At 70.6% G+C, this 56105-nt stretch carries 57 protein-coding genes and 1 pseudogene (2 of these 58 only partly in view); 34 read left to right on the top strand and 24 right to left on the bottom strand.

Features of this window, described 5'->3' with window-relative positions:
• Positions 1-371 carry the beginning of an MFS transporter gene (locus tag ACFZB3_RS08915; protein WP_391371906.1) on the bottom strand. 883 nt of this gene lie to the left of the window's left edge, so only the first 371 of its 1254 coding nucleotides appear in the window; the start codon lies at positions 369-371; the stop codon falls past the left edge of the window.
• A gap of 93 nt (positions 372-464) precedes the next feature.
• On the opposite strand from ACFZB3_RS08915, the gene ACFZB3_RS08910 reads away from it, so the two are divergent.
• The 14 genes from ACFZB3_RS08910 to ACFZB3_RS08845 all read left to right on the top strand — a co-directional run bounded on the left by ACFZB3_RS08910 (position 465) and on the right by ACFZB3_RS08845 (position 16204).
• Positions 465-1001: a TetR family transcriptional regulator gene (locus tag ACFZB3_RS08910; protein ID WP_391371903.1), complete on the top strand. Its 537-nt coding sequence runs from the start codon at positions 465-467 to the stop codon at positions 999-1001.
• Positions 1002-1242: 241 nt separating this feature from the next.
• The gene (locus tag ACFZB3_RS08905) at positions 1243-2352 is read left to right on the top strand and encodes an alkene reductase (RefSeq protein WP_391371900.1); all 1110 of its coding nucleotides are present in this window, start codon (positions 1243-1245) and stop codon (positions 2350-2352) included.
• 537 nt (positions 2353-2889) lie between these two features.
• Positions 2890-3330, top strand: a complete 441-nt coding sequence (locus tag ACFZB3_RS08900; RefSeq protein ID WP_391371897.1) for an alpha/beta fold hydrolase — start codon at positions 2890-2892, stop codon at positions 3328-3330.
• Between the two features lie 136 nt (positions 3331-3466).
• Entirely contained in the window at positions 3467-4357 is an 891-nt protein-coding gene (locus ACFZB3_RS08895) for an MBL fold metallo-hydrolase (protein WP_391371894.1), read from the top strand.
• Positions 4358-4981: 624 nt separating this feature from the next.
• Complete coding sequence (locus tag ACFZB3_RS08890; RefSeq protein ID WP_391371891.1) at positions 4982-6280, top strand: extracellular solute-binding protein; 1299 nt, start codon at positions 4982-4984, stop codon at positions 6278-6280.
• Positions 6277-7170: an ABC transporter permease subunit gene (locus tag ACFZB3_RS08885; protein ID WP_391371888.1), complete on the top strand. Its 894-nt coding sequence runs from the start codon at positions 6277-6279 to the stop codon at positions 7168-7170. Before ACFZB3_RS08890 ends, ACFZB3_RS08885 begins: the two co-directional genes overlap by 4 nt.
• Positions 7167-8078, top strand: a complete 912-nt coding sequence (locus ACFZB3_RS08880; protein WP_391371885.1) for an ABC transporter permease subunit — start codon at positions 7167-7169, stop codon at positions 8076-8078. Before ACFZB3_RS08885 ends, ACFZB3_RS08880 begins: the two co-directional genes overlap by 4 nt.
• 2 nt (positions 8079-8080) lie before the next feature.
• Complete coding sequence (locus ACFZB3_RS08875) at positions 8081-9469, top strand: carboxylesterase family protein (protein ID WP_391371882.1); 1389 nt, start codon at positions 8081-8083, stop codon at positions 9467-9469.
• Positions 9470-9477: 8 nt separating this feature from the next.
• Positions 9478-10608, top strand: a complete 1131-nt coding sequence (locus ACFZB3_RS08870) for an ROK family protein (protein WP_391372089.1) — start codon at positions 9478-9480, stop codon at positions 10606-10608.
• A 32-nt stretch (positions 10609-10640) separates the two neighbouring features.
• The gene (locus ACFZB3_RS08865; RefSeq protein ID WP_391371879.1) at positions 10641-12197 is read left to right on the top strand and encodes a GMC oxidoreductase; all 1557 of its coding nucleotides are present in this window, start codon (positions 10641-10643) and stop codon (positions 12195-12197) included.
• A gap of 2 nt (positions 12198-12199) precedes the next feature.
• Complete coding sequence (locus tag ACFZB3_RS08860) at positions 12200-12808, top strand: nucleoside deaminase (RefSeq protein WP_391371876.1); 609 nt, start codon at positions 12200-12202, stop codon at positions 12806-12808.
• A complete protein-coding gene (locus ACFZB3_RS08855; protein ID WP_391371873.1) occupies positions 12805-13740 on the top strand; it encodes a TIM barrel protein in 936 nt (311 codons plus the stop codon). The genes ACFZB3_RS08860 and ACFZB3_RS08855 overlap by 4 nt, the downstream gene beginning before the upstream one ends.
• 332 nt (positions 13741-14072) lie before the next feature.
• The gene (locus ACFZB3_RS08850; protein WP_391371871.1) at positions 14073-15389 is read left to right on the top strand and encodes an aminotransferase class I/II-fold pyridoxal phosphate-dependent enzyme; all 1317 of its coding nucleotides are present in this window, start codon (positions 14073-14075) and stop codon (positions 15387-15389) included.
• A gap of 95 nt (positions 15390-15484) precedes the next feature.
• Entirely contained in the window at positions 15485-16204 is a 720-nt protein-coding gene (locus tag ACFZB3_RS08845; protein ID WP_391371868.1) for a hypothetical protein, read from the top strand.
• A 95-nt stretch (positions 16205-16299) separates the two neighbouring features.
• On the opposite strand, the gene ACFZB3_RS08840 is transcribed toward ACFZB3_RS08845, so the two are convergent.
• Entirely contained in the window at positions 16300-16509 is a 210-nt protein-coding gene (locus ACFZB3_RS08840) for a hypothetical protein (protein ID WP_391371866.1), read from the bottom strand.
• Between the two features lie 110 nt (positions 16510-16619).
• Here ACFZB3_RS08840 and ACFZB3_RS08835 point away from each other — a divergent pair, with 110 nt between their 5' ends.
• Positions 16620-17420: an IS5 family transposase gene (locus tag ACFZB3_RS08835; RefSeq protein WP_391372086.1), complete on the top strand. Its 801-nt coding sequence runs from the start codon at positions 16620-16622 to the stop codon at positions 17418-17420.
• A gap of 184 nt (positions 17421-17604) precedes the next feature.
• Here the strand turns inward: ACFZB3_RS08835 and ACFZB3_RS08830 are convergent, their stop codons facing one another.
• On the bottom strand, positions 17605-18246 hold the full coding sequence (locus tag ACFZB3_RS08830; protein ID WP_391371863.1) for a hypothetical protein: 642 nt from the start codon (positions 18244-18246) through the stop codon (positions 17605-17607).
• Positions 18247-18431: 185 nt separating this feature from the next.
• On the opposite strand from ACFZB3_RS08830, the gene ACFZB3_RS08825 reads away from it, so the two are divergent.
• Positions 18432-19034, top strand: coding sequence for a hypothetical protein (locus tag ACFZB3_RS08825; RefSeq protein ID WP_391371860.1), 603 nt, complete (start codon positions 18432-18434; stop codon positions 19032-19034).
• A 260-nt stretch (positions 19035-19294) separates the two neighbouring features.
• Here ACFZB3_RS08825 and ACFZB3_RS08820 read toward each other — a convergent pair.
• The 3 genes and pseudogenes from ACFZB3_RS08820 to ACFZB3_RS08810 form a co-directional block, all read right to left on the bottom strand.
• Positions 19295-19486, bottom strand: a pseudogene (locus ACFZB3_RS08820) (aminoglycoside phosphotransferase family protein); the annotation flags it as partial.
• 39 nt (positions 19487-19525) lie between these two features.
• Positions 19526-19993: a TetR family transcriptional regulator gene (locus ACFZB3_RS08815; protein ID WP_391371857.1), complete on the bottom strand. Its 468-nt coding sequence runs from the start codon at positions 19991-19993 to the stop codon at positions 19526-19528.
• 246 nt (positions 19994-20239) lie between these two features.
• Entirely contained in the window at positions 20240-21028 is a 789-nt protein-coding gene (locus ACFZB3_RS08810) for a maleylpyruvate isomerase N-terminal domain-containing protein (RefSeq protein ID WP_391371854.1), read from the bottom strand.
• 562 nt (positions 21029-21590) lie between these two features.
• Here ACFZB3_RS08810 and ACFZB3_RS08805 point away from each other — a divergent pair.
• The gene (locus ACFZB3_RS08805; protein WP_391371851.1) at positions 21591-21821 is read left to right on the top strand and encodes an e9imm peptide; all 231 of its coding nucleotides are present in this window, start codon (positions 21591-21593) and stop codon (positions 21819-21821) included.
• A 9-nt stretch (positions 21822-21830) separates the two neighbouring features.
• Here the strand turns inward: ACFZB3_RS08805 and ACFZB3_RS08800 are convergent.
• Positions 21831-22762, bottom strand: a protein-coding gene (locus ACFZB3_RS08800; protein WP_391371848.1) for an IS5 family transposase whose coding sequence is annotated in 2 segments (ribosomal slippage) — positions 21831-22400 and positions 22403-22762 — 930 coding nt in all. Because the reading frame shifts where the segments join, the coding sequence is not laid out codon by codon here.
• A gap of 156 nt (positions 22763-22918) precedes the next feature.
• The gene (locus ACFZB3_RS08795; protein WP_391371845.1) at positions 22919-23461 is read right to left on the bottom strand and encodes a winged helix-turn-helix transcriptional regulator; all 543 of its coding nucleotides are present in this window, start codon (positions 23459-23461) and stop codon (positions 22919-22921) included.
• 422 nt (positions 23462-23883) lie between these two features.
• Here ACFZB3_RS08795 and ACFZB3_RS08790 point away from each other — a divergent pair, with 422 nt between their 5' ends.
• The 5 genes from ACFZB3_RS08790 to ACFZB3_RS08770 all read left to right on the top strand — a co-directional run bounded on the left by ACFZB3_RS08790 (position 23884) and on the right by ACFZB3_RS08770 (position 28684).
• A complete protein-coding gene (locus ACFZB3_RS08790) occupies positions 23884-24612 on the top strand; it encodes an alpha/beta fold hydrolase (protein WP_391371842.1) in 729 nt (242 codons plus the stop codon).
• A gap of 83 nt (positions 24613-24695) precedes the next feature.
• The gene (locus ACFZB3_RS08785; protein ID WP_391371839.1) at positions 24696-25418 is read left to right on the top strand and encodes a hypothetical protein; all 723 of its coding nucleotides are present in this window, start codon (positions 24696-24698) and stop codon (positions 25416-25418) included.
• A 535-nt stretch (positions 25419-25953) separates the two neighbouring features.
• Positions 25954-26928: an alcohol dehydrogenase catalytic domain-containing protein gene (locus ACFZB3_RS08780; RefSeq protein WP_391371836.1), complete on the top strand. Its 975-nt coding sequence runs from the start codon at positions 25954-25956 to the stop codon at positions 26926-26928.
• 71 nt (positions 26929-26999) lie between these two features.
• The gene (locus ACFZB3_RS08775; protein ID WP_391371833.1) at positions 27000-27617 is read left to right on the top strand and encodes an NAD(P)-binding domain-containing protein; all 618 of its coding nucleotides are present in this window, start codon (positions 27000-27002) and stop codon (positions 27615-27617) included.
• Positions 27618-27673: 56 nt separating this feature from the next.
• Positions 27674-28684, top strand: a complete 1011-nt coding sequence (locus ACFZB3_RS08770) for a zinc-binding dehydrogenase (protein WP_391371830.1) — start codon at positions 27674-27676, stop codon at positions 28682-28684.
• Between the two features lie 57 nt (positions 28685-28741).
• On the opposite strand, the gene ACFZB3_RS08765 is transcribed toward ACFZB3_RS08770, so the two are convergent.
• The 8 genes from ACFZB3_RS08765 to ACFZB3_RS08730 all read right to left on the bottom strand — a co-directional run bounded on the left by ACFZB3_RS08765 (position 28742) and on the right by ACFZB3_RS08730 (position 35432).
• Positions 28742-29374 carry a TetR family transcriptional regulator C-terminal domain-containing protein gene (locus ACFZB3_RS08765; protein ID WP_391371827.1) on the bottom strand — a complete coding sequence of 211 codons (633 nt, stop codon included), beginning with the start codon at positions 29372-29374 and terminating at the stop codon, positions 28742-28744.
• Positions 29375-29626: 252 nt separating this feature from the next.
• Positions 29627-30376, bottom strand: coding sequence for an SDR family oxidoreductase (locus ACFZB3_RS08760; RefSeq protein WP_391371824.1), 750 nt, complete (start codon positions 30374-30376; stop codon positions 29627-29629).
• 223 nt (positions 30377-30599) lie between these two features.
• A complete protein-coding gene (locus ACFZB3_RS08755; RefSeq protein ID WP_391371821.1) occupies positions 30600-30926 on the bottom strand; it encodes an MmcQ/YjbR family DNA-binding protein in 327 nt (108 codons plus the stop codon).
• A 117-nt stretch (positions 30927-31043) separates the two neighbouring features.
• Entirely contained in the window at positions 31044-31412 is a 369-nt protein-coding gene (locus ACFZB3_RS08750; RefSeq protein WP_391371818.1) for a DNA-3-methyladenine glycosylase I, read from the bottom strand.
• A gap of 104 nt (positions 31413-31516) precedes the next feature.
• Positions 31517-32497: an aldo/keto reductase gene (locus ACFZB3_RS08745; protein ID WP_391371815.1), complete on the bottom strand. Its 981-nt coding sequence runs from the start codon at positions 32495-32497 to the stop codon at positions 31517-31519.
• Between the two features lie 185 nt (positions 32498-32682).
• Positions 32683-33564: a LysR substrate-binding domain-containing protein gene (locus tag ACFZB3_RS08740; RefSeq protein ID WP_391371812.1), complete on the bottom strand. Its 882-nt coding sequence runs from the start codon at positions 33562-33564 to the stop codon at positions 32683-32685.
• A gap of 42 nt (positions 33565-33606) precedes the next feature.
• Positions 33607-34758: a hypothetical protein gene (locus ACFZB3_RS08735; RefSeq protein ID WP_391371809.1), complete on the bottom strand. Its 1152-nt coding sequence runs from the start codon at positions 34756-34758 to the stop codon at positions 33607-33609.
• Complete coding sequence (locus ACFZB3_RS08730) at positions 34755-35432, bottom strand: DsbA family protein (protein ID WP_391371806.1); 678 nt, start codon at positions 35430-35432, stop codon at positions 34755-34757. The genes ACFZB3_RS08735 and ACFZB3_RS08730 overlap by 4 nt, the downstream gene beginning before the upstream one ends.
• 84 nt (positions 35433-35516) lie before the next feature.
• On the opposite strand from ACFZB3_RS08730, the gene ACFZB3_RS08725 reads away from it, so the two are divergent.
• The 3 genes from ACFZB3_RS08725 to ACFZB3_RS08715 all read left to right on the top strand — a co-directional run bounded on the left by ACFZB3_RS08725 (position 35517) and on the right by ACFZB3_RS08715 (position 38461).
• Positions 35517-36077: a TetR family transcriptional regulator gene (locus ACFZB3_RS08725; RefSeq protein ID WP_391371803.1), complete on the top strand. Its 561-nt coding sequence runs from the start codon at positions 35517-35519 to the stop codon at positions 36075-36077.
• Between the two features lie 333 nt (positions 36078-36410).
• Positions 36411-37112 (top strand): response regulator, encoded by a 702-nt coding sequence (locus ACFZB3_RS08720; RefSeq protein WP_391371800.1) that lies wholly within the window; start codon positions 36411-36413, stop codon positions 37110-37112.
• A complete protein-coding gene (locus ACFZB3_RS08715; protein WP_391371797.1) occupies positions 37109-38461 on the top strand; it encodes an ATP-binding protein in 1353 nt (450 codons plus the stop codon). The genes ACFZB3_RS08720 and ACFZB3_RS08715 overlap by 4 nt, the downstream gene beginning before the upstream one ends.
• Here the strand turns inward: ACFZB3_RS08715 and ACFZB3_RS08710 are convergent.
• Together ACFZB3_RS08710 and ACFZB3_RS08705 are read right to left on the bottom strand one after the other, a co-directional pair.
• Entirely contained in the window at positions 38427-38927 is a 501-nt protein-coding gene (locus tag ACFZB3_RS08710) for an SgcJ/EcaC family oxidoreductase (protein WP_391371794.1), read from the bottom strand. The two genes, ACFZB3_RS08715 and ACFZB3_RS08710, sit on opposite strands and share 35 nt — an antisense overlap.
• A 217-nt stretch (positions 38928-39144) precedes the next feature.
• Positions 39145-39603 (bottom strand): MarR family transcriptional regulator, encoded by a 459-nt coding sequence (locus tag ACFZB3_RS08705; RefSeq protein ID WP_391371792.1) that lies wholly within the window; start codon positions 39601-39603, stop codon positions 39145-39147.
• Positions 39604-39666: 63 nt separating this feature from the next.
• Between ACFZB3_RS08705 and ACFZB3_RS08700 the strand changes: the two genes are divergently transcribed.
• The gene (locus tag ACFZB3_RS08700; RefSeq protein ID WP_391371789.1) at positions 39667-40035 is read left to right on the top strand and encodes a VOC family protein; all 369 of its coding nucleotides are present in this window, start codon (positions 39667-39669) and stop codon (positions 40033-40035) included.
• A 96-nt stretch (positions 40036-40131) separates the two neighbouring features.
• Here the strand turns inward: ACFZB3_RS08700 and ACFZB3_RS08695 are convergent, their stop codons facing one another.
• From ACFZB3_RS08695 to ACFZB3_RS08685, 3 genes are read right to left on the bottom strand one after another with little or no spacing between them, the layout of a single operon-like run.
• A complete protein-coding gene (locus ACFZB3_RS08695; RefSeq protein WP_391371787.1) occupies positions 40132-41184 on the bottom strand; it encodes a beta-eliminating lyase-related protein in 1053 nt (350 codons plus the stop codon).
• Positions 41181-42593 (bottom strand): VTT domain-containing protein, encoded by a 1413-nt coding sequence (locus ACFZB3_RS08690; RefSeq protein ID WP_391371784.1) that lies wholly within the window; start codon positions 42591-42593, stop codon positions 41181-41183. The genes ACFZB3_RS08695 and ACFZB3_RS08690 overlap by 4 nt, the downstream gene beginning before the upstream one ends.
• Positions 42590-43321, bottom strand: a complete 732-nt coding sequence (locus ACFZB3_RS08685; protein ID WP_391371781.1) for a methyltransferase domain-containing protein — start codon at positions 43319-43321, stop codon at positions 42590-42592. The genes ACFZB3_RS08690 and ACFZB3_RS08685 overlap by 4 nt, the downstream gene beginning before the upstream one ends.
• Positions 43322-43454: 133 nt before the next feature.
• On the opposite strand from ACFZB3_RS08685, the gene ACFZB3_RS08680 reads away from it, so the two are divergent.
• The 8 genes from ACFZB3_RS08680 (at position 43455) to ACFZB3_RS08645 (ending at position 52695) form a co-directional block, all read left to right on the top strand.
• Complete coding sequence (locus ACFZB3_RS08680; RefSeq protein WP_391371778.1) at positions 43455-44600, top strand: histidine kinase; 1146 nt, start codon at positions 43455-43457, stop codon at positions 44598-44600.
• Entirely contained in the window at positions 44597-45247 is a 651-nt protein-coding gene (locus ACFZB3_RS08675) for a response regulator (protein ID WP_391371775.1), read from the top strand. Before ACFZB3_RS08680 ends, ACFZB3_RS08675 begins: the two co-directional genes overlap by 4 nt.
• A 168-nt stretch (positions 45248-45415) precedes the next feature.
• Positions 45416-47926: an MMPL family transporter gene (locus ACFZB3_RS08670; protein ID WP_391371772.1), complete on the top strand. Its 2511-nt coding sequence runs from the start codon at positions 45416-45418 to the stop codon at positions 47924-47926.
• Between the two features lie 194 nt (positions 47927-48120).
• Entirely contained in the window at positions 48121-49329 is a 1209-nt protein-coding gene (locus ACFZB3_RS08665) for a histidine kinase (protein ID WP_391371769.1), read from the top strand.
• Positions 49326-49982, top strand: coding sequence for a response regulator (locus tag ACFZB3_RS08660; RefSeq protein ID WP_391371766.1), 657 nt, complete (start codon positions 49326-49328; stop codon positions 49980-49982). Before ACFZB3_RS08665 ends, ACFZB3_RS08660 begins: the two co-directional genes overlap by 4 nt.
• A gap of 200 nt (positions 49983-50182) precedes the next feature.
• Positions 50183-51127 carry a GDSL-type esterase/lipase family protein gene (locus ACFZB3_RS08655; protein WP_391371763.1) on the top strand — a complete coding sequence of 315 codons (945 nt, stop codon included), beginning with the start codon at positions 50183-50185 and terminating at the stop codon, positions 51125-51127.
• A 127-nt stretch (positions 51128-51254) separates the two neighbouring features.
• Positions 51255-51953, top strand: coding sequence for a LuxR C-terminal-related transcriptional regulator (locus ACFZB3_RS08650; protein ID WP_391371760.1), 699 nt, complete (start codon positions 51255-51257; stop codon positions 51951-51953).
• A gap of 58 nt (positions 51954-52011) precedes the next feature.
• Positions 52012-52695: a response regulator gene (locus ACFZB3_RS08645; protein ID WP_391371757.1), complete on the top strand. Its 684-nt coding sequence runs from the start codon at positions 52012-52014 to the stop codon at positions 52693-52695.
• A gap of 60 nt (positions 52696-52755) precedes the next feature.
• Here the strand turns inward: ACFZB3_RS08645 and ACFZB3_RS08640 are convergent, their stop codons facing one another.
• The 3 genes from ACFZB3_RS08640 to ACFZB3_RS08630 all read right to left on the bottom strand — a co-directional run.
• Complete coding sequence (locus tag ACFZB3_RS08640; RefSeq protein ID WP_391371754.1) at positions 52756-53202, bottom strand: cupin domain-containing protein; 447 nt, start codon at positions 53200-53202, stop codon at positions 52756-52758.
• A 17-nt stretch (positions 53203-53219) separates the two neighbouring features.
• Positions 53220-54455 (bottom strand): hypothetical protein, encoded by a 1236-nt coding sequence (locus tag ACFZB3_RS08635; RefSeq protein ID WP_391371752.1) that lies wholly within the window; start codon positions 54453-54455, stop codon positions 53220-53222.
• Between the two features lie 109 nt (positions 54456-54564).
• Positions 54565-56105: the 3' portion of a GAF domain-containing protein gene (locus ACFZB3_RS08630; RefSeq protein ID WP_391371749.1), read on the bottom strand. 289 nt of this gene lie beyond the right edge of the window; only the last 1541 of its 1830 coding nucleotides appear in the window; the start codon falls outside the window, past its right edge — the gene reads right to left on this strand; it ends in the stop codon at positions 54565-54567.

Genomic DNA, 56105 nt, shown 5'->3' with positions numbered 1-56105 from the left:
GCGATCACCCAGCCGATGTCGGAGGCGAAGGCGAACATGAGCATCGCCCCGGCCTCCACCGCGAGGGACCCGATCAGGACGGGCCGGCGCCCGACATAGTCGGACAGGGAACCGGCGACCAGGAGGGCCGCCAGCAGGCCCAGCGCGTACGACGCGAAGGCGACCGTCAGCACCCAGGCCGGGAAGTGCCACTCCTGCTCGAAGACGACCAGCAGCGGTGTCGGCGCGCCCGCGGCCACGTAGAGCGCCGCGAACACGGCACCCGATCCGGCGAACGCGGTGGAAGGAGCGAGCGGATTCCGGGCCCGGACGGGCTCGGTGACCACTGGGACCGGGCTGCGGTCGCGGGTCGATTCGATGACGCGGAACACCTCGAAGCCCCCTAAGGCCAGGATCTGTGCGTTACGAGGAGCGTAGACCCGGAGGCGGGTTATTGCAAAGCCTTGTGCGTTACTGTGGGGTACATGACTGCAGAATCCGCCCCGCGGCGCCGTACCGGCGGCCGCAGCGCCGCCGTGCTCGCGTCCATCCGGAAGGCCGTCGAGGAACTGATCGCCGAACGGGGCAGCGACGCCATCACCATCCCGATGGTCGCGGAGCGCGCCGGGGTGAATCACTCCAGCATCTACCGGCGATGGGGAGACGCCCGGACCATGATCAACGACCTGGCGACCTACCGGCTGGACCCCGACCGGGACCTTCCCGACACCGGTGACGCGCGGTCCGATCTGGCCGCGTGGGCGCGGGAGTTGATCAGTCACTACAGCGTCCCGGTGAACGCCGCGATCCTCCGGGGCGGGGCCGCCGCGGCCGGCGAGAGCGAGTCGGACTGTCTGCGCGACAGGCGCGCGGAGGCCGCCGCCTTCGCCGCCCGGTCCGGCGGGGCGTTCAGCGGCGACGACGTCCTCGACCGGGTGGTGGCCCCGATCATCTACCGCGTGATCTTCCTGCCCTGGACCCTGTCCGAGATCGACACGAACGCCTACGTGGACGAACTCTGAGCCCCTCACGCCCCCACCCCCCTCCCCCTCCCCCACCTGCCGTCCTGATGACTCCCCCGCTCCGACCATCCCGCTTGATGCGCAGATTTTTGCATTAAGCGGGATCCTTGTTAGGCTCACACTAAGGCGCAGATCTGTGCATTAATTGGTCTGCGTGTGAGGGCGGCCGCTGCCGCCGTCGGAATGCGACCCGGCACCCTTCCCGGGCCTGCCGGGCTTCGCCCTTCATCAGGAGACTCACATGTCGAGTTCGACGCAGCCCCTGCTCCAGCCGTACCGGATGCGGGACCTCCCGCTGGCGAACCGCATGGTCATGGCCCCGTTGACGCGCTCCCGCGCACGCAGCCACGACCTGCTGCCCGGCGATCTTCACGCCCGGTACTACGCCCAGCGCGCATCGGCCGGCCTGATCATCTCCGAGGGCGTGTGGGTCAGCCGCGACGCGATCGGCTGGCACGACGTCCCGGGGCTGTTCACCGACGAGCAGGTCGCCCACTGGAAGCAGGTGACCGACGCGGTCCACCGTGCGGGAGGCGTCATCTTCGCCCAGCTCTGGCACACCGGTTCCGCCTCCCACCCCGACTTCTTCGGCGGCCGTCCCCCGCTGGCGCCCTCGGCCGTGAACCCCGGACTGCTGGCACCGACATCGACGGGCCGCAAGCCCACGGTGGAGCCCCTGGCGATGTCGGAGCACGACATCCGCCAGACGGTCGCCGACTTCGCGACGGCCGCCCGGAACGCCGTGCGCGCCGGCTTCGACGGTGTGCAGCTCCAGGCCGGCTTCAGCTATCTGATCAGCCAGTTCCTGAACCCCCGCACCAATGTGCGCACGGACCGGTACGGCGGATCGATCCAGAACCGCGCCCGCTTCCTCTTCGACGTCATCGAAGCCGTCGGCGACCACATCGACCTGCGTCGCGTCGGCGTGAAGGCCGGTCCGGCCTGGGCCGAGACAGGGGAGTTCGTTGCCGGAGGCGAGGCTCTGGCCGACAGCGAGTACGTCCTCGGACGCCTCAACGACTACGACCTCTCGCACCTGCTGCTCATGGGGATGATGAGCGACCCCGCCGGCGGACCGCTGGAGGATCTGGCGGGCGACGAGATGTTCCGGCACTTCCGCAAGGTCTACCAGGGCACCGTCATCGCGAACGTCGGATTCGACCAGCAACGGGGAAACGCGCTTCTCGCCGACGACCTGGCGGATCTCGTCGCCTACGGGCAGGCGTTCATCGCCAACCCGGACCTGCCCGCCCGGTTCGCCCGCCACGCGCCCCTCAACGAACCGAAGCCGGAACTCTTCTACGGCCCGGACGCCACCGGCTACACCGACTACCCGCACCTCGGGAGCTGAGGCCGGAGACGGCCGCGTCGGGGGTGGCAGCGCTCGACGACCGCCAGAACACCGCCCCGAGCTTGGCGGAGTGAGATTCCCAGCGCGCCCAAGTCGACGTCTACAGCGATCCGTTCGGCAACGTCGCGGAAGTCGTCTCGGCGCCGACCGACTACGACATCGCCGTGGCGATGCGCGAGCGGACAACGTTTCCGGATTCGGCACTGGCACGACCGCCCCAACTCGGCACGCTCGTCAGCACAGGCCCCGGCAACGCGGCGATCGTGATGCCCATGCCGCCCGCCCCGCACGCGCACACGCACGTCGCGTCAGCACGCTGCGGTGGCCGGCTCCCCTCACCTATATGGGTGAGGGACGAGTACCCGACCGCTGATCCATCCTGCTTCCGGACCGAACGAGGCGTGCTCCCGGCGCACTTCGGGTGACGGAGAAGGACACCTGCGCCGCAACGGGCAGCGCACGTAACCCGATTGACTGCCGCCACCGCCTCCCGTCCCGCCACCCATCGCGCAGATCGGACGGACACCGGAGGACGGCGTGAAGTATCCGGAGGCCCGGACCCCGACGGTCGAAGGACCGAACGGAATCAGCCACGCATTCCGGCGTCCGAGACCAGGGATCCGGCGGCCGTTAATTCCGCTGCAGCACTTCCGGGTCAACCCGGACAGCCGGGATCCCGATCTGATCATCGGCAGTTTCATCACCCAGGAGACCGCGCTCGTCCGGCCGCCGCCGGCGGGGAAGCGGGACCTCTTCGACGCGATCCGGCAGCCCGCCCTCATCCCGGACGGCGACGACGACCGGATGACCCTGCCCCGCCACTCGCACCTCGCGGCCAGTCCGATCCCCGACGCGTTCGTGGAGCGGTACCCGGACTCCGCTCATGGGCTCCTCTTCCAGCACGCAAAACAGTGCGGGGCGGACGTGCACGACTTCCTGGATGCGCCCGCCATCGGCGCGGCCACCACCAAGGTATAGCGATCGCTTTACATGCATCGCCGGGCGGCGTAACTTCCAAGCCAGGTAAAGCGATCGCTATACATGGATGGCTGAAGAGCAGCGAACGCGACGCACCCCGATCACGGGAGCGTCGAAAACCGAGGGGAACATGATCATGAGCTCGACCGAACTCGCCTACGACGTGTTCATCAACGACCCGCCGAAGCAGGACAACGGCGCACTTCCGAACGGAGAGGCGAGGCTGTTCCCGCCGCTGGCCAGCACCCTGATCTACGGCACCGAGGACGCCGTGCTCGTCGACCCCGGCCTCACGGCCGACCAGGCGCGTGCACTGGGCGACTGGGTAGCCGGCAAGAACCGGAACCTGACGGACATCTTCATCACCCACGGCCACGGCGACCACTGGTTCAACACCAACGTGCTGGCGGAGCGGTTCGGCGCACGTGTCGTGGCGACCGAGGGAACCATCGGCCAGATGCACGCCAACGTCGCCGCGCGGCCGTTCGTCTGGGACAAGGTCTACCCCGGCATACCGGAGTCCCCGGTGACCGCGGTGACGGTGCCGGACAACCGGTTCACCCTCGAAGGCAAGGACCTCGTCATCGTCGAGGCCGGCTACACCGACACCGACGCCTCCAGCGTCCTGCACGTCCCCGACCTCGGACTGGTCGTCGCCGGCGACGTCATCTACAACGGCGCCCACCTCTACCTCAGCGAGACCTCGCTCGCCGGCCTCGACGCCTGGCGCCAGGCGATCGACCGGGTCGCGGCACTGGACGCCCGCCACATCGTCGCCGGGCACCAGGACTCCGCCCTCGACGACGCGGCCGCACGCACCATCGCCGAGACCCGCGAGTACCTCGACGTCGCCGAAGAGCTGTTCGGCACCCAGAAGACCGCCGTCGACTACTTCAACGCGATGGTCGAGCGCTACCCCGACCGGCTGGGTCGCACGGTCCTGTGGGCGACGGCCCAGGCCGTGTACGGCATCCGCGAGAACCCCGGGGAGGACCCGGTCCAGTTCATCGCCGGCGGATGGCTCTGACAGGGCCCGTTGAGAAACAGGTTCTCGGAGTCATGGACGATCACGCTCTTCGCGGAGTCGTGATCTGACGAATAGCCAGTGAGCCCGGCTGGAGCCGCCGTTGTCCGGGGCTCCAGCCGGGCTGTCCCTTGTTGTGGAGGGGCGGCAGTCGGTGGCGGCCCGTCCGCCTCCGTCGACGTTGAGTTCGACGCGCAGCCGGACAGCGGCAGCAGGCGTACGACTGGCCACATCAGCAGACGCACTCTCCCGCCTCCCCCTTCGCAGACGACTCGGCGGTCCTCCACCAGGGTGTCCGGGTCACCTTCGATCGCGAACTGGCCGCCCGCCTCGGGAGCGCCCCAGGATCGGCGACTTGGGCCATGGTTGGCTTCGTCGGCGAGGTGGGGCCGAGCGGAAGGACCGGGAGTGGGTGGGGCGGGCCCCGGGCGCCGCCGTAGCCGCCTGCGTCCCGGCGCACAGGGGCGCCGTGATCCTCGGCAGAACGCTCCTGCTCAGCACCCGGCCGATTTCGCTACAAGTTCCGAAATTATTCGTGATGGCTCGGCCACGCCCGTGCAACACGGCGTTCGTAGCTTCGCAGTCAGCGATAACGCTGCTTTCCCGCGAAATCCAGGAGCCCCCGAAATGTCCCTCCCCTCCAGACGCGGTGCCCTGAAGCTGACCGCCGGCCTGGCGCTGCTCGGCGCCGGTGCGCTCACCGGCTGTGGCCGTGGCGACGCGACCACGGCCGCGAAGTCCTCCGCCGCGCCCGTCGACGACTCTCCGGCCACCGGCACCCTGAACGTCTGGGCCGCCCAGGGCGACGCGGACGTCCTGGCCAAGGTGATCAAGCCGTTCAAGGCGGTGAACCCGAAGCTCACCGTGAAGTTCACGCTGATCCCGAACGCCGAGTACTACACGAAGCTCCAGTCGGCGATCGCCGCGGGCAAGGGACCGGACGTCGCCCAGTTCTTCCCGGAGTCGCAGGCCCAGTTCCTCGACCCGTCGATCCTGCGGGCCGTGCCGGACGGACTGGTCGAGCCGAAGTCCTTCTTCACCAGCCTCTGGGACGCCGGGGTGGTCGGGGACGTCGCCTACACGGTCCCCTGGTACGCGTACACCTACGCGCTCGTCTACCGCTCGGACCTCGCCAAGAAGGCGGGCGTCACGGCGCCGACCACCTGGGCGGGGACGGTGCCCTTCCTCAAGGCGCTCCAGGGCGCCGGGGCGGCGCACGGGCTGGGGGCGGACATCGGCTGGGACATCTTCAACGGCCAGGACGTCGCCATGTACGCCTGGCAGGCGGGCGGCTCGCTGCTCTCCGGCGGGAAGTGGACGCTCGACACCCCGGCCATGGCCGACGCGCTCACGTACAACGCGTCGTTCTTCACCTCCAAGGTCGCCGACACGAGCGGACCGACCTTCCTGGACGCACAGCCGTACTTCGTGTCCGGCAAGACGGCCATGATGATCACCGGTCCGTGGGTCGTCGGGCAGCTCGACACCGCGGCCAAGAAGACCGGCTGGACTGCCGCCCATGTCGCCACCGCGCCGCTGCCGGCGGGCTCGTCGGGCAGTGCGTCCTTCGCTGCGGGCGGCAGCTGGGGCGTGCTCGCCGACGCCGGAAACCCCGACGCGTCGTGGAAGTTCGTCCGGCACCTCGCGAAGCCCGGCACCCAGGTCGCGCAGTACAAGGCGTACAGCTCGCTGCCTGCCGTCGTCTCGGCCTGGGACGACCCGGCGATCAAGGGGCAGCCACTGCTGAACGCCTTCCTGACCCAGCTGAAGAACACCCGGGCGTTCCCGCAGGTGTCCACTTGGCAGCAGGTCGCCACCCGGCTGGGCAAGGAGATGGAAGCCGTGGCCAAGGGCACCGAGAGCGCGGCGAAGGCGGCGGCGAACGTGCAGGCGTACGCCGAGAGCCTCGGCACGGGGGCGCGGTGAGGACCCGCCGGACGACGGTCGGAACCCGCCGGACGGCCGTCGGCTGGCTGTTCCTCGCGCCGTTCACGCTGGTCTTCCTGGTCTACACGGCCGTGCCCACCGTCGCCGCGCTCGGCTTCAGCCTCACCGACCTGCGCGGCTCGGACCTGCGGCATCCGCTCGCGGTGGACTTCACCGGCCTGGAGAACTACGTCCGGCTGTTCCAGGACGACAGCTTCGTGCGGGACATCCTCAACACCGCGCTGTTCGTGGCCGTCGGGGTGCCCCTGACCATGGCGGCCGGGTTCGTGCTGGCCCTGGCGCTGAACTCGGGCATCCGGCGGCTGCGCGGCGCCTTCCGCACGGTCTTCTTCGCACCGGTCGTCACCAACGTCGTCGCGGTCGCCCTGATCTGGCAGTACGCCTTCAACGAGAACGGCACCGTCAACAGCGTGCTGTCCGCCGTCGGCCTGGCAGGCCCGAACTGGCTGGACGACACCCATCTGGCCATGCCCGTGGTCATCGCACTCGGAGTGTGGCGCAACTTCGGCACCGCGATGGTGCTGTTCCTCGCCGGGCTCCAGGCGATCCCGGGGGACGTGTACGAGGCGGCGGCCCTCGACGGGGCGGGCCGGTGGCGCCAGCTCAGGCACATCACCCTGCCGATGCTGATGCCCACCACCCTGATGGTGTCGGTCCTGCTGACCGTCTTCTACCTGCAAGTGTTCGACGAGCCCTACCTGCTCACCGACGGCGGCCCCCTCGGTTCCACCGAGTCGGTGGCGCTGTACACCTACCACCAGTTCGGCGTCGGCCAGTTGGGCATGTCGTCCGCCGCGTCCTTCGTGATGCTGGTCATGGTGGCCCTGGTGAGTGTCGTCCAGTTCCGACTGCTGAGGCCCCGCTCATGACCGCCGTAGCCGCGTACGAAAACGCCGACACCGACCCCACCGACACCCGCACCGAACCCGTCGCCGCCGACCGGACCGCCCTACGCCGCCGGTCCGTCGCCCAGCCCCTGCTGTACGCGGCGCTGGTGCTGTGCGCGCTGCTCACCCTGCTGCCGTTCGTCTGGGTGGCCGGCGGCTCGCTGCGCAGCCTCGACGAGATCCGCTCCGACCCCGGCGCCTGGCTCCCGCACCATGCCACCCTCGACAACTTCGTCCGGCTGTTCCGCACGCAGGGCTTCGGCCGGTTCCTGGTGAACAGCGTCGTGGTGGCGGTGATGGTGGTCGTCGGGAACGTCGTGGCCGCGTCCGCGGCCGGATACGCCCTCGCCAAGCTGGAGTTCGCGGGGAAGCGGCTCGCGTTCGGTGCGGTCATGGGGGCGATGATGGTGCCGTTCACCACGGTCTTCGTCACCCAGTTCGTGATCACCGTCGACCTGGGTCTCGCCGACACCCTGACCGGCATCGCGCTGCCCGCCGTGGCGCTGCCGCTGTCGGTGTTCATCATGCGCCAGTACGCGCTGTCGGTCCCCGACGAGCTGCTGGAGGCCGCCCGGATCGACGGGGCGGGCGAGTTCCGGATCTTCTTCCGGATCTTCCTGCCGCTGGCCGGTCCCGCGGTCGCGACGATCACGATCATGTCGTTCCTCACCTCCTGGAACAACTTCATCTGGCCGCTCGTCGTCGCCCAGAGCATGTCCACGTACACCCTCCCGGTGGGCCTCGCCGCCACCAGCCAGGCCGCGGTGCACGTCACCGACTACGGTCTGATGCTGGCCGGTGCGATCGTGGTGATGCTGCCGGTGCTGGTGCTCTTCCTGTGCCTCCAGCGGTACTTCGTGCAGGGCATCGCGGGAACGGGGATGCGGTGACGGTGATCACGACGGACACGGTGCGGGCCCCGGCGGGCACGGTCGTCGGCCGCCGGGAGGGCCGAGTCCGGCGCTTCCTCGGCATCCCGTACGCCGAAGCACCCGTCGGCGTAAGGCGGTTCGCGGCGCCGGTCCCGCGCGGCCGGTTCACCGAGCCGTACGACGCGGCCCGGCACGGCGCGACCGCGCAGGCGGTGCCGCTGTCGGCGACGACCACGATCCCGGAGCCGTCCGTGCCGGGCGACGACGCGCTGAACCTGGGCGTCGTCGCCCCGGTCGACGCCGAGCGCTGCCCGGTCCTGGTATGGATCCACGGCGGCGGCTTCCTCGCGGGGAGCCCGGCGAGCCCCTGGTACGACGGGCGTTCCTTCACCCGCGACGGGGTCGTCACCGTGACGGTCGGATACCGGCTGGGCGTGGACGGGTTCGCGCCGCTGGACGGCGTACCGGCCAATCTCGGGCTGCGCGACATGCTGCTTGCCCTCGACTGGGTGCGGGAGAACATCGCCGCGTTCGGCGGCGACCCGGACCGGGTCACCCTCGCCGGGCAGTCGGCCGGAGGCGCGGCGGTGCTGGCCCTGCTGGCGTCACCGGCCGCCCGGGGCCGTTTCCAGCGGGCGGTGAGCATCTCCGGCGGCTTCTTCGAGGTGGGCAGGGACACCGCCCACGGTTTCCTGGCACGGCTCGGGGAGCGGCTCGGCGTACCGCCGACGCGCGAGGGATTCGGCGGCGTCGGCATGGCACAACTGCAGCGGGCGGTGGGGGATGTGAGAGGCGAGGAGGTGCTGGTGCTCGGGCCGGTCACGGGTGACGACATCCTGCCGGTGTCCCTCGCCGAAGGGCTTGCCGGGCATGGGCTGGACGTACCGCTGCTGCTCGGGGCGACCAGCGACGAGTTCGACGGCGGCGGGAGAGCGGGCGCGGCAGCGGATGCGGCAGCGGATGCGGATGCGGATGTCGCAGCGAACGCGACAGCGTGGTCCGCCCGCGCGGCCGGCACCCGGGTCACCGACACCCTCTTCCGCGCCGCCTGCCCGCGCGCGGCACGCCTCCGGCGGGAGGCCGCCGCCGGCACCTGGCTGTACTCCTTCGAATGGCCCTCCCCCACCACCGGTGGCGCCACGCACTGCGTAGACATCCCGTTCTTCTACGACGTCCTCGACGCACCGGGCGTCCCCGCGGCCCTGGGCCCGCGCGCGCCGCAGGAGCTGGCCGCGTCGATGCACGCGGACTTCGTCGCGTTCGTGCACGGACGACGGCCGGCCTGGGCGCAGGCGACCGGCGAACTCGGCGACACGGCACGCGAGTACGGCCGTCCTGGCGCCGCGCCTGCCGCCGACGTCACGGGCGGGTACGACCCCGTGGTCCCGGCAGCGGCGGAGGCGTGCTGATGGCGGGGATGAACCAGAGCGCGGTACGCCGGGTCAACACGTCAGTGATCCTGCGAGCGTTGGCGGTGTCGGCCGGACCGACGACGCTCACCGCCCTCGCCGAACGGACGACGCTGTCACGGCGCACCATAGAGCTGATCCTCGACTCCCTCCTGACGGCCGGCTGGGTGGCCGAACTCGACCGGGTACCCACCCAGGGCTGTGCCGGCCGGCCCGCCCGGCGCTACGAACTGCGCGCCGAGCACGCCCTGTTGGCCGCCGCGCAGATCACCACGGAGACGGTGTCCGCGGTCGTCGCGGACGTACGCGGCCGTATCGTCGGCCGGGCGCACCGCCCGCTGCGCTCCTACCCGGACCCGCGGGCCTCGCTCGACGACGTGGCGGCGCTGGTAAGGGAGGCGCTGGAGGACGCGGGCGGGTCGGTCGAGCGGCTGCGCGCCGGTACGCTCGCGAGCGGTGGCGCGATCGACGACGACGGCGTGGTGCGGCGGCTCGTGCACACGACCCGGTGGGAGGGCGTGGACCTGCCCGCGGAACTCACCCGCCGGATCCGGGTGCCCTGGTTCGCGGACAACGACACCAACCTCGGTGCCCTGGGCGAGCGTTGGCGCGGCGTGGCCGGTGACCACGACAACGTCGTCTGGGCGATGCTCGGCAACCGGGCCGGCCTCGGCATCCTGATCCGGGGAGCGGTGCACCGGGGGCTCGACGGAGCGGCGGGCGAGATCATCGAGGCGGTCCCGATGCGCACGGACTCGGTCGAGGACCGGCCGGTCGCCTGGCTCACCTCGCCGGAGCCGGAGCGCCGTGCCGTCGCGCTCGGCCGTGTCGAGGCCGCCCGGGCGGGCGAGGCGGGCGCGCTCGCCGAGGTCGACGAGTTCGTGGCGCACATCGCCACCATCCTCACCACCCTGTCCTGGACGGTCGCCCCCTCCCTGATCGTGCTGGGCGGCGGCCTGGAGGACGCGGCCGATGTGCTGCTGCCCCGGGTACGCGAGGCGTTGCGCGCCGCCCGCACCCCCGCGGTCGAGCTGCGGGCCACCGGCCTGGGCCGCGACGCCGCCCTCGTCGGCGCCGTGAAGCTGGCACTCGACCGCATGGACACCCAGTTGTTCGGTCCTCCCGTACCGAGCCTCTGACCCTCTGCGTCACCGATCATTTGGAGTCCTCTGTGCCCCACACCCCCCACACCCATGTCCTGATCGTGGGCAGCGGCATCATGGGCGCCGTCGTGGCGCGGCGACTGCGCGAGTCCGATCCGGCGCTGCGGATCACGATGGTCGAGGCCGGCACCGCGATCGGCGACACCCCCGGCAGGCACCTGCACGACCTCGACGATCCCCTCCTGTGGGCCCGCTACAACGAACAGGTCGCCACCGGCATCCAGGGCATGTACACGGGCGCCGAGGTGGTGCGCGAGGTCCCCGGCGACCTCGCCGACCTGCCGCCCGGCATGTACCACGCGCTCGCCTTCGGGGAGGACGCCGAGGCGATGCCCCAGGCCGCGCTCGCGTGGAACGCGGGAGGCATGGGTGTGCACTGGACGGCCGCGACACCCTGGCCGGCGGGGCACGAGGTGTTCGACTCCGGGGATCCGGCCACCTGGGCGACGGACCTCGACACCGCCCGCCGACTCCTCGCGGTCGCACCGGCCGCGATCGGTCCGACCGTGGTCGGGCAACTGGTCCTCGAAGTACTGCGCCGCCGCTACGACGGCATAGGACCGGCCGACCGACGCCCGCAGCCGATGCCCATGGCCGTCACGCCGACGACCGCCGGCCCCATGCCGCGCACGGCCCCGGCGACGATCTTCCCGCCGCTCGCGACGGGCACGGACCCGGCCTTCACCCTGGTCACCGGCACGCTCGTCACCAGGCTCCGGGTCGTGCACGGCCGGGTCGCGGGGGCCCGGCTGCGCCGGGTCGCCGACGGCTTCGAGTCGGACCTGGACGCGGACGCCGTGGTGGTGTGCGCCGACGCGCTGCGCACCCCGCAACTGCTCTTCGCGTCGGGCATCCGCCCGGACGCGCTGGGCCGCCGGCTCAACGAGCACGCCTTCGTCACCGCCCGCGCGCTGCTCGACCTCGACCGGTTCGGCATCGGCCTCGACGCGCTGCCGCTGCCGCGCCCCGGCGAGTTCAGCACCGACTCCCTGTGGCTGCCGCACAACGGCGCCGCGCAGCCGTTCCACGGCCAGATCATGAACCGCACGTACCTGGACGGGGCGGGCCGCCCGCTCGCCCACTCGGTCGGTATCTCGCTGTACGTCCCGGTAGAGTCGCGTCCGGAGAACCGGCTGGTGTTCTCGGAGTTGGACACGGACCTCGCCGGACTGCCCCGGATCGGCGTCGAGTTCACCCACTCCGCCGCCGACCGGGCGCTGATCCGCCGGGCGCAGGACGAAGTCCGTTCGCTGGCCGAGGAGTTCGGTTCCTTCGATCCCGCGACCGAGAGCGCCCTGCTGCCGCCCGGCTCCTCGCTGCACCTGACCGGCACCGTCCGCTCCGGCCCCGCCGACGACGGCACCACCGTGTGCGACCCGGACGGCAGGGTGTGGGGCCACGACAACCTGTACCTCGCCGGCAACGGCGTGATCCCCACGGCGATGGCCGCGAACGTCACCCTGACGGGCGCCGTGACCGCCGTCCGGGCCGCCCGCGCCGTCACCGCGCACACCGCGGGCCGGCGGGATCCCGCGCTGACCACCACCCCTCGACAGAAGGTCTGACCATGATCGACATCCCCAGGGAGTTCCGCGTCTCGCTGCCCGCGTGGATCGACGACGAGCTGGCCGACGTGCCCGCGGTCGTCCCCGACCGGGCGGACCGGATGCGGCTCGTGCACCGGCTGGCCGACCGTAACTGGCGCGAGGGCAACGGCGGTCCGTTCGCCGCGCTGGTCGCCGAGCAGGACACCGGCCGGATCGTCTCGGTGGGCGTGAACGTCGTCCTCGCCTCGGGTGTCTCCAGCGCCCATGCCGAGGTCGTCGCCCTCGGGCTCGCACAGAAGGCGACCGGCGGCTGGGACCTGGGCGGCCACGGCGTCCCGGCCCACGAACTCGTCGTCAACTGGCGTCCGTGCGTCCAGTGTTACGGCGCCACCCTCTGGTCCGGGGTGCGCGGTCTCGTGGTCGCGGGACAGGGCCCGGAGCTGGAGGAGATCACCACCTTCGACGAGGGCCCGCTCGGCGCGGACTGGGCCGAGCAGTTCGAGGCCCGCGGCATCAAGGTCGTGCGGGACGTGCTCCGCGACGAGGCACTGACCGTGTTCCGCGCCTACCGGGAAGCCGTCGACGCGGACGAGGTCGCCGTCTACAACGCCCGAGGAGGCTCCGAGTGACCCCGCGCTTCGCCACCGACATCATCACCTTCTACCACCCCGACTTCTGGGGCCTCGGCTCCGACGGTGCCGTGCGCGACAAGGCCCTCGCCGACCCCGTGGCCTTCTGGGAGCGGGTGATGGACGCACTCACCGAATCCGGCGTCACCGGCATCGAGTTGACCTTCGCACCCGGTGACATCGGCTCGGTGCTGCGGGCGTTCGGCAGCGCGTCGGCGTTCCGGCGCGAACTGACCTCCCGGGGCCTGTCGTTGGTGAGCACCTTCGTCGCCGACAGCGACGCCCCCAGCTGGCAGGACGACAACAACCTCCCGGCGATCGTCGCCGACGCGGAGCGCCGCGCGGCCTTCCTCGCCGAGGCCGGAGCCGACCTCCTCGTCGCCGGACTGCCCATGCGCCGGACGTTCGGGACCCGCCCGCCCCTCTTCGTCGACGCCGCCTACATGAACCGGATGGCCGGCATCGCCCACGCCGTCGGCGAGGCCGTCGCCCGGCACGGCGTGCGACTCGCCCTGCACACCGAGTCCAACAGCACCCTCTGGTACGAGCGCGACATCGACCTCTTCATGGCCCTCACCGACCCGCAGTACGTCTGGCTGTGCCCCGACTCCTGCCACATCGCCCTCGGCGGCGGCGACCCGGTGGCCGTCGCCCGCCGCCACGCACCGCGCATCGCCCTGGCGCACTGGAAGGACGCGGTCGGACCGATCGACACCCACCTCACCGTCGACGAGACCGTGTACGCCCAACAGCAGCCGTACATGACGGAGCTGGGCAAGGGCATCGTGGACTGGCCCGGCTGGGCGGAGGCCATGTCCCGCACGCCCGGAGCCGGCACGGTCCTCATCGAGCTCGACATGGCGCCCGATCCGGTCGCTGCGCTCCGAGCCGGAACAGCAGTGGCGCGGGCATCACTGCGCGGGCATCACTGAACGGGGCCGGGTGAGCGCGTTCGCGGGCAGACGCCCAGGGGAAGTCGCGGCAGCGGGAGCAAGGCGCGGCTGCGGTGGCGAGGACGGTCATGGCAACCGCGCTGGGGCCGCCGTAACCGCATCACTCCGACATCGCCCCACTCGGCCCTGCCGCCCGAGACCGTCGTGGCCGGGAAGGAAACAAAGATCCTGGACCGCTCGCAGTCCGAGCAGGTCAAAGTCCGTGTAGACCGTCGAAGCTGCGAACGTACACCCCCGCCGCCGTCTTTGGCATAGGACATATTTATTATGGCCTATGCCAAATGCTATGGTCTTGAAGGAGGTGACGGCCGGTGCGGATCAACGGGACGACGGCGACGGAGATCGCCGGCAGTGTGCGGGACCTGATCGCGTCCGGTCAGTTGGTGCCGCAGGACCCGCTCCCGCCGGTGCGCAAGCTGGCCGAGGAGCTGGGGGTGAACCGGAACACGGTGGCCTCGGCCTACCGGCAACTGGTGGCCGCAGGTGAGGCGGAGACCCGCGGCCGCGGCGGGACGGTCGTGATAGGCGTGCCGCAACTGGCCGGCGAGGGCGCGTGGTTCGGCGGCCGCCTGATCGATCTGGCCAGCGGCAACCCCGCCCCGGAGCTGCTCCCCGATGCGCTGCAGGCGCTCCGGGGCGGCGAGTACCGGCCCGCGCTGTACGGCGCGCCGTCGGTTGATCCGGACCTTGCCGCCTGGGCGCGGGAGCGGTTCACGACGGACGTTCCCGCGGACGGTTTCCGGGTTCTGGTCACTCATGGCGCGGTCGATGCCACGGAGCGGCTGCTCAACGCCTATCTCACCCGCGGCGACGCGGTCGCGGTGGAGGACCCGTGCTTCCTGGCCAGCATCGGCACCCTGCGGCTGAACGGTCTGCGCACCGTCGCGGTCCCGGTCGATGAGGCGGGGATGCGGCCGGAGGCCCTGCGCGCGGCGCTGGAGGGCGGGGTGCGGGCGGTGGTCTGCACGCCGCGGGCCCACAACCCCACCGGTGTGAGCATCACCCGCGAGCGCGCGGCCGAGCTCGAATCGGTCCTCGCGGCGCATCCTCAGGTCCTGGTAGTCGAGGACGACCACTTCTGGGCGGTCTCCCACGTGCCGTACCACCGGATCACACCGCCCCAGGTCACACGGTGGGCGCTGGTGCGCTCGGTCTCGAAGTTCCTCGGGCCGGATCTTCGGCTCGCGCTCGTCGCGACGGACGAGGAGAGCGCCCAGCGCCTGCAGACACGGCTGAACACCGGGACGACGTGGGTGAGCCGGCTGCTCCAGCACGCCGCGTACCGGCTGCTGAGTGATCCGCAGGTGCACCGGCTGACCGCCCGCGCGCGCGGCGCCTACGTCGAGCGCAGCTCACTGCTGCTGGCCGGGCTTGCCGAGCGGGGTATCGGCCGTCCGCCCGGCTACCGGCCGGACGGCCTGAACGTCTGGGTGCCGCTGGGCACAGAGTCCCGCCCCGTCGCCGATGCACTGGCGCGGCGCGGTTGGGCGGTCCAGCCCGGCCACCTCTTCGCCGCCGGGACCGGCGGCAGCCAGGAGATCAGGGTGACCACCTCCACGCTCACCACGCAGCAGGCACGCGAGTTCACCGACGACCTCGCCGCCGTCCTCCACGCCCGCCCTGCCTGATCCGCCCCGACCAGACGCCGGCGGCATGCGCCACCACGACAGACCGCTCCTTCCCCTCCCCCCGCTACCCGCACAGACAGAGAGGCCGACAAGCCATGCGTACACACATAGTCGTCCACGAGGCGTTCGAGGCCCCGGGGGCCTTCGAGGACTGGGCCGTCTCCCGGGGCCACGACCTCGGTTTCTCGCGGGTCTACGAGGGCGACGCGCTGCCCGTGTCCGGCCAGGACATCGACCTGCTGATCGTGATGGGCGGCCCCCAGCAGCCCAGCACGACCGTCGACGAGTGCGCGCACTTCGACGCCGCCGCGGAGAAGGCCCTCATCTCCTCCTGTATCGACGCGGACCGGGCCGTCATCGGCATCTGCCTCGGTGCCCAGCTCGTCGGCGAGTCCCTCGGCGCCGCCTGGGCACCCAGCCCGCACACGGAGATCGGCTCCTTCCCCGTCACGCTCACCGACGCCGGCCGCGCGCACCCCTTCCTCACCGGCTTCGGGGACTCCTTCCACACCGGCCACTGGCACAACGACATGCCCGGCCTCACCGACGACGCGACCGTGCTCGCCACCAGCGCCGGATGCCCTCGCCAGATCGTCGCCTACAGCCGCTACGTCTACGCCTTCCAGTGCCACTTGGAGTTCACCCCGGAGTGCATCGAGGCCCTGATCGAGCACGACGAGAAGGAACTGGCCGCACTCGCCGACCGGCCCTACGTCCAGCAGCCCGCCGAGCTGCGTGCCAACGACTACAGCGAGATGAACGCCAAGCTGATGACGTTCCTCGACCGGCTCACCGCGGACTACACCGCCCGTTGACGGTCAGATCGCCGCGGGCCATAGACACGCCTGGATGGGCATATCCCATCCACCCAGCGATGTAGCGGGGCGACGACGATGCCCGAAGCCGACCCCTAGTGCTCCGTCAGCTGCCGGGCGACGGTTTCCAGTACTTCGTCGGAGAGATTGCGGTCGGCGACGGCCCTGGCGATGAGCGTGGCACCGACGAGGGCGCTGAGGGTGAGGATGGCTTCGGCGCGCGCATCCTCGGAGTCGTTGCCGCCGAAGAGGTCGAGGTAGCCGCGGACCCGCTTCTCATAGGCTTCCTTAACGACTCCTAACAAAAGGCGGCTTGTGGATCTCCGGGAATGACGGCATGTCAGTTTTCGTTGATGCTGGCCGAAGGGGGTGCGAGCCAGTCGAAACGAGGAAGACCGCTGCCAGACCCTGGGAGATCGAAGACGAGTTGTGGGCGCGCATCGAGCCGCTGCTGCCGGCCGTCCCGCGTAATCCGCGACGTCCGGGTCGTAGGCGTCTGGACAGTCGCAAGGTGCTGTGCGGGATCCTGTTCGTGCTGTATAGCGGGATCCGCTGGGAGTTCCTGCCCCGGGAGCTGGGTTTCGGCTCGGGGATGACCTGCTGGCGACGGCTGCGGGACTGGAATGAGGCCGGGGTCTGGCAGCACCTGCACGAGCTGCTGCTCTGCGAGCTGCGGGCCGCAGACCTGCTGGACTTCTCCCGGGCTGCGGTCGACTCCAGCCACATCCGCGCGATGAAGGGCGGGCCGGCTACCGGTCCGTCCCCGGTAGACCGGGGCAAGACCGGCAGCAAGCACCACCTGATCGTCGAGGCACACGGCATCCCGCTCGCGACGATCACCACGAGCGGCAACCGCAACGACGTCACCCAACTGATCCCGCTGATCGAGGCCGTCCCGCCGATCCGCGGCAAGCGCGGCCGGCCACTGCGCCGCCCCAAGCACCTCTACGCCGACCGTGGCTATGACCATGAGGTCTACCGGGACAAGGTTCGCCGGTTCCAGATCACCCCGCACATCGCCCGGCGCGGCGTCGGGCACGGCTCCGGCCTGGGCGTCTACCGCTGGGTCGCGGAAGGGGCGATCGCGCTGCTGCACTGGTTCCGGCGCCTGCGTACCCGCTGGGAGATCCGCGACGACATCCACCACGCGTTCGTTACCCTCGGCTGCGCCGTCATCTGCCGGCGACGACTGCGCACCGCACTTTGCTGGGAGTGAGGGCAGGCGATGTGCTTGAGGAGATGGCCCGCTCGATGCGTCAGAACGCACGCGTAGCAGCCGAGCCCGCACAGCCTCACAGCCGGGATTTCAGCACGTCGACCTCACATCGTCCGCAGGGCCCGCTCGCACGCCGCGTCGCGGCCCAGTTCGCACGCGAAGCGTGCCGGCTCGGTGTTGCGCGTCAGCGGTGGTCGACGTAGGCGACGAGCCCGCCGACGGTCAGGCCCAGCGCGCATCCGCGGCGGAAGGCCTCGTAGCGCATGACCGGGGTGTGCTGCGCCTCGGTCATCGCATACGGTGCGCGGATCCCCAGTTCCACGCCGCACAGGCACACGACGTAGCCGTGACGCAGGGCGGCGGCCGCCCACTTGGGGTCGTGCGGGACCCAGGTCCGGGAGTAGATCTCACCGTCGGGCGTCCGCAGTTCCAGCCGGGAGTAGGTGTACCCGAGGCACTGATCCAGTTTTGGCTGTTCATCGGGTATCTCGTGCAGCTCCCATCCGGGGATCGAGGGCAGGTCGCAGAAGACCTCGGGCGGTAGGCGCCTCATGCCGAACAGGATGGCGCCTTCGATCTGCGGTTCCTCGGGTATCTCGTCGAGCGAGGCTCCCTTCGGCACGACGTACCCGAAGTAGCCCACGCCCACGGCATGCCTGAACTCGAAGAGGGCCGTGGGCATGCGGGGTGTCTGTGCGGGATGGAGGGTGACTGTGCCTTCCGCGGTCTCCAAGCCCCCCAGCACGCACTCAAGCCCCAGCGCGGGGTCGTCGCTGAACAGGATCTGCCCAAGGTCGTCGACCTGTTCGAACTGATGCCAGCTCATCTCCTGCAGCCCTCCGGTTGGTTGCCGTTCCGCGTCCGCGAAGCAGACGATGGAATGTTGAACCATCCTATTGAAGGATCGTTCAACAATCCATACATTGGAACGCGTGCACCACCAGGCCGGCGGTTTCGTCGAAAGCAGGGGTGAGGGTGAGCGCGGAGGAAGCAGGCACAGGGCGGACAGGCGTGGCTTGGCGGGTGCTGGTGGGCGCCGCAAGCACCGGCACAGCGTTGGCGCTGTGGGCGATCGTGCGCACAGCCGTCGTCGCGCACGCCCAGTGGATCGACGAGCTGTGCGCGCTGGCGATCCTCCTCGCCTGCGTATTCCTGGGCACGTGCTGGTACTTGGACATCCGGTGGCTGCTGTGTGCGGTGTGCCTCCTCGGCATGTTGTTCCTGCAGAACAAGGAGCTGGATCAGCAGGTACTGCACCAGCACGGGCGTACCGAACACGTCAGGGTCCGACAGATTCAGTGGTCCGTCGGCGACGGCATGGGTGACAGCGCCCACCTCTACACGGTCACCGTCATCGACGGCCCACCGCTGGCTCCGATCGAGGAGAACGGGCTCATGGCCTGGAAGTGGGTGGTAGGCGGCACTTACACGGTGACCGTCGATCCGCAGGGCCGTGCCCCGCTCAGGCGAGGGGACAAGCAGCCCGGGCCCCCGGTGATCCAGCAGATCCTGCAGATCCTGCTCGGCCTCGGTCTGGTCTTCACTCTGTGGCGGCCCGCAGGACTTCTCCTGCGCCGACAACGCGTCCCGTCAGCCGGACCCACTCAGCCATAGGGGCTGTGACTGAGCGGCGCCGGGTCGCCGGCAATTTCACCCGCTGGTCCCGGGAGTGTGGATGGTCGGCGTCGTCTCGGTTGATCCGGTCCCGCTCACTGTCGCGACGACCGGCTTCATATACGCCGACTTTTCGATCTTTCTGTCACCCACGGCGGTTCCAGTCCTCGTGGCAAAGCGCCAACTGCCGTGCGCACGTTGTGGGCGCCGCAGGATTGACAGATGTCGCGCCCACGTGCCAACCACCTCGCTCAATCACACCCCGCGGCCGCGGCGATCGCGAGCACGGGCGGATTGTGCCACAGGACTTCCGGGGTCGGCAGCGGCGCCAAAGTCATCGCCTCGACCTGGACGTCGATGCGTGCCTGATCGGCGTCCACCTTCAGGAACACGTCGCCGACGCGCAGGGTCGCGCGCTCGGAATGGGCGCCGACGACCTTGACCTCCTCCATGGCGACCAATATCCCGGATGACCGTCGACGTCGCCGGGTTTATCGCGTGCGATTGCGCGGCTGACTGCATCCCGCTGCCCGGCGGCCTCGTGCACGACACCGACCGCTGACCAGGCCAAGCCCAGCACTTTTGTTAGGAGTCCTAAGGGCCTGGTCGCCGCGCCCGGCGGCAGCGCCGAGGGTGACCAGCGCGCAGCCGGTGCCGGGAGAGCCGCGGTGTTCCCGTCCGAGGTAGGTGTCGACGATGCCGGCGTACCGGTCCTGCTCGCCCATCCCCGCGAGCTCTTCCACCTCCACCGGACGCTCGGCGAGAGCGGCGGCGGCAGCCTGTGCGATCAGGTCCTCCCGGGAGGCGAAGTGCTTGTAGAAGCCGCCGTGTGTCAGGCCGGCCTCCTGCATGATCTCGGCGACACCGGGACCGGCCAAGCCGTCCTCACGGACCTTGCGGGACGCGACGCGCAGCACCCGCTCACGGCTCGCCGCCTTCTCCGCCTGCGAGTGCCCCATGGTCTGCCTCCCGTCGAGGAGCGGCACAGAGCCGCCCACATCAAGATGATTTCCATCATCCAAAAGACGGCAGACAAACATCGCAGGCCGCCCTCACCTCCCTGCGAGCCGGAGGCGGCCCGCCGGAGCCGCCGGCGGCGACAGACGTCCGGCGACGACCGCGCTTCCCTCCGGCCGACCGAAGAGCACCGGGCACGGTTCCGGGGTGCTTGGCGGTGCCGTCGAAGACCTGTCGAGCCCCGGCCCTCAGACCAGGTTCAGCTTGTCCAGGAAGCTCGCCGCAGCGGTCACGTCGCCGGCCACCTGTGTCACCTCGCGCCACGGAGTCCGGGTGGTCGACCAGGCCAGGAAGTCGAAGGTCGACGAGGTCACCACAGCCGCAGGGGCCGGAGCCGTACGGGCGGGTTCCACGACGACGGCATCCCCGATCCGGCGGACAACGACGCTCGTCGATGCCGGTCCGGTCAGGTCGAGGCCGATGGGCGCCCGCAGGGAGCGATACAGGTCGGGCTGCATCTTCGGGATTCCGGCGATGAGCCAGTAGACGGCGGGCCCGATCCGCTCCTCGTCCATGGGTGGCCGTGCGAGGCTCAGCGGTCCTCGGGGAGCGAGGAGATCGAAGTGCAGGTGCGTGGCGAGGTCGAAGGTGAACATGTTCGGGATGGCGTGCAGTTCGTACGTCCCCAGGTCGAGCATCTCGGCGGAGGACGACGCCAGGGGCTCGTGCTGGAGGCTCTCGAACACGGGAAAGGCGATCTCCGCCTGGGTTCGCAGGAAGTCGAGGATCGCAGCAGGCTTCTGCTCGCGCGTAGGACCGACCATGACCTCGTTCAGGCGCTCGACGCCGAGGGGCGGATCCGGGTTCTCGGCCATCCCTTGGATGGTGGCGACCAGCAGCGAGATGAGCTGACCGGCGTGTGAGAAGACGTCCTTGACCGTCCAGCCCTCGGCACCGCTGGGGCGGCTCCAGTCGTCATCGTCGAGCGATCCGCCCAAGGCAAGCACATCCTGCGTCAACAGGCGAAAGCCCGTCATTCCCTCGACCGTCATAGTCGCCTCCACTCTTTTGGGCAGGTCTGCAACTCGCCGTCACCAGAACGCCGGCCGGACAGGGGCCGCCGAAGTGCACGCCCAGCCGCTTGGCCCGCCGGTCTCGGGCGCGTGCCCCAATCGAAGCAACGCCCGCCTCGCCCGGCATCCCGTGGCGTGCGTAGTAGCGGAGTCGGCGCCGCCACGAGCAGAGGCGCCGGGGGGAGGACCCGCGGACGCGTTCGAACGGCCGCCGTGAAGGGGACGCGGCGTGACCGGCGTGCTCCGGGGGCCGGTCGCGCCGCCGCTCCGGCCGGTGTTGTCGGCCGTCGGAACTGCCCGACGTGGAGATCCCCACGGTCGTCGAGCGGGACGCACTGCCGGTCCGCACGACCTCGGCGACCCTGTGCGGCACCGACCGCGCACCGACTCGCTCGGCCGGGGGCTATCAGGGCTTGGCCCAAGGGGATCTCAACCGGGCCGCGGGGGTGAGATGAGGAGAGGTGAGGTGCTAGGAGCTGTCCGGGCGATCATGCGTCCCGCTAGGGTGACCTGGTGGAGGGACTTGATGAGTGCTGTGGAGATGAGTCGCGCGGAGGCGGTCGCGCTCGTGCAGCGGATCATGCAGGCGGACTACGCCTCAGACGATGAGGTGAACGGCTGGCTGGACAGGCTCGACAGAGCCCTGGCATGCCCGTCCGGTCATGTCAGCGGCTTGATCTTCTGGCCGCCGGAGCGGGAGCTTTCTGCTGATGAAGTAGTCGATCAGGCCCTGGCGTATCGGCCGGTCGCTCTGTGAGGTCGGTGCTCAACTCCGAAGCCAGATAAGCAGAGCCGCGCTGGTCGCAGCGCCCAGGAAGACGTAGCCGCGTTTGTCATAGCGGGTGGCCACGGCCCGGTACTGCTTCAGTCTGTTGATCGCTCGTTCGACGGTGTTGCGCTTCTTGTACCGCTCTTCGTCGAAGCCGGGTGGCCGTCCGCCGTGTGAGCCTTTGCGCAGGCGGGCGGACCGGCTGTCGGTCTTCTCCGGGATCGTGTGCCGGACGCCCCGGCGCCGCAGGTATGCGCGGCACGGGCCGTTGCTGTATCCCTTGTCGGCCGCGACGCTGTCGGGCTTCGTGCGGGGCCGGCCCGGACCGACCCGCGGAACGCGGATCCTTGCCAGCACCGTCTGGAACTGGGTGCAGTCCGCCCGCGGCCCCGGCGTGACGACCAGGGACAGTGGACGACACCAGCCGTCGGCGCTCAGGTGGAGTTTGCTGGTGAACCCGCCCCGCGAACGGCCCAGTCCCTCACCTCCTGCACCACCTCCACCAGCCGGGCGAGCAGGCTCTGCCATGGCGTTTCGCCCCGATGTTCTGCCGTCTCGGCCCCCTTTGACGCAGGTGCCGACGGCGGTTCGGTCCGCGCACCGGCCGCGTGCTGATGGGCACGCACGATGGTGGAGTCCACCGAGATGTCCCAGTCGATCTCGCCCGCGGCATCGGCAGCAGCCTGAACCTGTTGCAGCAGACGCTCCCACGTGCCGTCGGCCGACCACAGCCGGTGGCGTTCATAGACGGTCTTCCACGGCCCGAAACGCTCAGGAAGATCCCGCCAGTGCACCCCGGTCCGCACCCGGTGCAGAATCCCGTCGATCACCTGCCGGTGATCCCGCCACCGGCCACAACGCCCATTGCTCACCGGCAGGAACGGCCGCAGCCGCTCCCACTCGGCATCCGTCAGATCACCCCGCCCCATGCCCGTAACAACGACTCAGGCACATGGCGGTCACATGATCGCCCGGACAGCTCCTAGTCGGCGGGACTGGTCTTCGTGAGCGCGGGCCCGCGCTGTCCCGCTGCGAAACCACGACCCACGGTTCGAGGAAGGGGGACGGCCAGGGCACCCGGCCTTTCAGCTGCCCGCGGCCTGCTTTGCCGGAAGTGGATCGAGCAGGCGATGAGGCTCGCGCAGCCCCATGGCCACCGGGTCCGTGCGGGCTCCTTCTCCTGGGGCTTCCAGGGGAATCACCATGACGTCCTGCGGCTCCGGGATCACGCCGCACGCAGCACAGCGTGCCGTGGGATCGAGGGGTTCGCCGCAGTCGGCGTGCGTGAACACCCGGCGCGGCTCACGGCCATCGGCCGCGTAGGCCTCGCCCCAGGTGCGGAGGGCGTACAGGGGCGGCCACAGTGTCTTCCCCTTGTCCGTGACCTCGTACAGCTGGCGCCCGCCGTGCTCCGGGTCGGGTCGCCGTTCCAGCAGGCCGGCCTCGACCAGGGTGGTCAGCCGGGCGCTCAGCACCGACCGGGGTGCGTCGAGGTGGGCGGAGAAGTCGTTGAAGCGGCGGACGCCGTAGAAGGCGTCCCGCATGACCAGCAGCGTCCAGCGCTCGCCCACCACCTCAAGTGCGCGCGCCAGCGAGCAGTCCTGATGTGCGTAAGTACTGGGCAACACCTCGCCATGAAACCACAGAGGACTTCTTGGGTCCAATGATTGGATCCAAGGGTGGGGGACGGCCCGACCGAAACCGCGCGGAGCCGGGCCGGAACCGGCGGCGCGGCTCCGTGGCCGAAGGTCATGCTGGGCATCGGCTGCTCCTTCGGCCGACGGGGTGCGGCACCGCGGATGTTTCTCGCCCCTCCGACGGCGCGTCATCCCGTGTCATGCGTTGTACCGGCAAGAGCGCGGTCCCGTGCCCCGCAGCGCACGGGATCACGTCGGCAGCGGACTACGGATCGCGCGGGATGCCACGGGGTGCCTGGTGCCGGACCGTGGTCCCGATGGCGCCCTGCCCCCGCAGGAGCGCCCGCCCACGCCCTGGCCCGGGGCCCGCTCCGCAGGCCGGGGTCGCCGGAGGAAGCGAGAGGAATACGATCATGACCTCACCCGCATCGTCTGCCACCGTGGTGCTCGTCCATGGAGCGTTCGCGGACGCATCGAGCTGGTCCCGCGTGGTGTCCCGGCTGAGCGCGGCGGACGTGTCGGCCGTGGCACCGGTCAACCCGCTGCGGGGCCTCACCTCCGACGGCGAGTACATCGCGAGCGTCGTCGCCCAGATCGACGGCCCGGTCCTGCTGGTCGGCCACTCCTACGGCGGTCCGGTGATCACCTACGCGTCCGCCAAGGCGGCGAACGCCAAGGGGCTGGTCTTCGTCGCCTCCTTCGGCGTCGACCAGGGTGAGTCCACTCTCGGCTCGAACGAGGCCTTCCCGCCCGCCGAGCTGGACAGCTCCCTGCTCCCGCGCACGTATCCGGTCGCCAAGGAGACCGGCACCGAGTTCTACATCCAGCCGGAGCGCTTCCACTCGGTGTTCTGCGCGGACCTGCCCGACGACGAGGCGGCCGTGCTCGCGGTCAGCCAACGGCCCGCCGCCGATGTGGCGTTCGGTGAGCCCCTGGCGGTCGAGCCGGGCTGGAAGCGGCTGCCGAGCTGGTTCGTCGTCGCCGGGGCCGACCACGCGATCAACCCCGACGCGGAGCGTGCCGCCGCCAAGCGCATGGGGTCGACCGTCACCGAGATCGCCAGTGGCTCGCACGCCATCGCGCTCACCCACGCGGACGAGGTGGCCCGGGTGATCGTCGGAGCACTCGGCGAGATCCGGTAGTGCCCGACGCGTGTCGCCAGGACGCCGGAGGCCTCCTGGCGGACACTCGAAGCTTGCGCCGGGCCCTTGGACGTGAAGGCGAAATGACCGACCTACTTTCAGCAGCCCTCGAAGCTCACGGTGGCCTGCAGCGGTGGAACCGCTTCACGACGGTGACCGCCACCATCGTGAGCGACGGGGAGCTCTTCGCGGACAAGGGCCTGCCCCAGGACCTCGAACCGCGCCGGATGACCGTCAGCCTGCACGAGGAACACGCCTCGGTACTCCCGTTCGGGGCTCCCGACCAGCACACGGACTTCACGCCCGACCGCATCGCGATCGAACGCGCCGACGGCACCGTCGTCGCCGAGCGGCGCAACCCGCGGCGGGCGTTCACGGGCCACACCCTGGAAACGCCCTGGGATCCCTTGGACCGCGCCTACTTCAACGGCTACGCCCTGTGGACGTATCTCACCACCCCCTTCTTCGCGACCATGAACGGCATGGGGGTGGCGGAGGCGGAGCCCTGGACCGAGTCGCCGACCGAGCGGTGGCGCCACCTGCGGGTCACCTTCCCGGACGACGTCGCGAGCCACAGCACCGTCCAGGACTTCTACTTCGGGGACGACCTTCTCCTCAGGCGCCACGACTACCACGTCGACATCGCCGGCGGCTTCGCGGCCGCGCAGTACGTCTACGACATCGACGAGGCCGACGGAATCAAGTTCCCCACCAGACGTCGCGCGTACCTCCGCCGGCCCGACGGGCGCCCCGACCACGACCACCTCATGGTCAGTATCGACCTGAGCGACGTCCACTACGTCTGACCAGCGGCGGCCGGTTCGTCGCCCGTGCGCAGCCACCGCGCACCGCAGATGACCGAGGTTGCCCTCCGCTGCTCCCGCCCACCGGGCCCGGGACTTCGCGCAGGCTCTGGTGAGCCTGCGCGCACGGCATGCCGGGCCCCGCCGGTCCGGCGCTCCAGCGGCCGTGGTCCAGGGGACGGCGACGGAGCTGCGGTGACGGGCAGGTCCGGTCCGCTCCGGTTGCGGGGCTCGGGTGAGGGTTCTTTACTGGGAAGTACAAATCTGTCGGCGCCAAGCGGTCCACGACGTGGCGTGGCGGAGCAATCCGTCGGCGGCGGGGCGCTGCAAAGCGGCTGGGCACGGGCTGCCGCGTCACTTCGGGCTGAGCGCTGCGTGTCGGCGAGTCTCCTGAGGGATCCCGTCGGGCAGGAGGCGGAATTCCGGTTCCTCGCCAGGGGCTCCGTTCCCTTCGTCCTCTCGCAAGCGGAACGGGACCTGGTTGCGCCGGCGTCCGAAGTGGTGTCTCGAACAGCGACGGAGCAAGGAGTCGTGTCCCATGCTCGCCATCCAACTCACCCGGTTCGGGGAGCCGGAGAAGAGCCTGGAGGTGGCGGACCTGCCCGAGCCCCCGGCTCCCGCCGCCGGGCAGGCGCTGATCCAGGTCGAGTACGCCCCGCTCGACCACCATGACCTTCTCCTGGCGCAGGGCGTCTATCCCGTACGGCCTGAGCTGCCCACCGCCATCGGCAACGAGGGCGTCGGCACGGTCGTGTCCGTGGGGCCCGGCGTCACGGAGGTCCGTCCCGGGGCGAGAGTCCTGCTTCCCTTCGGCGTCTTTTCCTGGTCCGAGCGGGTCGTGGCCGAGGCAGCGGACCTGACCGTGGTGGACAAGTCCATCAGTCTTGAACAGGCGGCGATGCTCACCATCAATCCCGTCACCGCGGGGCTCCTGGTCGGCCTGCGTGACCTTCCGGCCGGTTCCTGGGTGGTGCAGAACGCGGCCAACAGCGGGGTGGGCCGGTCCGTCATCGTGTTCGCCGGGGAACGTGGGCTGCGCACGATCAACATCGTGCGCCGCGCGGAACTCGTGAGCGAACTCCGTGGTCTCGGCGCCGACATCGTGGTGGCCGACTCCGCGGACGCCGGCGCGCGCGTGCGGGAAGCCGTCGGATCCGATCCGGTACTCCTCGGCTTCGACGGTGTCAGCGGAACGGCGACCGCACTGCTGCTGGACGTACTGACCGACGGCGCCCTGCTGACGGTCTACGGGTATCTGAGCGGCCGGCCGTTCACGCCCGATCCGGACGTGCTGAGGGCGAAGAACATCACCACGACGGAGTTCTGGATGTACCAGGACGAGTTTCTGCCCCGGCTTCCGGCGTTGGCCGCGGAGTCCGCGCAGCTGGTCGCGGCGGGAAGACTCGTCCTGCCCTCAGCACCCGTCTACAAGGCGGCGGACTTCCCCAAGGCACTCGCGTACTTCCGGGAGCACGGCAAGGTCCTCCTGGACTTCAACCCGCTTCGTGCGTAGGCGCCGCCGATCACACACCGCCGCTGCCGGGGAGCCGGCACGGCCCCGGCACACGATCAAGGACGGGCAGCATGGCCGCACACAGCACCATCGGAATTCTCGGCGCGGGAGAGATCGGACAGGCCGTCGCCGACAAGGCCGTCCGGCACGGACATGAGGTGCTCCTCGGCAACAGCCGGGGCCCGGAGACGCTCAAGGCGGTCGTGGAGCAGCTGGGGCCGAAGGCCCACGCCGTGACAGCACGGGAGGCGGCGCGGCCGGACCTCGTCTTCCTCGCGGTGCCGTTCTTCGCCGTACCCGACCTGACCGGCCTGACCGACTGGTCCGGGAAGATCGTTGTCGACACGACGAATCAGTTCGCCGAGGCCAATCCCTGGCGGGGCCGGTACGACGTGGGTGACCTCACCGGCAGCGAATGGGTCGGCGCGCACCTTCCCGGAGCACTCATCGTGAAGGCGCTCAACAGCCTGTTCGCCGCGTTCATCGCCGCGGACCCCCAGCACGAGGAAGGCCGTCAGGTGGTCTTCTACGCGGGTGACGACACCGACGCGAAAGCGGCTGTGGCCGCTCTGCTTGACGAGTTCGGATTCGCCGCCCTGGACCTTGGCGGTCTGCGGGAGGGCGGGCGGCTGATGCAGCTCGACGGCCCGCTCAGCGCACGGCACTTCCTGCTTCAGGACGTCGGCTGACAACCCGGGCCCCGCTCGCTTCCGGCCGCACGCCGAGCGCACACAGGAGGAGCGTCATGAGCCGTCGTGTCGTCTACACCCGCGGCGGGCCGCCCGCCGACGTCCTGACCGTCGTCGAGGAGCCCGGGCCGGCGGCGCCGCAGACCGGTCAGGTGCTCGTCCGCGTCACCGCGTTCCCCGTTCACCCCGGTGATCTCCAGGCTGTCGAGGCGTACCGAGGCAGCGGCGGACAACCGGTCCCGGCCGGTGTCGAGGCCACCGGTGTGGTGGAGGCTGTCGGCCCGGACACCCCGGTGGCGCCCGGGGTCGAGCCCGGCGCGCGGGTGACGGTCTTCCCGCACCCGGGCGCGTGGTCCCAGTGGATCGTGGCGGCCTCCCGGACGGTGGTCGCCGTACCGGCAGGGGTGTCGGACGAGGTCGCCGCGCAGATGCTGGTGAACCCGATCACCGCCGTGATGCTGCGCCGCGAGGCGGAGGCGGCTCACTCCTCCATCGGGTACGGCGGTGTACTGCTGCAGAGCGCCGCCGGCTCGTCGGTAGGAAGGCTGCTGACCGCCGTGAGCCTGGCCCACAGCATCTCGCTCGTCAACGTCGTCCGCAGCGAACGAGGCGCCGCGGAACTGCGCAAACGCTTCCCGGGCGTGCCGGTGGTGACGACGGAGCACGAGGGCTGGGCCGACGACGTCCGCGCCGCGGCCGACGGCCGTCCGGTGGGCGTGGCACTCGATCCGATCGGCGGGAAGCTCGCCGAGAGCCTTGTGGACCTGCTGACGCCGGGCGGAACGCTCGTCTGCTACGGGCAGATGGCCGCGGAGCCGATCTCGCTGCCCGCGTCGACGCTGCTGCACAAGTCGCTGACGCTGCGCGGCAAGACCGTCGGCCACTGGATCTCGGACACCTCCCCCGACAGGCAGGCATCCGATGTCGCCGCCGCAAAGCTGATCGCCGTGTCGGCTGAGGACCAGTTCGACGTAGCCGGTTCCTATGGTCTTGATGACCTGGCGGAGGCCGTGGAACACGTGCAACGGCCCGGCAAGGTCGGCACCGTCCTCATCGGCCCCTGGTGAGCGCCCCGGCGCTGCTGCCGACCGTGAGACCCAAGGGCTGTCCGCGTAGGGACCGGGTCACGCCGAACGGTCTTCCTGCTGATCGGGCACTCGCCCGCCCGCCGAAGTGCGGGGCAGAAGGGCCAAAGCCTGTTCGGCGGCCCCGGTGACCACCTCCGCTGCCGCTCCCGCCCTGCCCAGGGCCTCCAGGCCGCGCAGCACGGCAAGGAGAAGGCTTGCGAGCCCGCCCGTGTCCGCGCCTGCATCCAGCGAGCCCTCCTCCTGGGCCCGGGCGACGCAGTCCGACAGCTCGCCGTACAGCCCGCGGACGGTGGCAGCAGTCCTCTCGGCAACGCTCTTGTCGACCGCGGCGAGTTCCGTGGCGCTCCTGGCCATCATGCAGCCGCGCCGCTCCACGTCCCTGCTGATCGATTCGGAGATGTCGCGCACAAGGCGTTCCAGCCGGGGCAGGGCCGGTCCCGGGCCGCGCAGCACCGAACGCCAGGCTCCGATCGCGTCGCTGTTGTAGCTGTCCAGCGCCTGCAGGAACAGGGCGTGTTTGTCGCCGAATGCCCCGTACAGGCTTCCGCGTCCCAAACCGGTGACAGCGCTCAGGTCGTCGATGGAGGTTCGGTCGTAACCGTGGGACCAGAACTGGTCGCGAGCAGCCCGCACAACCTCCTCGTCGTCGAACTTCCGAGGCCGGGCCATGAGGAAACTGTACGCCGCGTACGGGGCATTACAGAGATGAAGCAGGGCCGTACCAACCCGTTTCGCGGCTTGCGACACCGGCTCGCCGTCGCGGGGACACCCCAGGAACTCCTATGACCCGATGGGCGGAAGAAGCGGCAGAGGCGCCTTCACCGACTGCGGCGGCCACACGCTTGAGTGACTTCCGCCAACAGACGGGCAAATGCGTATTCCGGCCCCTCTGCACGGCCACGCCCCACGTGGCGGCCGTATTCAGACCTGGACAAGACCGCCGTCGACGAAGAGTTCGGCTCCCGTGGTGAAGGAGCTCTGGTCAGAGGCGAGAAAGACGGCCGCGGCCGCGACTTCGTCGGGGCGCCCTATCCTGCCCAGCGGAATCTCGTCGGCGAGATTGTCCGCCAGTTGGTGCTCGTCCTTTGTCGGGCTACCGAGACCGCGGATGCCCGGGGTCTCTATCGGTCCCGGGCTGAGGGCATTGACCCGAATGCCGCGCCCTGCGAGTTCGGCGGCCCAGGTGCGGGCCAGATTGCGGATGGCGGCCTTGGTGGCACTGTAGACCGTCATGGCCTGGACACCCATCGACGCGTTGGTGGACGACAGCACGATGACCGAGGCCCCGTCCGGCAGCAACGGCAGCGCCTTCTGGACCGTGAAGATCGTCCCCTTGACGTTGATGTCGAAGGTGGAACGGTACTCCTCCTCGCTGATCTCCCCCAGCCGGGAAAGCCCGCCGCCACCGGCGTTGGCGACGACCACGTCCAGCCGTCCGCTGCCGCCTTGGATGATCGCGAAAAGGTGATCCAAATCGTCGAGATGCGAGACATCACCTTGTATGCCGACGGCCCGTCCCCCGAGGGATTCCAGAGCCGTGTCCAACTCGGTCTTGCGCCTGCCCGTGAGGTACACGGTGGCGCCCTCGGCGACGAACCGACGGGCTATGGCCAGACCGATCCCGGACGAGCCGCCGGTCACCAGGCTGATCTTGCCATCAAGCTGTCCCATGACGTCCACATCTCCCGTGCGGCGACTCGACCGGAGACCCGCTGGAAGCCGAGCGCCCCGTCTCACGAGTCGCATGGTCGAGAAGGATTTGTACCTATCAGTAAAGAACCTGGGGCAGGGCACGGCAACCGGAGGGGCGCTCACTGCCGCAGCCGAGCCGCCCGGCGTGCCCGATTGTCTCTGCGTGCCACAACGGAACTGGTAAATCCTGAATGCACACAGCTCACGGTGCGACCAGGTCGTGACTCTCCTCTATCAGTTCCTGGAGCAGTTCGTCCGGGACGTCGCCGGCCAACGAAATGTTGACCCAGTGCCGCTTGCTCAGCTTGTACGCCGGGTGCACTGCCTCGAAGCGTTCCAGCAATTCGGCCACCCGCTCCGGATCAGCCTTGACCGTCACCTGGTCGTCCGGGAATTCGTGGCCACTGAGGATGGCGAACACCTTGTTGTTCGCCGCGGTCTTGAACACCACGCGGTCCGGGGCGAACGGACGCGACTCGCTGACTCCGGCGAAAGAAAGCGCCAGCTCCCTGACGTCGTCCACGGTCATGGCAACCTCGCTTCCACGGCTGACACACTCAACCTACTCAGCTTCGTCCGCGCTGGCGCGTCCGTCTGAACGTCGATGATCGGCAACTGCACTTCGAAGTACGCCAGGCCACCGGCTTCAACGTCTCCGGACCGCGCCGGGGTAGTCGGTCGCCCGGAAGCAGCCGTGGACGTGGTCGTTCACCACACCGGTGTTCTGCAGGAAGGCGTACACGCTGGCCGGGCCGACGAAGCGGTATCCCCGCGATTTCAGTCGCTTCGCGAAGGCCTCCGCCTGCGGGGTCGACGCCGGCAGGCCGGCGACGGAGCGCGGGGCCCTCTTGGACTCGTCGTGAGACTCGGCTCTGCCGGGTGACCGGGCCGAGGCGCCGACGCCGGATGGTGCGATGGTGCACGGTGCGGCCCCGACGGCGTTCGAGGCCTGGTGTCGTGGAGTGTCTCCGTCGTGGAGTGTCTCCGTCGTGGAGTGTCTCCTCGGCTGTCCCATCCTTCCGGAGGTGGACCAGGGCTGCATCACGTGTGGCGCGTGGTTCTGACGCGATCCGCGTCTACGGGACCCAGTGATGGTTCGGCACTGCGACCGAGTCGGTCTCAGAACAGGGCGATGGGCGGCAGTGCGGGGAAGATCTCGTCGAGTTCGGCGAGGTCGTCCGCGTCGAACTCGTATCCGACGGCCGCCGCGTTCTGGACGACCTGCTCGGGGCGGGTGGCGCCGGCGATGACGGAGGCGACGGCGGGGCGGGAGGCCAGCCAGGAGAAGGCGACCTGGACTTCGGTGAGGCCCCGCTTCTTGGCGAAGTCGCCGTAGGCCGCGAGCTGTTGCAGGTCGGCGTTCTCGAAGTCGTCCTGCCGGAAGTGCGTCAGGCGAGCACCTTCGGGGGCCCTGCCGGTGGAGTACTTGCCGGTCAGGAGTCCGCTGGCGAGCGGGTAGTAGGGCAGGACACCCAGGCCCAACGCGGTCGCGGCCGGGAGTACTTCGAGCTCGGCTCGGCGGTCGAGCAGGTTGTAGTGGTTCTGGGAGGCGACGAAGCGGGTGGTCCCGAGCTGGCGGGCGAGGTACTCGGCCTGGGCGATCTGCCATCCGGCGAAGTTGGAGTGGCCGAGGTAGAGCACCTTGCCCTGCCGCACCAGCGTGTCGAGCGCGGCCAGGGTCTCCTCGATCGAGGTGACCGGGTCGGGGGTGTGGAACTGGTACAGGTCGATCCGGTCGGTGCCCAGTCGGCGCAGGGACTCCTCGACGGCGCGGACGATGTAGCGACGCGAGCCGCGGGCGCCGAAGTCACGGCCGTTGGCTCCCATCGCGTCCATGCCGAACTTGGTGGCGATCACGACGTCGTCGCGGTGACCCTTCAGCGCCTCGCCGAGCAGTTGCTCGCTCAGTCCGGGGGGCGTGCCGTAGGTGTCGGCGACGTCGAAGAAGGTGATGCCGGCCTCCAAGGCGGCCCTCACCACGGCGGTGCTGCCCTCCCGGGTGGCGCTCGCGGTGTTCGGCCGGCCGAGGTTGCTGCTGCCGAGGCCGACGGTGGAGACGGTCAGGCCCGAGTTGCCGAGTTGCCGATAGGTGATGGACACGGTGCACCCTTCCTCGCGATGTGCGCTCAGCCTCCTCGGGACCACGAAGATGAGTCCAATCAATCCGCACCATCGCCCGATGCAGGGAATCGATGCCCTGTCGCGTCGGAGTTGTCGTCGGTGTTGCTTCGGCGTTGTTGGTCGATTCCGTCGCCACCTTCGGCCGACCCTGAGCGCCAACAGCCCTAGGCCTGCGTGGACACATGCTTCCCGGCCAGGTCCCGGACGGCGGTGACGTTCGGGTGCCAGGGGCGGCCAGCCGGGCCGGTGAGGACGAGACGGCGCTCCAGGCGCGGCCGGAGCGGGACCAGGGTCAGGGTGTCCGACAGCATGCTCGCCGCCAGAGACGGGACGATGCCGACGCCGAGGCCGGCCTCCACCATGCACAGCAGCGTGGTGAACTCACGGATGCGCCGGCTGGGCCGGTACGGCAGGCCGGTCCGGGCGTGCAGGTGCCTGACCTGGGCCTCGCAGCCGGAGGTGGTCGCCAGCAACGGGTCCTCCAGCAGGTCCGCCAGTTCGATGAACTGCTCCCCCGCCAGCGGATGGTCGCTGCGTACGACGGCCTCATAGGCATCGGTCGCCAGGAGCAGAGCGCCGTGCGGCGGCGGGTGGGGGTCGACGAGGACGGCCGCGTCGACCGTGCCGCTCTCCAGCCACTCCTCGATCTCCTCGTCGAAGCCCTCGAAGAGGGCGATCTCGACATCGGGCAGCTGCTCGTGCCACAGCCGCAGCAGGCCGGGCAGCAGGCCGTGGGCCGCCGTGGGCGGGACGGCGAGCCCGATCGATCCGGCGGCCGTGGCGCCGGCGTGCGCCGACGCGGCGGCGGTGAATCCGCGGGCCGCGGAGAGTGTGGCGCGGGCGTGCGGCAGCAGGACGTCACCGAGGGGTGTCGGCCGGACCGGAGCGGCGCGCCGCACCAACTCGCCGGCCACGGTCCGCTCCAGCGCGGCGAGCGAGTGCGACACCGAGGACTGGCTCATGCCGAGAGCGGCGGCAGCCGCCCCGAACCCTTCGTGGTCGGCGATCGCCACGAACACGGCGAGCTGCCGCAGAGTCACGTCCATCGGACCAACCAATCACTACATGTCCTGCATCGATTGTCTTCCTCATCCCACTGATGCGGACGCCGGCGCGTTGAGGCCGAGCCGTTGCCCGAGCCCGACGCCGTGCCGGTAGAGGGCGTTGCCTTCGTCTAGTCGGTTCTTCTCCCATGCCTCCAAGGCGGCATCCAGGGACGGGAGTTGCTGGAGAGCGGTGAAGAGGATGATGGCGTCGCCGGCCGCCTTCTCCGCGCTGGCCGCCGTGTGAGGCCGTACGACGAACGCGGCGTCCCCGGTCAGCAGCACCCGGTCCTTGCGCATCCGGCTGACCCGTCCGTCCAGGATCGCCTGCGCGAACGGTTCGGGAGTGTGCTCGACCAGCAGGTGCAGCGGTTCGGGAAGCAACGTCCGTGCGCTGTCGAGGAGTTCGGCGTGCACCTGCGGCGCGATGAGGCCCGGGGGCAGGGACAGCCCGTGGGCATTGCCGTGGCCGTCGGTGGTGATGCGGTCGAGGCCGGCCGCGTCGGCCCGGACGTACCAGACCCAGTTCATGCGGCGGCTGCCCGGTGTGGTGGCGCCGAAGTCGCCCGGGATGAAGTAGCACAGGAACTGGGTGCGGTCGCCGTCGTAGAAGCTGAACCGGTCGCGGAAGACCGTGCTCAGTTCCTCCGGGAGCGTGGTCTCGTCGAGCACTCCCCGGTAGGCGACGTAGCCGGCGTAGCGCGGCGCGCCTTCGGGGGCGACGAGCCCGCGGTGCCGGGATCCGGAGCCGTCCGCGATGATCGCGAGGTCGACTTGATGAGCAGTGCCGCCGACGTGGACGTCGACGCCTCCGGGACGGGGTGTGACGGCGGTGACCGGCTTGCCGTCGTGGTAGCGGGCGCTGTCGAGGCGGTCCCTGAGCGATGCGTAGATCGCTCCCCAGGAGATCATCCGCTGCCCCATGAGGGTGTGGTGGCTGCGCCCGTCCCGGCTGAAGAACTGCCGGTGGGTGACGGGAACGCTGATCCGGTCGGGATCGACGCCGCAGAAGGTGCTCAGGAACCAGGCGACGCCCGGTTGGAGCACGATGCCTGCACCGCGGTCGTCGGGGCGGCCCGCGGACCGTTCCCAGACGGTGACGTCGATCCCGAGTTCGGCGAGCGCGACCGCCTGGAACAACCCGCCGAGGGAGCCGCCGACCACGCCCGCCGACCTGATGTCCGAGAGCGGGGTCACAGCGAGCACACCCCGCTCTCGCAGGCCGCTCCGGACGGCGTCGCGGTGACCTGGCGCTCGATGACCTCCACGAGCGCGTCGACCGCGACCGCGCCGCTGATCGCCTTGTCGCCCACGATCAGTACCGGTACTCCGTGGAATCCCAGGTAGTCCGCGAGCTTCAGGTCCTCCCGCACGGCTGATTCCAGGCCCGGATCGGCGAGCCGGCTCGCCACGTCGTCCCCGAGCCCGGCCTCCTGACCGATACGGGCCAGTACGGCCGTGTCGCCGATGTCCTGCCCGTGGGAGAAGTAGGCCGCCAGCAGCCGGTCGGCCATCGCCCAGCCCTGCTGGACCTCGCGTTCGGCCAACGCGATGAGCCGGTGCCCCGTCCGGGTGTTCGGTGTCCGGGCGATCGCCTCGTAGTCGAAGACGATGCCGTCGTCGCGGCCGGCCAGCACCGTCCCGGCGTCGAGTTGCCGCGAACGCTCCCAGCTGCCGAACTTCCCGCTCCGGTATGCGCGCCGGTCCATCCCGGACAGCGGCATCGCGGGGTTCAGCTCGAACGCGTGGTGGCGGATGTGGAACTCCTCGCCCGTCCGCTCCGTCACGGTGGCGACGGCTTTGTCCAGCCGGCGGCCGCCGATGTAGCACCAGGGACAGATGAGATCGCTGAAGACATCAAGAGTGATCATGGAATCGTCCAATCGAACCGACTAGTCTGTTCGATGAGAACGGCGGCGCAGCCGTCCCCATTCCCGCCCCGCATCGGAGTGCCCATGACCAGCCCCGACGTCACTCGCGCCAAGATCGTGACGGCTGCGGCAGACCTGTTCACCCGATGCGGCGTGCGCGCCGTGGGCATGAACGAGATCTGGCGGGCCGCCGGGGTCGCCAAATCGACCATCTACCAGCACTTCCGTTCCAAGGACGAGCTTGTCGCCGCCGTCCTGCGCCAGCGCAACGACGAGTGGTGCGGGCGGCTGCGCGATCTCGCTGCCGCGGCCCCCACACCCCGGGGCCGGCTGCTTACGATCTTCGACCTGCTGGAGCGGGAGTTCGCCGACCCCGCCTACCGCGGCAGCGACCTGCTGAACGTCGCGGCCGAGTATCCGGACCCCGACCACCCTGTGCGCGTGGCGATCCGCGACCACAAGCGGGAAATCCTCCGCTATCTCTCCGAACTCGCCGCGGCGGCGCAGGAACCGGACCCCGAGAAGACCGCGGCGACGGTCCTGACCCTCGCAGACGGGGCCGCCTGCGCCCGCGTGGGTCTCGGCGACCCCACCGCTGCCGCTCTCGCCCGGGAGGCGGCATCGCGACTGCTGGCACACGGCTGACTCCTGGTCCGATCAGTCCTCGACGCGCCTCGGACGCTCCTCGAATACGGGGCGGCGGTGCCGCCGCGCCCGGGAACCGAATGCCACTGTGACCCAGCCCGGCGCCGACAGTCACTGTGAGTCGGCACAGCACTTCGACCTCTCAATGTGTACGCGCACATTCCGGCACGACGCGACGTCAGCGACGACGGCCGTAGAAGACAGGAAGGCGAACTCTCCCGTCTGCACGGCCGGATCGAGGCTGCCCGGATCGAGGAGGCGCTGCGACACGCTTGGATGACGTGCCTCACAGGGGGGCATGTGAATGAAGTCTCAAGAATTAAGGTGTGGGGCGTGCGTGTACTTCTGGTGGAAGACGACGAGCCGGTTGCGGAATCGCTCAGGCGCGGCCTGAAGCGGTACGGCTTCGAGGTCGAGTGGGTCACCACGGGCGCCGCCGCGCTCGCCTACGCCGGTCCCTGTGACGTCGTTCTCCTCGATCTCGGCCTGCCCGACACCGACGGTCTGGACGTCTGCAAGGCGCTCCGGCTCCGTGGCGACCTGCCGATCATCGTGATCAGCGCGCGCAGCGACGAGACGGACCGGGTGGTCGGCCTGGAGCTGGGGGCGGACGACTACGTCTCCAAGCCGTTCGGGGTCCGCGAGGTGATCGCCCGGATCAGGGCGGTGCTGCGCCGGACACAGCCCCGGCCGCCGGACGCCGGTCCCGACCGCTACGGCTCCCGGCTCACCGTCGACCGCAAGGCCGCCCGGGTCCGGCTGGACGGCGCGGAGGTCGCCCTGGCCCCCAAGGAGTACGACCTGCTGGCCTTCCTCACCGAGGAGCCGGGCGCGCTGATGTCGCGCGAGCAGATCATGGAGGCCGTCTGGGACGCGAACTGGTTCGGCCCGACCAAGACCCTGGACGTGCACGTGGCGGCCCTGCGCCGCAAACTCGCCGGCGCGATCACCATCGAGGCCGTCCGGGGCGTCGGCTTTCGCCTGGAGATAGCCGAGGACGCCCACCGCGACGCCCATGGTGCGGACACCTCGTGAACAGGCAGCTCATCCGCAGCTACATCCTGCTCGTGGCGGTCGCGATCCTCCTCTTCACGGTCCCGGTGGCCTTCACCCTCACCAAGCAGCTCCGCGACGACACGGAACTCTCCGTCCTGCGCGAGGCCAAGACGATGGCGCTGCTGCTGGGCGGCAGCGACGGCATCTCCTGCGAGGCGCTGACCGAGGTGGCCAGGGCCTACGACCGCGAGACCCCCGGCACGGTCCAGGCGACCCCCATCGGCACCTGCGCTGCGGCGCTCCCGAAGCCCGCCGCCGACCCTGCGCTGACGCGGGCGGTGGCGGACAACACCGCGACCACCGACTGGGGTTCTGACTTCATCTGGGGCGAGCACCTCACCGTGACGGTCCCCGCCAAGGGGGGCGCGGCCGTACGGATCGTCTACTCGACGTCGGACATGACCACCCGGTTCTGGCAGATCTGGGGCTTCCGGGCCGGCCTGGCCGTGCTCGTGCTGGCGGCGGCCGCGGCGATCGGCGCGGTGGCCGCCCGCCGGATCACCCGCCCGCTGCGCGAACTCAACTCCATGGCGAGCAGGTTCAGCGACGGCGACCTCACCGCCCGCTCCCCCGTGACCGGCCCGGCGGAGACCCAGACCCTGGCCCGCACCCTCAACCAGGGCGCGGAACGCCTGGACACCCTGGTCGCCTCGCAGCGCAGATTCGTCGCCGACGCCTCCCACCAACTACGCACCCCGCTGACGGCGTTGCGCCTGTCCCTCGACAACATCGCGGACGGCGTCGACGACGAGTTCGTCCGCGAGGACGTGGAACAGGCGACGGCGGAGGTGGTCCGGATGAGCCGCCTGGTGAACGGCCTGCTGGTGCTGGCACGGGCGGAGGCGAAGGTGACGGCGCCCGAACCGCTGCCCCTGACGGACATCGTGTCGGAACGCCTCGCGGTCTGGAGACCGGCCGCCGACGAGCGCGGAGTCCACATCGCGCTCAGGGGGAGTGCCGACGGCCGGCCGTCTGTGCTGGCCAGTCCCGGTCACCTGGAACAGGTACTGGACAACGTGCTCTCCAACGCCCTGGAGGTCTCCCCGGACGGCGCCACGATCACCGTGCGCATCGAGGCCGACGCCGGCGAGGTGACGCTCTCCGTCCTGGACGAAGGCCCCGGGATGACCGACGCGGAGAAGTCCCGCGCCTTCGACCGCTTCTGGCGCGGCCAAGGCCTGACCGGCCGCTCGGGCTCGGGCCTGGGGCTGGCCGTCGTACGCCAACTGGTGACGGACGACGCCGGCACGGTGGCCCTCCGGGACGCCCCCGGCGGCGGCCTGTGGGTGGCGGTCACCCTTCGGGCATCGCCGAGGAGTGGTGGTTGACGATCAGCCACTTCCCGCCGCGCTTCTCGTACTCGTAGGTGTAACGGGCCTCGACGACCCGCTTGGCGCCGGACTTCGGGTCGGTGAGGGTGAACTCGTAGACGCCCGTGTCGATGGCGGAGTTCGTGTCGAGGACGTTGACGATCGTCTCGATCTTCTTGCCGACCGGCTTGTTCTGCAGGAAGTGCTCGAAGTAGTCGACGATCTCGGCATGGTTGGTGCGGATCTTGTTGCTGACGGTCGGCAGCAGCACCGCGTCCTTGGCGTACAGGCCGGCGACCTTCTCCGGGTCGCCGGTCTGCAGGGCGGCGTTCCACCTGTCGAAGAGTTTGGCGATCTGCTTCTTGCTGGGCTCGTGCGCGGTCCGCGAGCCGCCGGCCTGGCTCACCCCCACGCCCACCGTGGCGGCGGTGACGAGGGCGGTGGCGGAGACGACGGCGGCGCGTATGCGGTTCGTTCTGGTCATGACCCAAGACTCGCTTTCCGCCGGTTAACGCCCGTGCAGCCGACGTACAGCGCAGGTGCAGGACTGAGCCAATTCCCGCGGCGGCGCCGCAGACTGACGCCGGCACCGGGAGCGCATGCGCGGTGTCGGCGTCCCGGAGCGCGTTCCCGGTTGCTCCTCGCCGCATCGTCCGCTTTGACTGCCCTGCCCGTGGGCGCCCTCGCCTTGGGTACGCCGGCTAGGCACTCCCGTTGGCACCGCGCAGGGAGTGGATCATGCTCTGCAGGATCCGGAACGCGTCCGACTGCTCGGTCCCGGTCAGGCCGGCCAGCATTCTGGCCTCGACGGACCGGACGGCCGCGCTCGCCTTCTCGAGGCTCTGCTTCCCGCGAGGCGTGAGCCGCGCGGGAAGGGCCTTCCCGACGGGCGCCTCCGCGGGCCTGGTCACGTAGCCGTCTCGTTCCAGGGCCTGGAGCAGCACGTTCATCGTCTGCCGTGTCACGAACGCGCCCCGCGCGAGCTCGGAGTTCGACAAGCCCGGTCGCTGCGCCAGCAGTTCGAGGCAGGAGTAGTGCGTCACGCTCATCCCCAGCGGCCGCAGCACTTCCTCCATGGCCGTGCGCAGGGCGCTCGACGTTTCTTTGAGCAGGTAGCCCAGTGACGTCTCCAGGTCGACGCCGACACCTTCTTGACTCATGTCAGCATTCTGACATAGGTTTCTGCATGTCAGAAAACTGACACGAAGAGAAGGAGCTTCACCATGCCCGCCACCGGCCCCGACTTCATCTCGCTCCAAGTGCGCGACCTCGACGCTTCGCAGGCGTTCTACGAGCAGTACCTGGGCCTGGTCCGGTCACCGGCCGGACCTCCGCACGCCGTCGTCTTCGAGACGAAGCCGATCGCGTTCGCACTCCGCGACGTCATCCCCGGCACCGACCTCGCATCCGTCCCCCAGCCCGGCATCGGTGCCGCGATCTGGCTCCACGCCACCGACGTCCAGGCCATCCACGACGCGCTCGTCGCCGACGGTCACACCATCGCCTCGGCACCGATCGACGGCCCCTTCGGCCGGACCTTCACCTTCGCCGACCCCGACGGCTACCAGGTCACGCTCCACGACCGCACCTGATCGGCCCGGCACCACCGGACGATCACAAGCGGTGTCCCTGGCTCGCAGCCTGCGGCCGTCCGGGGGTGCCGGCCGGCAGCGCGCCGGGCCGACCCGTCAGGCGATATGGCGGCGGACGGCCTGGAGAAGGTCGTCGATGTCCTGGGGAGCGGTGGCGAACGAGGTGACGAAGCGGGCCACGCCGGGCTCCCAGCGATCGTGGTAGAAGGCGTAGCCCTCGGCCAGAAGTCCGTCGATGATCTGCTGGGGCAGGCGGCAGAAGAGGATGTTGGCCTCGGCGGCGCCGAGCAGCTGGATCTCGGGTATCGCCTTGAAGCCCTCCTGGAGGCGGGCGGCCATGGCGTTGGCGTGCCGGGCGTTGCGCAACCACAGGTCGTCGGTGAGGTAGGCGTCGAACTGGGCGGCGTGGAAGCGCATCTTGGAGGCGAGGTGCCCGGCGCGCTTTGCGCGGAAGGCCAGTTCCTGGGTGAGGGAGCGGTCGAAGACGACGATCGCGTCCGCGGTCATCGTGCCGTTCTTCGTGGCACCGAAGGACAGTACGTCGACGCCCGCCCGCCAGGTCAGCTCGGCCGGCGTACAGGCCAGCGAGGCGACCGCTCCGGCGAACCGGGCACCGTCCATGTGCACGCGCAGCCCCGCCTCCCCCGCGATCGAACCGAGCGTGCGGAGTTCGTCGAGGGTGTAGACGGCCCCGGTCTCCGTGCACTGGGTGATGCTCACGACCGAGGGCTCGACGCTGTGTACGTCTCCGGCCTTGTGCCGTGCGGCTGCCCGCAGTTCGTCCGGGTCGATCTTGGCATCGCCGCCGCCGAGCGGTATGAGCTTGGCGCCCGCGGTGTAGAACTCGGGCGCGCCGCACTCGTCGTTGTTGATGTGGCTTTCGCGGTGGCAGAGCACGCTGCCCCAGGGCGGAGTGAGCGCGGCCAGCCCCAGTGCGTTCGCGGCGGACCCCGTGGACACCAGCAGGACGTCCACCTCCCGCTCGAAGACATCGCCCAGTCGTCGTCGGACCGCGGCCGAACTGGCGTCGGCCCCGTAGGGCAAGGCCTGGCCGGAGGCTTCCCGGGCCACGGCTTCGAGGATCTCCGGGGCGGTGCCGGCCGCGTTGTCGCTGCTGAAGACGCGTGCTGTCTGAGCCGTGGACGTCATGATCGGGGTCCTTGCTGGTCGGTGACGCCGAGTGGCGACGGGGCCGGGGCGGCCGCGTCGATGAGCTGGCGCAGGGCGCTGAAGTAGATCTCGTGGTCGGTGACGAAGGGCACGATCTCTGCCAGGTGGGCGGTCAGGACCGGAAATTCCTCCGGATCGAGCCCGGCGAGCGCCCTGCGGGTCGCCGCCTGGGCGGACTTCGGGTCGCGGTGGTCCACGAAACCCGCGCTGCCCAGGGTGAGCAGGTACATCCGCCGGTAGGCGGCGATCGCCTCCCCGGGGGTCATCCCGGCGCGCAGGCTGTCGGCGAGCTGGGGTTCCACGAGGCGGGCGAGGAGGTTCGGGCCCATCCAGGGCCGGGCCCCGCGCAGCGTCACCAGACCCGGATGGGCGGCGAGCAGACGGTACAGAGCGGTGAAGCGTTCCTCGGAGGCTGTCGCCCAGTCGGCGCCGGGAGCGGGCGCGGGCAGGCGGGTGGCCAGGTGGTCGAGACACAGGTCCAGCAGTCCGGCCAGGTCCGTGCACCGGCGCTGGAGGGAGGCCACGGCGATGTCCAGTCTCGCGGCCAGTTCACGGAACGTCAGCGCCTGGGGACCGCCCTCGTCGAGCAGGAGGAGGGCGGTCTCGGCGATGCGTTCCGGGGTCGCGCGATCGAGTGAGTCGGAGCGGCGAGGCATGCGAGCCATTGTACGGTACGGCGTACCGTACCTCGTACCCCGCGGTGTGATCGCTACCGGCGCTCCGACCTGCCCGGAGGTCGCCTGCACCGAGGGGGCGGCACTGCCCCGGGAACGGGCCGTGGCCTCCGGCCGTACGGCCTTGGCGGAGCGGCGCCACAGGGCTGTGATCCCGACTGCGATCAGGACCACCGACGCGATGGCGGGACCGCCCAGCGTGAGGAGCTCTTGGAAGGAGGAGGCGGCCGCGTAGCCCGCACCGGCCTCGGCCGTCGCCCACAGACAGGCGGCCATCAGGCTGTAGGGAGCGATGCGGCGGTACGGCAGGCGGGTGGCTCCCGCGAAGTGCGGGGTGAGGGTGCGTATCACGGGCAGGAAGCGCGCGAGGAAGACGGCTCGGCCTCCATGGCGGGCCATCAGCGACTCGACCCGGCGCCAGGCGGCGCCGGGGACCCGGCGGCCCAGACGCCCGTCGAGGAGCCGGTCGCTGAAGACCCTGCCGGTGCGGTGTGCCGCGAAGTCGCCCGTGACGGCTGCGCCGGCCGCGACGGCGATGACGAGGACAAGGCTGATGCGGCCGGTACGAGCGAGTGCGCCGGCGGTGAGCAGCAAAGTGAACGTGGGGACGAAAGCACCGATCAGCAGGACCGACTCGGACAGGACAGCGGCCGCCAGCATCGCGTAGGCCGAGGTGGGGGGCAGGTGGCCCAGGATGACGGACAGAGAGGTCACTGCCGTACTCCGGGGACCGGCTCGTGCCGTTCCCGGTCGGGGACCGGGCCGGACGGACGCCGCAGGTGCCAGGCGTGGGCGGGCGGCAGGTTGGCCCAGACCGTCCAGCGGCCGACGGCGTACTTGTGCTGGTAGGCGGACATCACCTCGTCGACCGCCGCGTGCCGGCGCGCCTCGCTCCGGGTGGCGGTCAGGGCGCGGGCCCGACGGGTGCCGAGGTAAGCGAAGTAGGTCAGGATGCCGCCGGGGTGCAGCAGTTCCAGGTACCGGGCCATGATGCGCTCGACCTGGACCGGGGTGAAGTTGGTCAGCGGCAGGCCGGAGACGATCACGTCGTAGCGCTGGTCGGTGGCCAGATCCTCGACGAAGGTCTGGTGCACGGTCACCTGCGCCGGTCGGTCGGCCAGGCTCGGGTGGGTGTCGACGAGATGCCGGATCCGGGCGGCGAAACGAGGGTTGGCCTCGACGATGTCCAGGCGGCTGCCACGGGGCAGGTCGGGTATCAGGGTGCGGGTGATCGCGCCGGTGCCGGCGCCGGCTTCCAGAACCGACAGCGGTCCGGGGGCCTGGGCGCGTACGGGTTCGGTGAGGGCGCGCGCCAGCGCCTTGCCGCTGGGTGCCACGGCACCGGTGGTCCGCAGATCGCGGGCGGCTTCGAGCAGGAACATCCAGCTCTCGGCATGCCGCTGCGTGCGGGAGCGGCCGAAGGACGGGGTCCGGTCAGTCATGGTTTCGACGCTAGAAATCCGCCCCAGGCATCGGATCCGCCCTTGGACGGCCGTGTCCCCCTACGAAAGTAGGGGGTGATCATGGCAGATCGTCCAGGGGAGAAGTCCGGCCGCGCTGCCTAGGATTGCCGGCGTGAGCAGTGGAGAAGGCCGCAGGTGGGCCGTCTACGGTCGGGGCGGGCTCGTGGCGCTCTGTGTGCTGGCCGCCCCGTTCAACGCCGTGGGGCTGGAAGGCGGCCGCCATCTGGTCCCGGTGACCGCGGCGGCTCTGCTGTGCGGAGCGGCCCTGCTCGTGCCGCGGCTCCGGTGGCCGGCCGCGCCGCTGCTGGTGACCGTGTGCACCGCGTGGTGGGGGTGGCCGCTGCTGCCGCTGCTGGTGCTCGCCCTGTTCAGCCTCGCGGTGGACGGCAGGGCGAGGGCCGCGGTGGGATGCATGGCGGTGGCGCTGGGCGCCAACCTGCTCAGCTACCGGGCGACCTCGCTGTGGACGCCGCAGAACTACGCCTCGACCGTGCTGCTGCCGACGCTGGCCGTGGTGGTCGGTCTGTGGCTGGGCAACCGGCGGCGCCTGCTCGCGGCCCTCGCTGCGGACGTCGAGCACCTGCGGGTCGAGGCACGGCTCCGCGAGGAGGCGGCCCGTGCGGCGGAACGGTCCCGGATCGCCGCGGAGATGCACGACGTACTGGCCCACCGACTGAGCCTGATCGCCCTGCACACCGGGGTCCTGGCGACCAGGAACGACGCTCTGCCCGCAGCGGTCGGTGAACGGCTCGGCCTGCTCCGCTCCGCGTCCGTGGAGGCCCTCGCCGATCTGCGCGACGTGCTGGGCGCGCTGCGCGAGGATGTCGCCCGGCCGGGGGTGGAACTCGCACCCGCCGTGCGGGAGGTGCGGGAGCTGGTCGACGAGGCCCGCGCCGCGGGCCAGCCGGTCGTGCTGGCCGTCGAAGGACTTCCCGAACAGGCGCCCACCACCCACCGCCTGGCCGTGTACCGCGTCGTCCAGGAGGCATTGACCAACGCCCGCAAGCACGCCGACGGGGCCGAGGTGACGGTGCGCGTCGACTACCGGCCGCCGGCCACCCAGGTCGACGTCGCCAACCCCGCGGGGACCCCCCGCGCCGACACCGTCGGATCCGGATACGGCCTGATCGGTCTGCGCGAACGCGTCACCGCCCTCGGCGGTCACCTCGGCGCCGGGCCCGCCGGGGCGGGCGCATGGCGACTGGCTGCCCGCATCCCCCACCCCTCAAGCACCGGACAGAACGGCGATCCCACATGATCCGAGCCATGATCGTCGACGACGACGCCCTGGTCCGCCTGGGCCTGACCGACCTCCTGGACTCGGCCGACGGCATCGAAGTGGTCGCCCAGGCCGCCGACGGACTTCAGGCCGTCGAACAGGCCACGGCGCATCGGGTCGACGTCGCCCTGGTCGACGTACGGATGCCCCGTATGGACGGCATCACCGCCACCACCCGCCTGCGGGCGCTTCCCCACCCACCGAAGGTGATCACCCTCACCACCTTCGACCTCGACGAGTACGTCTACAACGCCCTGGCCGCCGGAGCCGACGGGTTCCTGCTCAAGGACACCGACCCGGCCGAGATCCTGCGCGCGGTCCACCTGGTGGCCGGCGGGTCGGCCATGCTGCATCCCGCCGCGGCCCGCCGCCTCATCGACCGCTACCACGCGGCCAACCAGCCCCGGGCCACCGCGGCCCGGGCCCGGCTGGAGCGGCTCACCCCTCGCGAACGGGACGTGCTCACGCTCCTCGCCCACGGTGACACCAACGCCGACATCGCCGGCCGGCTCGCCATGCGCGAGAGCACCGTTAAGGCGCACGTGAGCCGCATCCTGGCCGCTCTCGAAGTGACCAACCGTGTGCAGGCGGCCCTCCTGGCCCGTGACGCCGGCCCCACCCCCTGACCGGCACAAGACCCTTCCCCAGGATGAAAGGCACCAGTACCGCGGTACCGGTCGTCGCCCTCAGGTCGATCCCGTCGTGCCGGGGCAGGGCAGAAATCCGCTCCTAGTTTGGGACGCGGGTCGTCCAGACCCTCTCGTACCAACGTCTTCCCTGCTGGGAGTACCACCGTGGCTACGTTCCTCTACCGGCTGGGCCGGTTCTCGTTCCGGCGACGACGGCTCGTCCTGATGCTGTGGATCGTCGTTCTCGCCGCCATCGGCATCGGATCAGTGAGCGTCGACAGCAGGACGTCGGACGCCTTCACGCTGCCCGGCACCCAGTCGCAGCGGGCGATCGACCTGCTGGCGAAGGAGTTTCCGCAGGCCTCGGCCGGCGGCGCCACCGCACGTGTGGTGTTCGAGGTTCCCGGTGGGCGGCAGCTGACCTCCGCCGACACCAAGTCGCAGATCGAGGCGCTGGTCGCCGAACTGCAGAAGGCGCCGCAGGTCGCGAGCGTCTCCGACCCGTTCCGGAGCCGACAGGTCAGCGAGGACGGCACGATCGCCTTCGCCGGCGTCACTTACAAGGTCCCGCAGGCCGATGTCAGCGCCGGGGCGCACGACGCGCTGAACAGGATCGCGGCCGAGGGCGAGAAGGCCGGGCTCGACGTCAGCCTGGGCGGCAACGCCGTGAAGGCCAAGGAGGCGAGCAAGGCCGCCGAGCTGATCGGTCTGGCGGTCGCCGCGGTGGCGCTGGTGATCACCTTCGGCTCGCTCCTCGCGGCCGGGCTGCCGCTGCTGACCGCCGTGCTGGGCGTCGCGGCCGCCATATTCTGCGTCACCATCGCCGCGTCGTTCTGGGATGTGGCCTCCACCGCCACGACGCTGGCGCTGATGCTGGGCCTGGCAGTCGCCATCGACTACGCCCTGTTCATCGTCTCCCGCTACCGCAACGAGATCCGTGACGGCCACGATCCCGAAGACGCCGCCGGGCGGGCCCTGGGCACCGCCGGATCCGCCGTCGTCTTCGCCGGCCTGACCGTCGTCATCGCCCTCGCCGGACTCAGCGTCATCGGCATCCAGATGCTCACCTCCATGGGCCTGGCCTCCGCCTTCGCGGTCGTGATGGCCGTCGTCATCGCACTGACCCTGCTGCCCGCACTGCTCGGATTCGCCGGAATGCGGATCACGAAGGGCAAGCTGCTGACCCGCCGTATGAAGGCCCTGGAGCGCGGCGAGGGCCAGGCGATGGGCGTGCGCTGGGCGAAGCTCGTCACCGCCAACCCCGTGAAGACCCTGGTGCTCTCGGTGGTGGGCCTCGGCCTGCTCGCCGTCCCCGCCATGTCGCTGCGCCTGGCCCTGCCCGACGACAGCATGAAGGCGCCCGGCAGTACCCAGCGCGTGGCCTACGACACCATCAGCAAGGGGTTCGGGCCGGGCTTCAACGGCCCGCTCACGGTCGTCGTCGACGCCCGTGACAGCAACGACCCCAGGACCGCCGCCGCCGACGCGACCGCCGCGCTGGGCAGGCTGGACGACGTCGCCTCGGTCCGTCCGGCGGCCTTCAACCAGTCCGGTGACGTCGCCATCGTCGGTGTGATCCCGAAGAGCTCGCCCAGCAGCCAGGCCACCAAGGACCTGGTCTCCGTGATCCGCGACCAGAGCGCCGCTCTGCACCAGGACACCGGCGCCGACCTGATGGTGACCGGCACGACGGCCGTCAACATCGACGTCAGCACCAAGCTCGGCCAGGCGATGGTGCCCTACCTCGCCATCGTGGTCGGTCTCGCACTCGTCCTGCTCCTGCTGGTCTTCCGCTCGATCGTGGTCCCGCTCAAGGCGGCGCTCGGCTTCCTGCTCAGCGTGGCCGCCACCCTCGGCGTCCTCGTCGCGGTGTTCCAGTGGGGCTGGCTCGCCGACGTGTTCGGCGTCAGCCAGACCGGGCCCATCGTGAGCGTGCTGCCCATCCTGCTCATCGGCGTCGTCTTCGGCCTCGCGATGGACTACGAGGTCTTCCTGGTCACCCGGATGCGCGAGGAGTACGTCCACGGAGCCGAGCCGACCCGGGCGGTGGTCGAGGGCTTCCGGCACAGCGCCCGGGTCGTCACCGCCGCGGCCGTCATCATGATCTCCGTCTTCTCCGGCTTCCTGCTCGACGACACCGCCCTGATCAAGTCGATCGGTCTCGGTCTCGCCTCGGCCGTCCTCTTCGACGCCTTCGTCGTCCGTATGACCATCGTCCCCGCGGTCATGGCGCTCCTCGGACGCCGTGCCTGGTCGCTGCCCGGGTGGCTGGACCGCGTCATGCCCGATGTCGACGTCGAGGGCGAGAAGCTGCGCCACAGGCTGGCGGCGGAAGGGGCCACCGTCCCGGACCGGGCCGGCACCGGGCAGCCGAGCGGCCCGGGCGTCCGTGCCACGCCGGCAAGCGGCACGGGTGACGGCACCAGCGTCGCCGGAGCAGGCCGCGCCGGTACGGTCACCGTCGTGGACACCCCCACGGACGACGAGGCGGAGGCGGCATTGTCCGAGTCGACGTCGACGTCCAGGGCCCGCGGAGTGCGCCGTCTCCGGGACAGCGGCGCACAGCCGCGCACGAGCGGCGCCGGGAGCGAGGCCCCGTCCCCGGACTCGTCGTCCGAGGACACCCGAAAGTCCCGGCGCGCGGGGCTGCGGGAGAGACTGTCCCGTAGGAACTGACCGCATTCGTGCCGGACCCCGCCTCGCCCCGCCCGTCGGTCCTCGCCTCGCGCCGACGGGCGGGCCCTCCCGACCGCACTGCGAAGGGCCTCCCCGTGACCGCACCACACACTGCCGTGCCGACGCCTTATCCGGGCGAGCGGGACGCGCAGTTGCCGGAGCCCCTGACAAACGATCCCGAGCAGCGTGTGATCGTGTCGATCATCTCCCGTCTGGTCACCTGGCGGGCGGCCGACCGGGCCCATCCCCGCGTGCGGCGCTGGGGGGTGCCGGTCTTCTGCGCCGCACTCGGGATCCCCTCGCTGCTCAACCCGGCCAACGGGGCCGACGTGCCGGCGCAGATCGCCGTCATGTTCGGTTTCACCGTGCCGCTGCTGTGGCGGGAACGGCACCCCGTGCCGGTCTTCGCGATCACCACCGCGGTCTCCGTGCTCGTGCTCCCCCTCGGCATCCTGAACGGTGCCGACGCCGCGCGCGTGGTCGCGCTGTACAACGTGGGCCGCTGGGGCTCGCCCCGCCAACTCGTCGTCGCCATCGGCGTGACCGTCGCCCAGCTCTCGGCCTGGGCGGCCGTCTTCTACACCGGTGGCCAGCTCAGCTACGTGACCCGTCCGGAGGTCGTCGCGGCACTCGCCATGGTCGGCCTGGCGGGGATCGCCGCTCTCGGACTCGCCGGCCGGCTCGCCAACGCCTACATCACCGCGCTGCAGGTGGAACGCGACCAGCGGGCCCGTCTGGCCGCCGCGCAGGAACGTGCCCGCATCTCCCGGGAGATGCACGACATCCTCGGCCACACCCTCGCCGTCATCGTCGGACTCGCCGACGGCGCCGCCGCCCTGGCCGCCACCCGCCCGGAACGCGGCGCCGACACCCTGCGGATCATCGGCGACAGCGGCCGTGACGCCCTGTCGGAGCTTCGCCGTCTGCTCGCGGTCATCGGCGACGAGGACACCCCCCGGAACGGCGCGCCGCTCACCCCGCAGCCGGGTCTGGCCGACCTGGACGCCCTGCTGGAGCGGTTCCGGTCGGCCGGCCCCTCCGCCACCCTGCACACCGAAGGCGACCTGACGGGCCTCTCGCAGGGGCTGCAGCTCGCCGTCTACCGCATCGTCCAGGAGGCCCTCACCAACACCCTCAAGCACGCCGCGCTCGACACCACCGTCGCCGCCGCCATCACCGTCGACTGCGATGCCGTCCAGGTCACCGTCACGGACACCGGCCCGCCGCGTACCAGGAAGTCCGGCCGGACGGGCGGCGGCAAGGGGCTCGTCGGCATGCACGAACGGGCGGCTCTCTACCAGGGCGACGTCGACTCCGGCCCCAACTCCCAGGGCGGCTGGACCGTCCACGCCCGCCTCGTCCCGACCTCCCCCAACCCGAACGCGGAGAACACCCCGGCATGACCACCGTCCTCATCGTCGACGACCAGGCCCTGCAACGCCTCGGTTTCCACATGCTCCTGGAGGCCGAGCCCGACATGACCGTCGTCGGGGAGGCGGGCAACGGCAGCGAGGCCGTGCGCATGACCGCCGAACTGCGCCCCGACGTCGTCCTGATGGACGTTCGTATGCCCGGCATGGACGGTATCGAGGCCACCCGCCGCATCGCCGAGTCCGGCGGCCGCTCCCGCGTCCTCGTCCTGACCACGTTCGACCTCGACGAGTACGCCTACGAAGCCCTCCGGGCCGGTGCCAGCGGCTTCTTCCTCAAGGACGCCCGTCCCGCGGAACTGGTCGTCGGAATCCGCGCCGTGGCCGCCGGCGACTCCGTCATCTCTCCCGGACTCACCCACAAGCTCATCGACGCCTACACCGCCCGCCGATCCGGCCACAGCCCCGAACACACCCGTCGGCTCGCGGATCTCACCGAACGCGAACGCGAAGTACTCACCGCCCTCGCGACCGGCGCCACCAACGCGGAGATCGCCGAACGCCTGCACCTCGCCGAGTCGACGGTCAAGTCCCACGTCAGCCGCATCCTCACCAAGATCGGCGCCCGGGACCGCGTCCAGGCCGTCATCTTCGCCTACGACGTCGGCCTGGTCCGCCCTTCCTGACCCAACTCCCGCCTCCCACCCGCCCCCTCCCACCGACTGCTCCCGCCACACCTACGGCCGCCCCGGCCCCGGCACCGCCACGTCCCCGCGCCGGTCCCCACCGGCAACCCGTTTCCGCCGTCCCGCCTGCCCAGGTCGCGCGTGGCCTGGCGGGCGCCCGACCGCCGGTCGGGAATCCGCACCACAGACAGGACACACCCATGGGACCGTTGGCACGCACCGGCCTGGCCGGGGTTCTCTCCTGCGGCGTACTCATCGCCGTCGTCAGCATCGAACGAGCCGACAAGGGGGACGGCAAGAGCCGTGCCCCTGCTCCGACCGCCGTCGTCCAGGGCCCGTACGTGGCTCTCGGCGACTCCTACACATCCGGCCCCGGGATACCCGACCAGACCGGCAAGCCCGCAGGCTGCGACAGGTCCAGCCGCAACTACCCGGCGCTGGTGGCCAAACGCCTCGGCGTCAAGGCCGCCGACTTCCGCGACATGAGCTGCAGCGGCGCCACGACCACCGACCTCACCGCACCGCAGTCCACCGACGACGGCACCAACCCCGCCCAGCTCTCCGTACTGGACCGGCGGACCCGCCTGGTCACCCTCGGCATCGGCGGCAACGACATCGGTTTCAGCTCGATGATCACCAAGTGCGTCACCGCCGGAGCCCTCTACAAGGCTGCCGCCCAACTCGCCTCCGTGCCCGACCAGGCCCCTTGCAAGGGGAGTTACCAGTCGGGTGGCACTGACACGGTTACCGAGAAGATCGACGCGACGAGGCAGCGTCTCGACCGCGCCCTGCGCGAGGTGCACGAGCGTGCGCCTCAGGCCCGCGTCTATGTCGTGGGCTATCCGTCCATCCTTCCCTCCGACGCCTCGGCCTGCGACCGGGCCATCCCTCTCGCACCCGGGGACGTGACGTTCCTCCGCGACCAGGAGGGAAGGCTCAACACCATGCTCCGCGAGCGTGCGGAGGCCGCCGGCGCCACCTACGTCGACACCCACACGCCGTCCGCCGGCCGCGACGCCTGCTCGCCCGCAGGCACCCGCTGGATCGAACCGCTGGAACCGGCGAGCCCCGCGGCTCGGGTCCATCCCAACGCGCGGGGCGAGCAAGGCATGGCGGAGGCCGTCCTCAAGTCCATCGGAGCCTGAGGCTCCCGGCACACTCCGGGGCCGAGGTGCGAGCGGCACCCACAGCCGGGCCGCGGCCGGGGCCGCGCTCTGCGGCTGATGCCGTACAGCCCGCCTTCCCTACCCCCCACACGTGGAGAAGCCCGGCATGCCCACCGTCCTCATCGTCAACGACCAGACACTCCAACGTCTCGGCTATCGCCTGCTCCTGCAGTCCCAGTCGGGCCTCTCCGTGATCGGGGAGGCGGCCGGTGGCGCCGAGGCCGAGCGCCTCGCGACGGAACTCGCCCCGGACGTCGTGCTCCTCGACAACACCGTGCTGACCGAGGAGAGCATCGAGACGATCCGCCGCATAGCCCGGCTGCGGCCTGCCCGGCCTCCATCGTGCTCCCCCGCCTCCTCCGCCCCCGCCGGGAACGGCGCCCCGCGCGTCCTGGTCCTCGCGGACGCCGACGACGACCACGCCTGCGCGGCGCTGCGGGCCGGCGCCGGGGGCTTCCTCGTGAAGGACGCCGCCCTGACCGAACTGACGGCCGCCGTACGTGCCGTGGCCGCCGGCCATGCGGTGCTGTCGCCCCGCCTGACCCGCCGGCTCGTCGAGACCGTCCGGGGACAGCTGCCCGTCCCTGCGCAGAGCGACCGGCTCCAGGTACTGACCGAGCGCGAACGCGACGTACTGGCCGCCCTCGCCCATGGCCGGAGCACGGCGGAGATCGCCGAGCAGCTGTCCATCGCGCCCACCACCGTCAAGTCCCACGTCAACAACATCCTCGCCAAGATCGGCGCACAGGCCCGGGTCCAGGCCGTGGTCTTCGCGTACGAGACCGGCCTCGTGCGGCCTTCCTGAAGCGCCGCGCGACCGCGCGCCGACCGGCGCATCCGATCACCAGCCCAGGAGAGAAGCCATGCAGGTACTGCTCGTCGAGGACGACGGGCCCACCGCCGACTGCCTCCGGCGCGGGCTCGCCCGGTACGGATACGACGTCGACCGGGTCTCCACCGGGCGGGCCGCCCTCGCCTCGCCGCTCCCGGATCTCGTGCTGCTGGACCTGGGGCTTCCGGACATCGACGGTCTGGACGTCTGCCGGGAGTTGCGGGCCCGGAGCGACGTACCCCTCATCGTGATCAGCGGGCGCGGCAGCGAGACCGAGCGCGTGGTCGGCCTGGAACTCGGCGCGGACGACTACGTGGTCAAGCCCTTCCTCATGCGTGAACTCATCGCGCGCATAAGGGCGGTGCAGCGAAGAGGGTCCCTGTCCGGCAGAGCGGTCGGCCCCGCGGAAGACCGCGACTACGGGAGCCTGACCCTCGACCGGAGGGCCCACCGCGTCTTCCTCGACGGCTCCGAAGTCCTCCTGCGGCCGAAGGAGTTCGCTCTCCTGGTCTTCCTCGTGGATCAACTGGGCGAGCTGGTCACCCGGGAGCGGATCATGGAAACGGTGTGGGACAGCAACTGGTTCGGATCGACCAGGACATTGGACGTGCACGTGGCCGCACTTAGGAGCAAGCTCGGCGGCGCCCTGTCCATCGAGTGCGTACGCGGGGTCGGCTTCCGTCTGGGCGTCCGCGCGCCGGCAGGGCCCGTGTGACCGCGCGGCCCTCGCCCGGCCGAGGAGGCCGTGCCCGTCTCCCTCCCCTCCCCCGCCGGCTCAGGGGTGGGTGTAGTCGACGGCCGCGGGCTCGGCGTACCGGTCGAGTTCGGGGAGGTTCACGACGACGGGATCGACGCCGGAGCGGACCACGGCCCAGACCGTCTCGAACTCCGGGGAGGCGTTGATCTCCTGGTGGACGACGTGCGCCGGGATGAACACGAAGTCGCCGGGGCCGGCTTCGGCGACGTTCTCCAGCCTGTCGCCCCAGCGGTAGCGGGCGGTGCCGCTGATGACGTACAGGACGGTCTCCTGGTCGCCGTGGTGGTGGGCGCCGGTCGCGGCGCCGGGCCGGACGGTGCTGCGGAAGGCCGACAGGTGGGCCGCTCCGGGATTGCGCCCGTCGAAGGCGACCCCGCGGATCAGGCCGGGGGTCTGCGGGGTGTCGCCGTCGAGCTGGTCGCGGTGTACGACGCGGATCTGGGGGTCGGCGTGGGTGTCGCTCATGGTTTCGTCCTCCGGTGTCAGGGTGTGCGGTTCGTGCGATTCATGCGGTTCTTGCGGTTCTTGCGGTTCTTGCGGTTCTTGCGGTTCTTGCGGTTCAACGGCCAGGACTCGCCTCCGATGACGAAGAGGAGCAGCCAGACGATGGCCAGGTCCATGAAGCCGAGCGCGTTGCCTGCGATGCCGGGGGCGAGGGCCGGTTCGTGGAGGACGTGGGGGGCGAGGACGCGGTAGTACAGGGTGAAGGTGGCGACCGCGAGCAGCAGGGTCACGCCAACGCGCAGGGTGCGGTTTCCGGCCGGCGTGAACTGCCGGGGCCAGTTCCCCGCGCAGTTGGCCCAGAAGATCATCCAGAAGACCCAGCAGACGCCGAGTTGGGCGGGGAAGAGACTCAGTCCGTCCGAACCGATCGCGGCCCGCGCCTCGGCTCCCAGCAGGAGCCGCGTCACGCCCGACAGGACGAAGTAGAGCCCGGCGCCGAGTACGACGTTCCCCAGAGCGGTCCACAGGAACCAGCTGCCCCTGCCTCTCACCACGTTCCAGGGCCAGTTGTCGGTGAGATTGCCGGTGACGATGACCGAGACGACGATCGAGTAGAAGAAGCCGATCAGTTCGTCGGCGCTCAGCAGCGGGTGTCCGACCTCGCTCCAACTGGCCAGCGCGGGAAGGGCGAAGACGGCGTAGAGGACAAGACTCGCGACCGTCGAGACGGCGATCTCGGCGATGCCCCGCCACGGTTGACCGAGGCCGAGGGTGTTCCACGGGCGGTGTTCGAAGACGGTCGCGGCAGGCACGTTCGTCACGAAGACGAAGAGCACGAAGACGGCGCCCGTGAAGTAGCCGGCGCCGCCCGCGCGTTCGGGGGCGAAACTCGGGTCCACCGGGCCCCAGGCGAGCGCGAGGAGGGCGGTGACGGCGATGCCGGCGGCTATGGCGACGGCGGCGAACATGAGCCCGCGCAGGGGCTGGCGCAGCCGGTCGAAGCCTTTCAGTTCCAGGTTGAAGGCCAGGCAGACGACGGCGAAGAGCGTCCAGAAGATCACCGCGTTCGCAGGGTTGCCGTAGACGTCCGGCACCGCCCACCGGGGGTCGATGAGCAGCCACCAGGCGGCCAGCGACAGCGCCGCCACGGTCAGGAGGGTCACGCCCGCGGTTCGGGCGTCGGGAGCGGGCTGAGGGATGGTCTGTGGTTCGGCTCCGCCGGGCGTCGGTACGGCAGCGGCCACGGCGGTCGTGGCCTGCTGTTGGTCCTTCATGGGTCCTCCCCGCGTCGTTGCTGGGTGAGGACATGTTCAGGGCCGCCGCATCAGGGGTGCGCTGTGTCGCAGCACAGTCATTACGGCCGTGTCTGTGGCACGGCACAGATCAGGAGGTGCCGGTGATGTCGTCGATCGCCAGGGCCGTGCGCAGCGTGGTCAGGTCCCCGACGCGGCTCAGGGAGAGGTTCAGCAGGTTCTCGATGCGCTTGACGCGCAGGCTGACCGTGTTGGGGTGGATGTAGAGGGCCTCGGCGGTGGCGTTGGTGTTGAGGTCGTGGTCGAGGTAGCGGCGCAGGGTGCCGACGAGGTCCGTGCCGCGGCGCTGGTCGTACTCCCGGAGGGGGCCGATCCAGCGGGTCGCGAGAACGCCCATGCGGTGCGGGTCGACGTCGGCCAGGAGCATGCCGATCACTCCGGCCGAGGCGACGGTGAGGACGTCCTCCTCCGGTTTGTACGGGAAGAGTCTGAGCAGGCCGGTGACCTGGCGGAACGCGGCGGGCAACTGGTCGGGCCCGACGCAGGTCTCGCTGACCGACACCCGCACGCCGCCCTCCAGCGCCTGGGCCGCGACCGTGCGGATGTGCCGGGCCAGCTCCTCGACGCCCGCCTCGTCCGCCGCCGGCGCCACGATCACGATCACGCCGTCGCGCAGGGCCAGCAGCGGTTTCGGCCGTGGCCGCGAGAGCACGAGCGACTGGACCAGCCGGAGCAACTGCCCGGTGACCGCCTCGCCGGACTCCTCGTGGCGGACCGCGAGGACCCGCTGGGGCAGCCTGAGGTCGCTGCCGAGCCGGTCGCCGCGCGCCACCACGGCCTCCGGATCGGTGAGGTTTCCGGTCACCAGCTCGGAGACGAGGTCGCCGCGGAGCTGCCACTGTGCGTCGACCACGGCGCGACGACGCAGCATCTCCAGGCCGAGGACGACGGCGGCCTGCTCGATGGCGCGCAGTCGTACGTCGTCGTCCTCGGTGCCACCGGCCAGCCAGAGCACGCCCAGGGTCTCCCCGCCGACCCGCACCGGCCCGGCCAGCAGACCGGGGAACGCCTCCGATGTCGTCACCGGGCAAGCCTGGGCAAGGATGTCGAGCAGCGAGCGGGTGCCGGCGTCGCTGTCGTGGCGGGGCCAGGCCACCCAGTCCGGTGGCTGGACCGACAGTCCGGCGCGGGGCACGCCGGCCAGGGTCTGACCGGACACGTCCTGGACGGCGACGGCACGGTCCGTGGTCTCCGCCAGGGCTGCCGCGATGTCGCTGAGGCCGCCGCCCCGGCGGGCGACGCCGATGAACCTGTCGTGGATGGCGGCATGCTGCTGGAGCAGTTCGGTGCGCCGGCGCAGCTTCTCGTTGAGCGACCCGAGCTCACGCAGCCGGCGGAGGTCGCGTTCGAGCCGGGCGCTGGTCTCCAGGGCGATGCCCGCGTGACTGGCGAGGATCTGGAGCAGTTCCAGACCGCCGGGGCCGAGGCGCCGTGGATCGCTCCCGTAGACGTTCATCGTGCCCACGGTCTCGCCCTGGTTGCGCAGCGGCACCGCCGCCATGGAGTGGTGTCCGTGCCGCTGGGCGGCGTTCGCCCAGGGCCCGTAGGAGGGGTCGCGGGAGATGTCCTCCACGATCACCGGGGTGCCGTCCACGAAGGCCCTGCGCGACG

The organism is Streptomyces sp. NPDC008092 (genome assembly GCF_042957285.1).
Classification (GTDB): Bacteria; Actinomycetota; Actinomycetes; order Streptomycetales; family Streptomycetaceae; genus Streptomyces.
The sequence above is the reverse complement of the archived record's forward strand: the minus strand, read 5'-3'. Positions and strand labels throughout refer to the sequence as shown.

Bases quoted from the DNA above. Each gene is read 5' to 3' on its own strand.
- ACFZB3_RS08740 (WP_391371812.1), bottom strand. From the start codon at position 33,564: ATGGACGTGACTCTGCGGCAGCTCGCCGTGTTCGTGGCGATCGCCGAC.
- ACFZB3_RS08660 (WP_391371766.1), top strand. From the start codon at position 49,326: ATGACCACCGTCCTCATCGTCGACGACCAGGCCCTGCAACGCCTCGGT.
- ACFZB3_RS08870 (WP_391372089.1), top strand. From the start codon at position 9,478: ATGAACCAGAGCGCGGTACGCCGGGTCAACACGTCAGTGATCCTGCGA.
- ACFZB3_RS08650 (WP_391371760.1), top strand. From the start codon at position 51,255: ATGCCCACCGTCCTCATCGTCAACGACCAGACACTCCAACGTCTCGGC.
- ACFZB3_RS08645 (WP_391371757.1), top strand. From the start codon at position 52,012: ATGCAGGTACTGCTCGTCGAGGACGACGGGCCCACCGCCGACTGCCTC.
- ACFZB3_RS08905 (WP_391371900.1), top strand. From the start codon at position 1,243: ATGTCGAGTTCGACGCAGCCCCTGCTCCAGCCGTACCGGATGCGGGAC.
- ACFZB3_RS08695 (WP_391371787.1), bottom strand. From the start codon at position 41,184: ATGACGTCCACGGCTCAGACAGCACGCGTCTTCAGCAGCGACAACGCG.
- ACFZB3_RS08655 (WP_391371763.1), top strand. From the start codon at position 50,183: ATGGGACCGTTGGCACGCACCGGCCTGGCCGGGGTTCTCTCCTGCGGC.
- ACFZB3_RS08760 (WP_391371824.1), bottom strand. From the start codon at position 30,376: ATGGGACAGCTTGATGGCAAGATCAGCCTGGTGACCGGCGGCTCGTCC.
- ACFZB3_RS08770 (WP_391371830.1), top strand. From the start codon at position 27,674: ATGAGCCGTCGTGTCGTCTACACCCGCGGCGGGCCGCCCGCCGACGTC.
- ACFZB3_RS08810 (WP_391371854.1), bottom strand. From the start codon at position 21,028: ATGACGGGCTTTCGCCTGTTGACGCAGGATGTGCTTGCCTTGGGCGGA.
- ACFZB3_RS08765 (WP_391371827.1), bottom strand. From the start codon at position 29,374: ATGGCCCGGCCTCGGAAGTTCGACGACGAGGAGGTTGTGCGGGCTGCT.
- ACFZB3_RS08710 (WP_391371794.1), bottom strand. From the start codon at position 38,927: ATGACCAGAACGAACCGCATACGCGCCGCCGTCGTCTCCGCCACCGCC.
- ACFZB3_RS08775 (WP_391371833.1), top strand. From the start codon at position 27,000: ATGGCCGCACACAGCACCATCGGAATTCTCGGCGCGGGAGAGATCGGA.
- ACFZB3_RS08805 (WP_391371851.1), top strand. From the start codon at position 21,591: ATGAGTGCTGTGGAGATGAGTCGCGCGGAGGCGGTCGCGCTCGTGCAG.
- ACFZB3_RS08845 (WP_391371868.1), top strand. From the start codon at position 15,485: ATGCGTACACACATAGTCGTCCACGAGGCGTTCGAGGCCCCGGGGGCC.
- ACFZB3_RS08860 (WP_391371876.1), top strand. From the start codon at position 12,200: ATGATCGACATCCCCAGGGAGTTCCGCGTCTCGCTGCCCGCGTGGATC.
- ACFZB3_RS08790 (WP_391371842.1), top strand. From the start codon at position 23,884: ATGACCTCACCCGCATCGTCTGCCACCGTGGTGCTCGTCCATGGAGCG.
- ACFZB3_RS08830 (WP_391371863.1), bottom strand. From the start codon at position 18,246: ATGAGCTGGCATCAGTTCGAACAGGTCGACGACCTTGGGCAGATCCTG.
- ACFZB3_RS08730 (WP_391371806.1), bottom strand. From the start codon at position 35,432: ATGATCACTCTTGATGTCTTCAGCGATCTCATCTGTCCCTGGTGCTAC.
- ACFZB3_RS08640 (WP_391371754.1), bottom strand. From the start codon at position 53,202: ATGAGCGACACCCACGCCGACCCCCAGATCCGCGTCGTACACCGCGAC.
- ACFZB3_RS08755 (WP_391371821.1), bottom strand. From the start codon at position 30,926: ATGACCGTGGACGACGTCAGGGAGCTGGCGCTTTCTTTCGCCGGAGTC.
- ACFZB3_RS08785 (WP_391371839.1), top strand. From the start codon at position 24,696: ATGACCGACCTACTTTCAGCAGCCCTCGAAGCTCACGGTGGCCTGCAG.
- ACFZB3_RS08635 (WP_391371752.1), bottom strand. From the start codon at position 54,455: ATGAAGGACCAACAGCAGGCCACGACCGCCGTGGCCGCTGCCGTACCG.
- ACFZB3_RS08895 (WP_391371894.1), top strand. From the start codon at position 3,467: ATGAGCTCGACCGAACTCGCCTACGACGTGTTCATCAACGACCCGCCG.
- ACFZB3_RS08815 (WP_391371857.1), bottom strand. From the start codon at position 19,993: ATGGGGCACTCGCAGGCGGAGAAGGCGGCGAGCCGTGAGCGGGTGCTG.
- ACFZB3_RS08725 (WP_391371803.1), top strand. From the start codon at position 35,517: ATGACCAGCCCCGACGTCACTCGCGCCAAGATCGTGACGGCTGCGGCA.
- ACFZB3_RS08705 (WP_391371792.1), bottom strand. From the start codon at position 39,603: ATGAGTCAAGAAGGTGTCGGCGTCGACCTGGAGACGTCACTGGGCTAC.
- ACFZB3_RS08880 (WP_391371885.1), top strand. From the start codon at position 7,167: ATGACCGCCGTAGCCGCGTACGAAAACGCCGACACCGACCCCACCGAC.
- ACFZB3_RS08890 (WP_391371891.1), top strand. From the start codon at position 4,982: ATGTCCCTCCCCTCCAGACGCGGTGCCCTGAAGCTGACCGCCGGCCTG.
- ACFZB3_RS08780 (WP_391371836.1), top strand. From the start codon at position 25,954: ATGCTCGCCATCCAACTCACCCGGTTCGGGGAGCCGGAGAAGAGCCTG.
- ACFZB3_RS08675 (WP_391371775.1), top strand. From the start codon at position 44,597: ATGATCCGAGCCATGATCGTCGACGACGACGCCCTGGTCCGCCTGGGC.
- ACFZB3_RS08700 (WP_391371789.1), top strand. From the start codon at position 39,667: ATGCCCGCCACCGGCCCCGACTTCATCTCGCTCCAAGTGCGCGACCTC.
- ACFZB3_RS08750 (WP_391371818.1), bottom strand. From the start codon at position 31,412: ATGGGACAGCCGAGGAGACACTCCACGACGGAGACACTCCACGACGGA.
- ACFZB3_RS08685 (WP_391371781.1), bottom strand. From the start codon at position 43,321: ATGACTGACCGGACCCCGTCCTTCGGCCGCTCCCGCACGCAGCGGCAT.
- ACFZB3_RS08910 (WP_391371903.1), top strand. From the start codon at position 465: ATGACTGCAGAATCCGCCCCGCGGCGCCGTACCGGCGGCCGCAGCGCC.